The sequence below is a fragment of the Pseudoalteromonas luteoviolacea CPMOR-1 genome (assembly GCF_001625685.1).
Classification (GTDB): domain Bacteria; phylum Pseudomonadota; class Gammaproteobacteria; order Enterobacterales; family Alteromonadaceae; genus Pseudoalteromonas; species Pseudoalteromonas luteoviolacea_K.
Genome location: NZ_AUYC01000001.1, coordinates 1 through 57,671, shown reverse-complemented (window position 1 = coordinate 57,671; position 57,671 = coordinate 1). Strand labels below are relative to the sequence as shown.

Sequence of the window (57,671 nt, the reverse complement as noted above, 5' to 3'; positions counted from 1 at the left end):
CCCTTATACACTCAATGTCGATTTAGACCCAAGAGATGACCACCAAGCAACCATCTTTGTAAATCATAAGATAATCGTAAACAATCAAGCGCAAGGAGTCACTGGCGTAGGCATTAAACTGGCTCATTTGAAACGCCTCATTGATAAGTACCAACATACTTACGACCGTAAAGTCTACTTTATTGATCATAAAGGTCGTTTGTTGTTTTATAACGATTCTACGTTTGCGGACTACTCATTGAGTGACAAATTTGGTCATCACGGCACGAGATTACTTGACAACCAAACCTATAAGTTACGTTTAGAACAAGACGATAAAACACTGTTTATCAACTCTCGCTATTTAGACCACTTTGGTTGGTACCTCATTGTTGAGCAATCACTTGATCAAGATAACTCGATATCAGAAAGCCTTTACATTAATTTGCTCATGGGTATCGTGATCACAGGCGTCATTTTATTTAGCGCTCAACTCACTTTTAATCATTATCAGAAGCGACTCGAAAAGATGGCGACGTTTGATAAGCTGACAAATACCTACAATCGACAAGCATTTGAACCCAGGTTGCAATCAGAACTGCAAAAAGCGCGCAACCAATTCAAACCACTGGTTATGATGATGCTAGATATAGACCACTTTAAACAAGTCAATGACAAACACGGTCATCTAGTCGGTGATAAAGTACTCAAGCATGTTGCACATATTTGTAAATCAGTCGTCAAGAATCACGGTTCAGTATGTCGCTGGGGTGGCGAAGAGTTTGTGATTTTGCTCCCCAAAACAGAGCTCAATCAAGGTCATGAACTGGCAGAGCAAATCCACCAAGCGCTCAATGCCAGTGAGTGTGAAGTCAAAGTCACAGCCAGTATTGGTCTTGCACAATATCATATTGATGAATCTGAGGATGGGCTATTAAAGCGCACAGACGCTGCTTTATACAGCGCCAAAAGCACTGGGCGCAATCGCTCAGTGCTTGCAAAAGCGGCCTAATGAATTAGCGACGATTCTTTCGTGCGCGAGCACGGCGTTGACGCTTTTCTTCCTCGCGAGCAGCCTTTTTCGCTTCTGCGGCTGCGCGGATCTCAGCAACCATTTGCTCTTCCTCTTCACGCATTTGCGGTGTTTCCATCGTTACATGGCCAAGCACCGCGTCGCGTAGCTCGTTGATGAGGATCTCTGACATTTTATGAGTATCAACCTGATTGCCACCACGAATACAGCCCCGTTTGCGCCCGGCCATTTCAATAAATGTCCAATCGCAATCTGGCAACTCATCAATTCTATAACGACTTTTCAGTAGCTCAGGATACGCCTTCAACAAATATTCAGCGGTATAACTTGCCACTTCTTCATAGTTAATGGCTGTATCACGGATAGCCCCCGTTGCGGCTAGACGATAGCCCGAGTTTTCATTTTCAACCTTTGGCCACAACATACCCGGCGTGTCATACAGCATGATACCATCTTCTAAGCGAATGCGTTGCTGCGCCTTGGTTACCGCAGGCTCATTGCCTGTCTTAGCGACAATGCGACCAGCTAAGATATTGATAAGTGTTGATTTACCAACATTAGGAATCCCCATGATCATGGCTTTTAGCTGCTTGTCTTGACCAACCTTGTGCGGCGCTAACTTTTTACACAGCGCATTAATGCGATGTACTTCAGCCGCCTTGTCATGACCAAATGATAAGGTTTTTACCCCATCCTCTTGCTCAAAATACGCCATCCAAGCTTTGGTCATCTCGGGATCTGCTAAGTCCGCTTTGTTTAAGATTTTGATGACCGGTTTGTCACCGCGTAATTGCGCCACCATTGGGTTTTCACTGCTATACGGAATACGCGCATCAAGTACTTCAATAATGACATCCATCTGCGGCATGATCTCTTTGATCTCATTGCGCGCCTTATTCATATGTCCAGGAAACCACTGTATTGCCATTATAACCACCTGTATTTAATTTACTTTGTAAAAACTCACGCTCTTTTTCATAAAGCATTGGGTACCAAAGCCAGATGTATAGCAGCAGTACCACAAGATCAAGTTATAGAGTTTACTATAAAACTTACCGCAAAGATAAAACACTGCGCTTTTAACTCGCATTTATCTACTGGAAAGTATCGGTTATCAGTTTTATATACTGTCAATTAAGCAGGTGCTGCATGTTAATTTGTGGTTCCCTCCAAATCAACGACAAGGTCCCCTGTAAGCTGCGAACAACATGCCAAAATATAGTTATTATTTTCATCAATCGGATTAAGGCCACCAATGTGATTCATTTTGACACTGCCTTTTTTCAACTTGATTTTGCAAATACCGCATGAGCCAACACAACATTCACTGCTGACGGACATGTTACTCTCGCGAATAACATCCAGTAATAGAGCGCCTTTACTCGCTTTGACAGACTTTTTAGCGCACGAAAACTGAATCTCAATTAACCCATCTTTTGCATAATCGACATCTAACTTTGAAGTCAGCAACTGATTAGTAAATGATTCCCGATAGATAACCGACTCATCCACCCCAAGTCTAGAAGCAAAACGTTGTGCACTATCCATAAACCCGGCGGGTCCACAAATCGCAATCTGACTAGATTTAATATCTGGACATAAACGTTTAAGGCTCATCGGACTGAGTTTTTCATGGTGCATATCACAATCAGGCAGCTCTGAGCTGAATAAGTGGATCGTCACATTCTCATAGTCACGCTCAAGCGCTTTGAGTTGCTTATAGAATATCGCTTCTTGTCGGTTACGGTTGTAATAAAGAAGTGTGATAGGGAGTGCTCTATTGATACTCAAGCTTTTTAGCATTGAATATACTGGTGTGATCCCACTACCTGCCGCAATGAACACAATTGATGACGCATTCATCAGCTTCAGTTCATTGAATTCACCAAAAGCCTCTGACACCTCAAATATCTGGCCCACTAATGGCGTATCAACTAAGTACTTAGATACTGTGCCAGATGCGACCTTCTTTACAGTAATATCAAAAGTTTCATCCGCCCTCGGTGTGCTTGAAAAGGAGTAGCACCGCTTATACAACTTGCCTTCGATTTCAACTTGTATTGAACAGTATTGGCCCGGTAAAAATGACATCCGGTGAATCCCTGCGGTGCGAAAACGAATGGTTTTCGCACTGTCGGTCTCTCTGCGTTCTGCAATCACTTCAACTTTCATTATTCGCTCCACATTATATATAGTCGAACGCGTCAGAGTACATGTGTTCTAAGCACGCTCCTTTGTCAATAAAAGCAGCTCGTGTTGAGGGCATTAAATCAAAGCGCCCAGCAAGGTAAATATCAAACTCAGAGAAGTCATCAAAATCATACAGGATATTATCGACCAAGCTCCCGGTACGGCCTTCCCACGACTCATTGTCTTCTTTTACGACCGGAATAAAATTAACCTGCGTATTTTCCTGTGCCCAAGCACAAAGCTGATCATATTCATAGAAATCTTCAGCACAGCGAACGCCCCAATACAAATACACGTCTTTTTGATAATCAAGTTCTTGTAAGTGCGTAATGATTGATTTGATGTATCCAAACCCGGTGCCCGCAGCAAATAAAATAACTGGACGGCCACTTTGCTTAAAATAAGCATTTCCTAAGCCTATTTTGGCTTGAACATCCTTGTGCTCCATAAGATGGGCAACCGCATCGGGAATTGCTTTTGTCACCTTACAGCCACCGACGTGTATTTCTATATTTTTCACATTGGGTGACGAAGTGATTGAAAAAGGGATCTCTTTATCTTTAACCCCCCAGTTTCAAATACTGTCCCGGCTTGTGCTCAACATTTTCTTGCGGCGTCATCACAATCCGATACACTGAATCATTTAGCTTTGTAACTGTGTCTAGCTGACAATTAACGTAACTCATATTTACACATCCTTAGGCACTACTTTTGGACCTTAAAAAAATCCCTTGATAATTATCCGTTTTGAGTAAAACGGCCAAAATAAAACACATCACCATTAAACCTGCAGCAGCAACACTCGCGGTATAAAAACTGAAGTCATTAAAATACGAAATAAGAAACGCAGCGACAGCAGAAAAACTCGCGTTGCTAATATAGCGCACCGATGCCAATCGACCTTTAATCTCAGGCTTCGTGCACCTTTGTTGAGCAGCTATCCACGACACAGTTGACACCGTAATTAGAACGCCATACACAAAAGTAACTGGCAAAATTATCCACCCTGATGCGTCAAACGCATAACCAACAAAAATGAGGGCACATACCAGCATCAGCAATAGACTCACTTCACCTTGCAGATCAATTAAACCATCCACATGCAACACCTGGCCTGCAACATATTCAATTAATTCAAAATCCTAGCGCTCTGAGTCTGGAAACTTATTATATGGATTAATAATGATGACGTTAGGCATGAAGTAGTTCCTTCAACTTCTGAAGTAAAAGGGTGTTTTCTTCATCATTGCCTACTGATATTCTAATCAAATCAGGACGCTGATAAACCTGCATTTGACGCGTTATAAATCCCGCTTCTAACAGGCTGAGAAATATCTCTGATGCTTTTTCGCCAAATTCAGCCAATACAAAATTCGCATTGCTTGGGTAACACTGTAAGCCCAGTGCAGTCAAACCATCAAACAGCTTTTTTCTACCACGCTTAGTGCTTTCAATCACTAACTGACGATATGCCCGGTCGTTTAAAGAGGCCATTGCCGCTGCAGCACCTATGCTTGACACCGGAAATGGCTGTTGACCGCGATTTAACCAATCAATAATTGCCACATCAGCTAGCGCATAGCCAACGCGCAACGCGGCTAAACTGTGGGCCTTTGAAAATGTCCTTGTAATAACGAGATTAGGGAACCGGCTGAAAGTCTGCTCATCAATCTTAAAGCTCGGCGCGTCGCTAAACTCTTCATAGGCTTGGTCCAGAATCACAATTGTTTCTTTACTAACGCGTGTCAAGATCAGTTCAATCTCATCAGCACTTAGAGCTCCGCCAGAAAAGTTACCCGGGTTGTCAATTACAAGGAGGCTGGTATTTTCATCGCACTGCTGGATCAAGTTTTCAGCCACATGATTAAGCTGTGCATTCGGCTGGGCCAGCTTCACCGTTAAACCCGATTTTTGTGCCAACAGTGGATACCCAAAGTAAGCGCTAGAAGTAAACACGATATTGCTATCTTTAACACTAAAAGCCTGAAACAACACATCTAATACGTTGATGGAACCACTTCCCAACATGACATTATTCAATGCTAGTTGGTATTCTTGTGCGATTGATGCACGCAAGTCAGTATAATCTGGATAGCGATTAATCTCTGTCAGCATCTCACTCATCGCCTCAACGGCAAATTCAGATGGGGGAAATGGCGACTCATTACTCGCGAATTTATACACATTATCTAGGCCATACTGTGATTTTATCGCCTCAGTTGTTAAACCAGCTTTGTATGGCTGCAACTGACGAAATCCGTCAGACACTTGCTTACTTACATCATTCAATTTCACATCCTCGTGTTACATGGAATACCAATTTAGGTACCCGTATTCAGTTACTTATTTTTATTGTTTCGGAATGACTCAACGGCATCAGCCAATTTCTGAGCACCAAATTTATATACATCCGTTGCTGGCAATCCCGTGTCTTGCTCAACTTGAGCAATGACATCGCGCGCCTCATCATCAGAAAGTGATTTACAATTTACACTGACACCAACCACTTTACATGGGCGTAAGTAACCCCCTAATGTTTCGTATGTGTCAATCAATTGATTAAGTGAAAGTAATGGCGTTTTTTCCCAGTTTTTATGGGCTTCTAGATTAGCTTCATGGCATAAAATCAACGCATGCGGCATAGAACCATGCAAAAGCCCTAACGTCACAGCGCTATATGCTGGGTGTGTAATTGACCCTTGCCCTTCAACCAGTACGACGACTGCATTACTGCCTGACACGCTATCCAAAATTAACTTTTCAGTCGCACCGGCAACAAAATCGCTTGGAACAGCATCAATTGCGATGCCTTTTCCTGTGATGTAAATACCGCTTTGTCCCATTGCAGCAAAAACGGTTTCAGTGCCTTGTTGATTCAAGTAATTTGTAACTTCTAATGCCGTGTTTTTTTTCCCCACACGACAATCAGAACCAACGGTATGTACAATAAACTGAGGAATATCGAGAAGTTTGTATTGGCTTGTACCTAGCCCTGCAGGTGGCTCTTTAGTATCCCAAATAACCACGCCCATTTTATCAGCAAGTGCTTTTAATTCAGGGTCTTGTGCTAAGCGATAATGAATACCACTGACAACGTGCACTTTTTGTTCTAATGCACGTTTGATGTTTTCTCTATATTCCTGAGGTAAGTCACTGTGAAATAAACCATTACCTATCATGAAAACATCTATTTGCTTATCTAAAGTACTCGGCAGATCAGAAACCACAGGTATATTTCCACCATACCCTAGTATCTCTTCACAAGTCGCACCGGCTTTAGTGGAATCGATAACCGCAACGCATTTATCAGCATGATAACGAATGAATGAAGCCGCTACCTTTGCATTTGTAGAATCAAAACGTCCTTCTGCATAAATCACAACGTTTTTATTATCAAAGTTAATCATTTTTTCAAATGCTCTTTGTATTAAATAATAGATACGATGAAGAGCCTGTATCTTATTCAAGCACAATTAATTATAAACAAGACAAAACAACAATTAACAAAAGGCTCACATCACACCAATTCCATCTATTTTTACCTGAAACCGAACTTAAAACAAACAAACCATTACAAATTTAAAACAATCAAAACATAAAAAATACATTCTTAAATTTGTAAAAACAGGGTGAATAAATAAAAACCCCAAAAAAGCTATGGAATACAGCATTATGCCAGTTAATATTGACTATTGCCCTACGACTTATTGGTTAATAAAGGAACAGAAAAAACATTTTTATAACAAAAAGCCTCAGGCCCATATAAGAACCAAGCCTTTGCTTTTATAGTCAGGCTTCGCATATTGAGAATGAGTAAGTAGAAAAGCGACGAATATGATGGAAAAACCGTATGATTAGTGGAGGGAATGTGCAACTCGGGTAAAATGGATATAATCTTCACCATGGCAATGATATATAGATAAAAAACCACCAAGTATGTAAATCTTGATATACTGGAACTTTAAAACCCTCAGCGTATTATCATGGCCTTAAAATCAACAATATTAAAAGCACACTTAAATATCAGTGATATGGATAGACACATTTACACTGACAAATCACTGACTCTAGCACAGCACCCTTCAGAAAATGAACAGCGCTTGATGGTGCGTCTACTTGCTTATATCTTGCAATACACTGAAGAGCTGAGCTTTACTAAAGGGCTATGTGTGGATGATGAGCCTGCCGCGTGGCAAAAAAATCTGACCGATGACATTGAGCTGTGGGTTGATGTTGGTTTGCCAGATGAAAAGCGCCTGAAAAAAGCAGCTGTGCGTTCGCAGCAAGTGGTCTTGTACACGTATGGTGAAAACACCCAAGAGATTTGGTGGAAGAAGAATCAATCTGCTGCCAATCAATATGATAATTTGCGTGTTTACAGTCTACCTTATTCAGCCACTTCACAAATGGTGGAACTATTCGCACGTTCAATGGATTTGACAGCGACCATCCAAGATGGCGAAATATGGCTCAGTGATTCAAGCCATAGCGTGCAAATTGTACCAACCCAGCTTAAATAAGGAATTGTATGAATATAAAGCGGATTGTCGTCCTTCACGGACTATATATGTCAGGATTTGTGATGCAACCGCTTTGTACGCGATTAGAAAAAACCGGGTGTGAAATTCTCAATTTAAGCTACAACACCTTGGCCCCAGATAGGCAATCTATCTTCAATCAAATAGATACATTTATTGCAGACAAGCCAACCGCTTTCGTGTGTCATTCCATGGGGGGACTGGTGGCCAGAGACTACCTTACTCATGCATCAATACAAAGCCAGCATGTTGAAAAAGTCATCACACTTGGTACTCCACACAAAGGCAGCGCCATTGCAAAGCACATACATGACAAAGGGTTTGATGGCTTATTAAAAAATAGTGTGGAATATTTACTAAGCGAAACCAATACATGGCCTTTTAATGCGCGCTTATACAGTATTGCAGGGGATTTACCGATTGGCTTAATGCCATTACTACAAAAAGGCAGCCGTTCAGATGGCACAGTGTTACTCGATGAGACAAAATTAAAGGGGATGGCCGAACATAAAGTGTTTCACCGCAGCCATACCACCTTAATTTATTCTCGTAGCGTGATGGACTATATCATTGATGTGATCAGTCGCGATACGTAATTTATTTATCTGCCTTTTGCGCAACTTTATACGCGACTAAAGCAATGATCCCCGTGATTAAAGGCACCGGCGCCGCCAAATAACCAAAGCTGCCTGAGTTGGCATAGCTAGCACCCGCTAAATGCCCCACTAACCCAACCACAAAAGCCACCAGCGCAATGACAACAACGGTAATTTCACCTTTGTGCTGTGATTCTGTTTTACCTTTCATAGAGCTCTCCTTAAATAATTAGCGCCCGAGAAATTGCCTAAAATAAAAACAGGGCGCTTTGCCTTTTCATTATGGCTACACCTTCAGTATAAAAATTGACCTACATCAAGCTAAAAACCGAATTTGAAGCACACCTGATTGCACTTGCGATGGATCAACAAAGCGCTGACTTTGTAGTCAAAGTGGCAAGCTTTAAGCAGGTGCTAACGACTTTTTCGATGACTATAATCGCTTTTAGTCGTTGGCCTTTACCGTGCTTATCCGCCAAACTATAAAGCATACAAAGTCAAACAATGACAAGCATTTAAATATGCCGCATCCACTGCGAGCAAACATCATAAGGTAGCGAAAAATGACAAATAGCATAGGGTTAGACAAACAAAAAAGTGAGCAACTGGTTGCAGCGTTAAACGTACTTTTAAGTAGCTACCAGATCCAATATATGAATGCGCGCAGCTTTCACTGGAACATCAAAGGGAGAGAGTTTTTTGAACTACATGTTAAGTTTGAAGAGATTTACAACCAGTTATTACTCAAAGTGGACGAGTTAGCAGAGCGTATCTTAACCATTGAAGGCATGCCACTGCATGCATTTAGCGATTACCTCAACGCCAGTGAAATCGCCGAAGCAAAAGATATTCAAAATGGTCCAGAAGCAGTCGCAACACTGCTTGCAGGCTTCACTCAGCTGATCAAGTCACAACGTACCATATTGGCACAAGCTGCCGATGCCGAGGACGAAGGCACCGCTTCTTTAATGGGTGATTACATCACTGAGCAAGAAAAGTTAGTCTGGATGCTCAAAGCTTATTTAGGTTAAACCAACCATGGAGCAGCACCCCGATAGCTCGGATGTTGGCTGAGGTACGCTGTGACATCAAGGTACAACTGTACCTTGATGTCACTGTCAGTCCATAGCTCGCAAATAAATTTACGGGTTAGGGCATCAATGCCAATGTAGTCAATCTGGCGATAACCACGCAACTCCATGTCTTTACAATATGCTTTGAGTGCTGCAATGCTATCAGCAGTGGTCATCTCAAACTCACTGAGATTGACCACCGCACAGTGCAGCTCGCCTGGCTGATAGTCCTGCCAACGCTTTCGTGCCTCTTGCACTAAGGCAGTGACTCCCTCACGGTTGAATGCACCCACTAGGTTTACAAAAACCGTTGGTGGCGCAATATCAATGTGCCACTGTCCATGTACTGAAAACATACTGCCCTCCTAAAATCCAATGAGCGATATCAATCGCCAAATCAATTAGTCAGCCTGTTGCGGTAACAAAGAGATAAAAAAGGCCATTTCCAGCGCTTTTTCATGCAAGCTCTTAAACCTGCCAGACGCACCGCCATGTCCGGAGTCCATATCTGTTTTAAACACCAGCACGTTATCATCCGTTTTAAGTGCTCTGAGCTTAGCAACCCACTTCATAGGCTCCCAATATTGTACTTGTGAATCGTGCAAACCTGTTGTCACTAGTGTATTAGGATAGTGCTTAGCCGCTAGATTGTCATAAGGCGAGTAGGCCAAAATACTCTCATAATCTGCTAAATTGTTTGGATTGCCCCACTCATCATACTCATTGGTTGTCAAAGGAATCGATTCATCCAACATAGTCGTTAGTACATCTAAAAATGGCACATGACACCCAATGCCTAAATACAGTTCAGGCGCTTGGTTCATTACCGCGCCCATCAATAGGCCACCCGCACTGCCACCGGATGCAAAAATCTTATCTGCCGCACCGTATTGCTGCTCGACTAATGCACGAGTGACATCCACAAAGTCGTTGAAGCTATTCTCTTTATGGGCTTTTTTACCATTTTCATACCATTGACGGCCCAGCATTTCTGAACCCCTGATATGAGCAATGACATAGACAAAGCCCCTATCCAGCAAGCTCAACGTCGTACTTGAGAAAGTTGGGTCCACCGTATAACCATAAGCACCATAGCCATATTGTAGCAATGGATTTGTGCCATCTTTATTAAACATGGACTTTCGATAAACAATAGAGACAGGGACTTTCTCACCGTCACGAGCAGTAATGTGTAAGCGTTCAGATGCATAGTCTTGAGGCTTGAAATCCCCCAGTACTTTCACCTGCTTTTTCAAGGTTTTTTGACCTGTTGCCAAATCGCATTCATAGACACTGCTTGGCGTCGTCAAACTAGAGTAAGTGATGCGTATAGAGGTTGATTTTGGCTCGGGGTTATAGCCCACCCCCGCATAATAACACGCATCAGCAAAGCCTAGCTGGTAGCTTTCACCGGCATAATTGTGAATGACAAATCGGATTTGCCCCATTTCTCGCTCAGTGATCACAAAGTGTGACTCAAATAACTCCAGCCCTTCTAGCAAAACATGTTCACGGTGCGCAATGAGCTCTTCCCACTGACTAGGATCGTTTACCACGTCTAAACCAGCTCGCACCATGCGAAAGTTTTTTGCATCACTGTTGGTCAACAAATAATAATGTTCGCCAAACTTATCAAGACCATATTCATGTCCTTCTTGTCGTGCTAACAAGCGCTTGAACTCGCCCATCGGTTGCTCAGCATCGAGATAAAGCACATCGCTCGTCTCTGTCGCAGACAAGTAAATATAAATTTGGCTCTCATCACGGCTTTTACCAAGACCCATGTAGTATTGGCGGTCTTGCTCTTCATACACCAAGACATCGTCACTTTGCGGTGTACCAAGTACATGTCGATACACTTGGAATCCCAACAAGGTTTGCAGATCTTTTTTGACATAAAAGACCGTGCGATTATCGTTCGCCCAAACCACTTCGCCTTCCGTTTCAACCAAGCAATCTTCCAGCATTTGGCCAGTATTCAGATCTTTAAACTTGATTGTGTAAATACGGCGACCATCTGTATCTTCACTGTATGCCAGCAGATCATCATCTGGACTCACAGCCATATCGGCGAGTTCATAAAATTCAAACGATTTGGCTAACGCATTCACATCCAGCAGCAACTGTTTATCATCCATTGCTTCATTCAATGCACGATAATGACGGCCATATTCTTCATCACCGCTGACCTCATTGGTATACCAATAGCGACCATCTTTGACTGGCACTGAAGAATCATCTTTGACGATACGCCCTTTCATCTCCTCAAACAGCGTTTCCTGTAGCACCGCATGCGGCTGCATCACTGCTTCACAGTACTCATTTTCTGCTTTTAAATGGGCTAATATTTCGTCATTTTGACGCTTATCATCACGCATCCAGTAATAGTTATCTGTCCTTTGATGTCCATGCATGTCCATGACATGAGGTACTTTTTTTGCCACTGGCGGTGTAAGCGCTTTGGTCATATAGTTGTTCCTGATTTGTTATTGTTCATCCAGTCTAACATAGCTCTAGGTGAGGTACAGCTTTGTGCCATTACTTGAGCAGGTAGATAACAATGGCATCGCACATACACGTTATTTCGATGAATTTTTAAGATTGATACAGAATAAGACGAACTTGCAAAGTGTTACTTTATAACTTTAAGGGTCAAAACGGAATAGGCGATAAGCTTTTGCGATGAAAACAAAAAACCCAGCACTAGGCTGGGTGAGTGTGCAATAGCAATGTATCGCAAATATTATCTCTATGCTATTTCATATATGAACAAACCATCTGTAAGATTAAGCCGTTACCTGAATTGGTATACGCAGGAATACACTTGTATTCAAACTCACCTAATAAATCACGAACAGCGTTCTCTCTGTCCCAATATTCAGCATTGTCACTGGTACTAGAGCCATCGCCAACAGGCATAAAAACCGCAATGCCTCCATTTACTAACTCTCTAATATTGATGTCATGTTGGAGCTGACAAAAGTTCCCTCCAATTTTACATACGCCAACTGGAATTTGTTGACCTTTGCTCAAACGTGTAGTTACAAAGTACATACGTAAGTTACTACTGTCCTTATCACTCTCAGCTTTAAGGTGATCCGCCACGGTTCCTACTGCCGTTGAACCCGCCGCTTCTGTCACAGCTGTCCAAAAAGTATCTAAGTAACTTGGCCGTGTGGATTGAGGCCGCAAAGTGTAGCCTCTCTGTACAGACTCTTGCAATTCATTGACGTCTGATTCAGAGAAAGAGTCTACCACATGGGGAATACAATCAGCACCGGGCTCCATACAAGGGTCATAAGGCATATAAACATACTTGTAAAAACGTTTATATTTTAATGCTGAAGCAAAATCATCCATCATTCGCGCTTGAAAAGAGTCGGATGTACAACGCGTATCATTTTGTCCACAGGCAGCAGAAAGTGAAATTCGCTTAATTTCGTACCCGTTTCCTCTTTGAAAGTCAGCCATAACTTCAACTCCTTGAGTTTCGAAGTATATCGCTTTTGTATCAATCGCTTGTGCATTGCCGATGAAGCATCCAAAGGCCATCATAGCCATGCTAAATTTAAAGAATATTGATTTCAAAATTATCTCCTTACTAATAGAAATCAACATAACAATAACATATTGGAAACACAAAAAACCTTATAAAGGAACAAAATTTACTATAAAATAAAAAAGCCCAGCACTAGACTGGGCATTTAATAATGAGCAAATTAGTCTCACGGCTCACTTATTACGGTAACAAGTTAAATTTTTTACCATCCAATTATCTGAGCCCTTCAAAGTTGGCCTACATTTATATTCAAGCGCGTTCAGGGTATCTTCTATACTGCGCTCCCTGCTGCGATATTCTGGGTTATTTCCCCCCATGCCTGACCCATCACCGATCGGGATTGAAACATGTATTTTGCCTTCCATCAGCTCTTTAAAACTTACATCGGGTTGAAAGTCACAACCATATTTCGCGACTTTGCACACGGCCAAAGGTATTCTTTTACCATCAATAAGAGATGTAAAAACCATATACATACTTAGGCTATTATTTTTCGTTTCACTTTTACCTTTTATATAATCAGCTATGGTTCCAACGACCGTTGAACCCGCTTCAGTCATCATAGAATTTATAAATATTTCACCTTTAGTCGGTGTATTAGTAGTCTGTCTTTGTAGTCTATAACCACTTCTAAGCACATTTTCACTCACTGCGCTTTGTTCGGTAAAAGGCTCAATCACGTGTGGAATACAGTCTGCACCAGGCTCCATACAAGGGTCAAATGGCACATAAACATACTTATAAAAGCGACCGTATTTTAGCGCTGTCACAAAGTCATCCATCATATTTGCTTGAAATGAATCCGATGCACAACGTGTGTAATTTTGACCACAAACTGCTGAAAATACGACACGATGAACTTCTGATTGAGTTGATTCACTCTGAAAATTAACCATGACTTCAACGCCTTGCGAGTCGAAGTATATCGCTTTTGTATCGATCGCTTGTGCATTGCCGATGAAGCATCCCAAGGCCATCATAGCCATGCTAAATTTAAATACTATCGATTTCAAAATTATCTCCTTACTAATAGAAATCAATATAAAAGTAACACATTTATTACACAAAAACCTTATAAGGGAACAAAATTAACACTCAAACAAAAAAGCCCAGCACTAGGCTGGGCTTTTAATTCATAAACAAGATTAGACAACCGACTGACGAGCGTCCTTCTTGAAACTTTTTGTCCTTTTAAGCAGTTTCTGAACTAGTTTCGAAAATGCTTGCTTAATATCCACCAAAATAATGTACAAACAAGGCACGAGTATCAAGGTGATCAAGGTTGCAAACAATACCGCAAAGCCAAGTGAAATCGCCATTGGGATAACAAATTTAGCTTGCAAACTGGTTTCAAAGATAATCGGGGTGACACCCGCAAACGTCGTAATCGATGTCAATGTAATGGCTCTGAAACGCGCACAGCCCGCCTCAATAACGGCATCTTTGAGCCTTACCCCTTCTTTGCGTACTTGATTCACATAATCGGTCATGACCAAAGAGTCATTGATAACCACACCGGCAGCGGCAATTAAACCAAAGGTCGACATCATGCTCATGTCTAAGTCATTTAACCAGTGCCCCCAAATGGCACCTATCAAGCTAAATGGGATAACAGACATGATGATCAGCGGCTGTGAATAACTTTTCAGAGGCACTGCCAGCAAGATGTACACAATCATCATGCCAGCAATGAAGAACAGTTTTTGCTCATCCGCTTGGGCCTGCGTTTCCTCTACTGAACCGCCTAGCTCAGTTTTAATACCTGGAAATTGGCTTTGTAATGTGGGTAGTAAGTCCTCGCGAATATTTTTAACCACAGCTGAAGGTTCAATGACTTGCTCATCAATACTGCCGTAAACGTACACGGTACGATAGCCTCCTTCACGTCGAATATAGCTGACGCCAGGTTTTTCTGTAAACTCAACCACATCCCCAAGCACGACTTCTTTGCCTTGCGGCGTCTTAACGAGCGCATATTTAAGAGAGGCAATCGCTTCTCGGTCAAGTTCTGGGTAACGCACCATAACACGGATTTCTTCGCCATCTCGAAGTACACGCTGGGCCTCGCCACCATAAAAACTATTACCGATTTGATTTGCAACATCCGCCAGGTTTAACCCCAAGTCATAAGCCACGGGTTTCAGTGTTAACTGAACTTCTTTACTCGGTGGGTCAATCGTCGAGCTGATATCAAATAGGCCTTTCTCTTGTTGCAACATCGCAATAAACTGCCTTCCTGCTGCATTCAATGTATCAATATCAGGACCATACAATAAATAACCAAACTCACCGTTACCACCACCAAAGTCATTCACATCGTCGACCACTAATAAAGACTTCACACCGGCAATGGTTGGCATGTTTTCACGCCATCGACGAGAAAGTTCAAACGCATCAAACGGACGAAGTTCTTCATCAACCAATACTGCGAGTACCGACCCTTCGCTACGGCCTTCATTCCAAACAAGAATATCTTTTAGCATTTTTTGCCCATATTCTTGCTCAATTTCTCTGTCTACTTCTAACATCATTTGCTCAACTTTCGTCAAAGCAGATAACGTTTGCTCATCGGATACATTGTCATTGAGCAAAATTTTAACCATTGGAAAGTCATGAGGTACTTTGGGCATTGGAATAAACCGTACTTGCCCAGATGTGATCAAGGACATACTGATTAGAAACACCGCGATAAAACTAGAGAACACAGCCCAACGCCACTCGACGCACTTTTCTACAGTCTTGCGATACGGGCCATTCACAAATGCAAAAAAGCGCTTGTTAAATTTCGCTCGCCAACTGTTTTCGCGCATTGGCTTAAACTTAGTATGTGCAAGATGGGCAGGCAAAATCCACTTCGATTCGATTAAGCTAAATACTAAGCACAAAATCACCACTATAGAAATGGATTTAAAGAAAGCCCCCTGCGGACCAGAAGACATGATCATAGGCGCAAATACCGCCATCGTGGTCAAAACACCAAACGTTGCAGGGGTAGCAACACGCTTTGCCCCTCTTACAACGCTATCTACACTGGGACCGCTGCGCTCCACTTCTGTGTAGGCGGACTCTCCAATGACAATGGCGTCATCGACGACTATTCCCAATACCATAATAAAGGCGAATAAGGAGACAATATTGATGCTAATGCCAAATATCGGCATTAACATGATCGCGCCAAGGAAGCACACTGGTAAACCTATCATTACCCACAATGCCAACTTGAAACGTAGGAAAATAGACAGCATGATGGCAACAAGAACTGCCCCCTGCAGCATATTTTTCTTCATCATTTCTAATCGCGCATCTAGGTAGTAAGTCATATCAACGATGGGCGTTAGTGTGACACCTGCGGGTAAAGTGCTATTTTTCGCCTCAATGTAGGCATGCACCGTTTCTGCTATTGGGATCATGTTTTGGTCTTTGGTCGCTTTCACAGATAGAAAAGCAGCATTAACCCCATTTTGCTTAAAGTAGAATTCGCCTTCCACAAATTCATCTTTGATCACCGCAACATCTTGGAGATAGATTTTTGCGCCATTATCGCCAACCTTGACGGGAATGCGTTTAAACTCATCACCATTATACTTTTGGTTTTCGACACGAACAGAAATGATACCAGCATCTGTTCGGATCTGACCTGCTGACATATTGGCAGAATAACGCCGAATCGAATTACTGATATCATTGATAGTTAAGTCATAGCGTCTAAGCGTATCCGGATCTATTTCAATAGCGATTTCATATTCTGGAGTATTACGCTCAACCAAAGACACATTGGATAGCTGAAGCAGTTCATCTTCAATCTCTTTGGCTAAAGGCTTCAGCTCCGTAAGAGGAATATCCGCAGCCAACGCCATCTGAATGACATCTTGACGAAACTCTCTCAGTTGAACTCGAACCGGCTCCATATCTCCAGGAAAGGTGGCAATACCGTTAACCCTTGTTCTGATTTTTTCAGTCACTTCATTTAAGTCAGCATCAACGTCGATATCTAACACGACACTGCCACTGCCGCGAGTCGCGCGATATATGCCTTTGTCAATTTCAGTAACGTCTTTAATCGCTTCTTCAATCTTAATTAAAATGCTCTCCTCAATTTCTTGGGGAGATGCACCAGGGTATACAGCATTGATAGATATTCTATTAATTTCCTGACTAGGAAACATCTGCCGCTGAATGGTCATATAACTCACTACACCCATGATTAAGATAAATATCATCATCAAGTTTGCGGCGACAGGATTATGCGCAAAGTATGCGATTAACCCTTTTTGGGAAGTTCTTATTTGCTCACTCATAGTTCATTCCCTGCTGTTACAGCTTTCCCACGTTGTCAGACTCAGTATCCGTTTCTTTAGAGCCTGCAACTTTAACCGCCATACCACGCTGAGGATACTCTGGGAGTGTCACAACAACTTTGTCATTGTTAGACAGCCCTTCGCCGACGAGATAGTACATCCCTTCTTCACGGATCACTTGCACTGGACGAGGCTCTAATTGCGCTTGTGCATTCAGTAACCACACGGTTTGATTATTCACTAGTTCTTGTGGCAGGCGATAGATTTGGCGTAGTGTCTTACCCTTAAACTGAACCTGTACGTAAGTACCAAATTTCACTTTAGGCTGACTGCTAGTCAGTCCGTACGGATCTTCAATACGTACCACTAAACTGCTCATACGTGTTTGCTGATCAACCACACCGAGATCACGGTGGATATACGCTTCACGGGTAAAGCCATTGGCACCTTTTTGCGTCAAGGTCGCTTTCACACCGGACACTTGCTCAGGTAGAAAGATCGAATCAAAGCCAGCAATCGGGATCACCACTTCAGCGTGCTCAATGTTGTTTAATTGGGCCACTGGACTGCCTGTGCTCACAAATTGACCCAGACCCACTTCTCTCGATACGATTAACGCATTGAATGGGGCAACAACATCACAATTATCTAAGTCACGTTGCGCTCTTTTAAGCGCTGCTTTTGCCGATTTAACCGCCGCATGCGCACTCATCAGCTGAGGTTTTCGCAAAAATAAATCAGTGTGTTTTTTGTTAGGAAAGCGCTTTGCTTCATCCGCAGCAACATCAGCTAACGCTTGCTCTTCAATTAACTTGGCTTGCGCACTTGAAAGCGACGCTTCAGCCTGCAGTACCGCCGCTTCATAGTTGTCTTTTTCAATGCGAAGCAGCACATCACCTTTACTCACTAACCCACCGGTAACAAACTGTGGGTGCCAGTATTCAATTTCACCAGAAACTTGCACCGATAACATTGTTTGATCCAGCGGTCTCACCTCACCATAGCTGTTGATCACCACCTGATGATCTCGCGCCTCAAGCGCTTCAACTTCTACAATGGGGCGAGTGTCTACGACGTCAGAGTCATCATCGTTTTTGGCTACGGCATTTATGCCCATAAACCCAATGATACCTATGCCCAACGCGACGAGGGGCAATAACCATTTCAGTATTCTTGCTTGCATGACTGTACCTATTGATAATTTCCTAGCGCTATAGTAACAAGATTTACCCCCCCCAGGGTGTGACATTTGTAAGAATCTGTTACAACCTTTCAATATTTTTTCAACTGCCCTTTAAGGTGATAAAAATCTATAGTAAACAAGGCAATAAATACGATAAAAGCGGAAAAAGCATAACTGTAAAACAAAGCTAAAGTCACCATAGGCAATATGCTCGCCAGTCCAAGCGTTACACATGTTGCAATCAATAACGCACAGAGAAAATGTCTCAAACGTGTGCGCATTTGCTCTAATATCAACTGCCAACGTGTTGCACCGACTTGCTGCTTTATCAACAATACCGGTTGCTGAACAAGTGCCAAATTAGCCAATAAACCATAGAGCCCTACCAGCACTTGCATAATCATTAAGAAGCTTAGTCCAATTCCACTATAAAAGCTCAGTACCGCTGACTGGTTAAGGTTGGATAAGTGAAGCGCCAAATCATGGACCTCCCTGATACTTTGCGTATTCACATGCTGTTGTAGTATCTGAGTCAGCTCATACTTCGACATAGATTGATTAGGCATGAACTTCACCACCATATTACCTTCATAAAAGTCATGGGGATAATACACAGTTGCAGGTGCGCCCTCTGCATAGCTGTAGATGTCTTCTACAATACCCAGCAGCTTCACTGGCTGCTCACCACGACCATATAAGTGCTTCCCAACATCACCCACATTCACGCCCAATAGCTTGGCGGCCGCCTGATTAATGATGACCGATTGACGTGTATCTGTCTCTGCCTGAGTAAAGGTTTGACCAGCCAAAAACCGTAACCCAAGTAGTGAAAAATACCCCTCTCCGACCAGTTGTGAATGCATCGTCACCTGTTTATCGTTATCGGGGGACTTACTTATTTGTGCCAAGTAGCTTGTATCTAATGGGTTGAGGCTGGCTAGCGCCACAGCTGACACCTTCGGATGCGCTGATAAAGCTTGCACATTTGATAAATACATCTGCTTACGTGCCGCCATAGCCGCTTCGTCCCTATCCCAGGACATCTGATGGCGCACAACAAAAATAGTATCTTGTGGCTCGATGCCTGAAGACATGCGCATCTTCGAGCCAAAGTAATTGGCCGACCAGATGCCAATACACAACACGATTAGCCCAATACACAACTGCGCGACCAACACCCCAACACTTAACCAGTGCGGAAGTTGCTTAGCCTGACCTTTACCTGCGGCCTGTAAGCTTTGATATAAACTATCAAAAGATAATTGCCTAAAGCCAAATACAGCAAAACACCATGCCAGTATCCATGAAAACCCCATCACCAACAGGTAATGAATAGTGTTCAACTGTAACCAATCAATGTGGGCAATGTTTTTTTGACCAAACTGCGCTATCGCAAACACACCCAATTCAGCAAGAAGGATGGCGCATATTGCGGCCAGTGAAAACATCACTCCCAACTGCCAATAATGCGCCGTACGTAATGTCGCCAGCGGTGCCCCTAAGGTGGCTTTAAGGACCAGCTGCGCGTGCTGCGTTTTAATATCAAGCAAATAAAACATCAACAAATTAATCAAGGTAATAAAGAGAAATGCCACTGCACAGAGCAACAGCCAAGTGCTCGACTCTTGCAAACTCCCTTTGAGTTTCTGATGCAAAGGAATGTAGTTAAAGCGCAACTGGTTGTTTACGGTACTGCCATGTGCCACTAACCCGGCACGAAATTCAGTATTCAAATGTCCCGTGATATCAGCCGTCACAACGGGACGGTTTAATTGCTCGACCGTACGACCTACCACAAAGGTATTGTAGCGCACCGAAATATGTTCCTGTGCCATTGCTTGACCATCAATGACATGGTTAAAAGCAACATAAACATCACTCACACGGTTTGGTAGATATAACTGAGGCTCTGTTTTCGAGCATGCAACAACCCCAACCACATGAAAAGTTTGCTGATCCAATTGCAAGCTATACACTGACTTGTCACTATGTTGGAGTACTTGTGGCATATAACGCTCAGCAAAACACTCACTGATGACCGCCTCGTGACGCACCGTACCATCTGGCTGCGGCCCCTCAAAGTAGCGACCTTGTATCAGAGGTTGCCCAAATAACGTAAAAAACTCAGGCGTCGTATACGTCATATTAAGCTTGGGTTGTCTCGCATGATCTAAGTACAGTGCATCACCATAATAAACGGGGGCAGCCAGTGATAAAGCTGAGTCATGATCTGCGATATACTGGGCTGCAACATTTGATAACGCATTGTCCATCACACGATTCCCCGTCTGATCAACCATACTGCCTCGTAACCATACGAGTTGCTCATCATTAGCATAGGGCAAAGGCGCATAAGCATGCCATGCAACCACACTTACAATTGCCCCACCCGCCAAAGCACAGGCCAATAAGCCTACAAACAAGATGGTAAATCTTACTTTGCTCAATAACTCGACAACAGCACTGATGTTTTCCTTCCACATCATCATAATCACCTAATAAGATCCACGGTTAAAACCAGAGCCACAACTATAAAGGCCCATAAAGAGAGGTTGGCACAGCCGACGACCCACCCATCGTTGTGAGTAATTCACCATCGAATAACTGTACGCGACGGGACGCCATATCTGCATAACGCGGGTCATGGGTTACCATGCATATGGTCGTGCCTTGCTGGTGTAGATCGTTGATCAGCCTCATCACCGCATCGCCGCTTTTCGAGTCCAAATTGCCAGTGGCTTCATCCACAAGCAAAATACTTGGCTGAGTAACCAGCGCTCTGGCAATGGCCACGCGTTGCTGTTGCCCACCCGAGAGCTGACTAGGGCGATGCTCACTGCGATGGGACAAGCCCACTTGCTCTAAACATAACTGCACACGATGCTGAGCTTCTTTGGCTGAAATCTTAGGTATGCGATATCGCAGTGGCAGGGCAACATTGTCATAAACTGACAGCGCCTCAACTAAGTTAAAAGATTGAAAGATAAAACCGATATGCACATTTCTCAGCCTCGCGGCTTGGTCAAATGTCAAGTTGTCTACTTGCTGGCCTGCTAATAAATAACGCCCTGATGTGGCAGGCTCTAACAAGCCCATCAGAGATAACAATGTAGATTTTCCGCACCCAGAAGGACCTGATACAGAAACAAACTCACCTTGCTCTATTGTCATTGAAATATTTCTTAATGCATGCGTTTGAAAATCAGCCGTAGTGAACACCTTTCCAATCTCTTGCATTTCAATAATGGTCTGCATGTTTGCTCCTAATGAATAACCACAACTTGTTTGCTTTTTGCATACTCTCTGAGGTCAGAAATAACGACCGCATCACCTGCTATTAAGCCACTTTTTATTTCGCTGTATTGTCCACTTTGACGACCTAATTGCACTGGCAACAGCTCAGTCTGGCCAGTGTTGTCAACCCGATATAAGAAGAGGTCCTGTACGTCTGCGCCAGTGGGCGGCGTGCGCATATAATGCGTATTTTCTATGGTGTCAGTGATAATTGATGCAGTAACACTCTGTTTTGGTCGAAGATCCAAGTCACCAACCTCCGGTAAACTTACTTCTACGTTAACACTGTGGTTAATGACAACAGGGTCGATACGTATCACTTCACCCAGCAATACCTCTTGACCCACAAAGACTTTCACAGTCTGCCCAACTTTCACCGGTCCAACTTGCGACTGGCTGACCTGCAACTGTGCCGCCAAAGCGCGTCTATCACCTATCGTTGCGACATGTGCCCCAGCTACAATTCGTTCGCCAAGTTCAAGCGGAAGTGACTCAAGCACACCATATTCAGATGCACTCACGTCAAGTTGGTCAATTTTAGTCTGTACCGCAGCCAGCTCTTGCTCCGTTAACGTCACACGCTTTTTCATCACAGTCAGGGCACTTTGGTGCAATTGCTGTAACTGCGTTATGCGTGTTTTGGCATGACTTATCTGGCCGCTCAAGCTCTCCACCTGAGCCTGTGTTTCAAAAAAGGATAACTCGGAAATAATTCCCTGTTTAGCTAACTTTTTTTGTGCTTGATGACGAAAAGACAACGTAGCTAATTGACCTTCAAGATCACCGATCATCGAGCGTTCAACCAGTACTTCACGTTGCTGCCTCAAACTTAGTTGAAGTAATTCAGCTTGCGCCTCTGTCAAACGTTGCTTAATGCGTTTATATTCCAACGCTAAGTCAACATTTTCTAGACGTACTATTGTCGCCCCAGGCTCAATGGTACTGCCAAGCTTGTAATTAATGTCTTTCACAACCCCTGCGCTGGCGGAGGTGATGATCTGTTGTTGAGCACTGGCTAAGGTGCCAAAAGCATCAATTTGAATCGTTAAATGCCCTTTTTTAACATGTTCGATCATCACAGTATGCCTTTCTAAATACACCGGCTTTTCAGTAAAAAAATACCAATATATCAACGCCATGCCTGCAAAAAATAGTAATATCCATAACCATTTATGACGTTTCAGTCCTGAACTCGAAGTGTTATGCGGTACGCTTATATCCATGTATGTCTTCTTATCGTTAAACTGTATCTACTGAGATACTCACTGCGTCAAACGTACTGCGAAAAACATACCAGAATAAAAACCAATACTTATCAATCACTTAATAATTTACGTTCCAATCATATTGACCAAAAACGCACACACCCTGTCTCGATTCCGGAATCGGCCTCAGTTCATTCAAACAGGAGTGAAATGCGGACTATCAGACTTACTCAAGGGTAAAAGTCACAATGATTACACACTGGTCAGTGCCCTGATCTGTTGCTCTAAGCTGATCAATTGTCATTTACGTGCTCAAAACCAAGTGCAAATAAATATACGTCAATTTAAATAAAAAAGTTATATAAATCATAATTATAAATAACATATCAACGCCCAGTTTACGCTGCATAGGTACATAGCAAATCTTGATAAGACAGCGCTTGAGAATCAAAAATAGCAGGTGGCCCATCACTATATAGTGACTGATCCGTTATGCCTATTTATATGAAATTAAAGTAAACTAAAATCTAAAAGGGCAAAAATTAAACACAATAAAAATATTTAATTATCATTTCCTTTACAATTGCGAATTATAAGATTACCTTGTTTGATGTTGTTTAAATATTACTCAACGCAAACTAACAAGGAACATAAATGAAAACTCGTTATCTATTATCTGCACTAGGACTGGCTTCTGCGAGCTGTTTTGCGCAAACAACCGCACTCACTGAAGCACAAATGATGCAATACACTAGCAAAGCCAGTATGGCTACGATTGGTAAACGCGCTGAATTAAATTTGGTGATCCAGCCTCAAGCAATGGCAACTATGACAGCGAACAATGCCACTCAAACCATCAGCCAAACAGTCACGCACCCGAACGCAAGCTACATAAAACTACACTTTAAAAATATTAATTTAGTAGGCGGTGGCAAATTGGTGGTGCGCTCCGAAGATGGCAGTGAGCGCTATGAATACACTGAAAACAACATGCGCGCAGCAACCCTAAGTCACACTGACGATGGTGTCACCAGCTTCTCTGCCATGTCTATTTCTGCCGAAACGGCAGTGGTAGAGTACACACCTGGCAGTCAAGTCACAACCATGCAAAATGCCATCATAGACTACTACGATCATGGCACAGAAAATGAACCACAACTTGCACCTGCAACAGATGTCGGGATCAGCTCTACCTGCGGTGCAATGGAAAGAAAAGATGTGCAGTGTTGGGCTAATAGCTACCCAACGGAATTTGAGCGCAGCCGCCCGGTTGCGCGCTTGCTTATGAATGGTCGCGGACTGTGTACCGGTTGGCGTGTTGGTCCAGATAACCGTATGTTTACCAATAACCACTGTGTTGAAAGTGCGTCTGAACTGAGTAATACCGAAGTGTGGTTTAACTACCAGCATACGTCATGTAATGGCACGACCATGGAGACTGTGGTTAAAGTAACCGGTAAAGACTTCCTCTCCACAGACTATACGCTAGATTATACCTTGTTCACCATCAACGACTTTGCTAAAGCACAGCCGTTTGGTTACTTTGGTCTAGATGTCCGAGATGCCACACAAGGGGAACGTATCTATATCCCGCAGCACGGCTCAGGCAATCCAAAAGAATTGTCCATTGAGTCGGATCGCGATACGGATGGACTGTGTTCAGTCAACAACGCAAACGCCAATGGACGTGGTACTGGCACTGACTTAGGTTACTATTGTGACACCATTGGTGGCTCATCAGGCTCCCCTGTACTGGCCGCGGCAACCAACAAAGTTATTGCATTACACCACCTAGGTGGCTGTCACAATAAAGGAGCTAAAGTCAGCCTGATCTGGCCAAAAGTCGCAAGCCACTTCAACAACCAGATCCCTGATGGCGATAACAACAGCGATCCAATGCCAGTCGCTCAGTTCACCGCGGACTGCACAGCCTTAAGTTGTACTTTTGATGGCAGCGCATCAAGTTCACCTAATGGCACAATTAGCCAATATGAATGGAGCTACGGTGACGCATCGAGCAATGACTTTGGCGCTACTGTCACACACGATTACACAGCGTATGGTGAATACACGGTGTCACTCACGGTCACTGACTCCGCTGGCGCGTCTGCTACGACAACAAAGCAAGTACAGCTAACCGACCCAAATACAGATCCTGCCAAATTGATTAACGGCGTTGCAAAAGAAGGGTTAAGTGGAGATAGACTCGCAACCGCATTTTATTATTTAGATTTACCGGCAGGTGCCTCAAATGTACAAGTGCGCATTTCAGGTGGCTCAGGGGACGCGGACTTGTATGTTAGAAAAGACAGTAAACCAACCACATCTACCTATGACTGCCGCCCATATAATTGGGGTAACAACGAGACGTGTAATATCACAGCCGGTGCAGGCAAATACTGGGTTATGCTACGAGGATACAGCGCGTATGCAAATGTAACGCTTGTGGCAACCTATACCGAATAACAACATATCAAACCAACCAATTAATCAAGGCGAGTATTTACTCGCCTTTTTCTTTTCGAACATCCCCTACCAAGGGTGCCATAAGCCCAACCAAGTGCGCCACTCGATGTGTTGTTGCTCCACAGATGAACGTGCAATACCAATATCAAAACGCATATTTGAGATCCCAGCAGGCGCATAGTTTGCCGCGCTACCTAAGATACGTTCACTGAGTGCGACCTGCCATTTTACACCCCAACTTTTGACTGCGCGCTCGCTATCTAGATTGTGCTGTGCAAAATACAAACGCGGCCGCCCTTTACGCCAGCTGGTCGCAAATTCATACCCTAAATAATGATTGCCAGAATCAAACCAAAACGGTAAGTCAGCAATGTGCTGTTGGATCGCACCTACGCCAGTATAGACACTATTGGTCTCAAACCCGCCAATACTGAGTGTTTGAGACGGGCGATAACGGTTTGTCACATTGAGGTAAAACGGCCACTCCCAAAGTCTCGCCGCCGCACTCAGTGTCATCTCATGACCAACATTATCACCCCATATTTTGGCACCATCTAGGGCCACGTTAAGGCCAAATTGCTGCTGGTTATGATGAAAAGATACCGTGTTTCCTAACCAATAACTATTTGCTGTATCTTGATATGAACGCTTTTCTATATGATGACCGACATAGGGCTGCCAGCGCCACTTTTGCCATTGAAATGCCAAAGACAAATCCACCGTATTTGACCACGAATCTTGCTCACCCTGTACCTCTATCACAGCACTCTGCGCTGCCGTATCAAGCGTATGCAGCTTAAACTGATTGCGCAATGTCATGTCACCACGTCGATATGCATAGTCAAAATAACCACCTTGTAGCACATCATCAAAGAGCGATGTACTGACACCCAATTGCCAACTTTTTTGTTTGAGTATGTCAGCGCCTGCAACAGCAAAACTCACCACTTGCGTGCTCGCTGAGGTCCCTTGTACCGACAATGCCAATGACCAATCTTGTGGTGTCGGCACATATTTTTGTGTCGACCAAGATGATGGCAAGTTTGGCTGTTGCTCTGTTTTATTAAACGGCGTTGCAACTACGGAGTGAGGCTTTTTCAAAATCGACTGCTGTGCTTTAAGCACATCACTATCTGGTAAGGCACGTAATTTTGCACCATAAGGTGTGCTTTCTACAAACCATAACTGCGCGTTAAACTCACCTGCGATCTCCTCGACAACATACTCACGTAAACTCAGTTGCGCCAATTGTTCGCGCTTTAAGTCATAGTGATAAATACCTAAAGCACCTTGGAGTCCGGCGACAAAATACAATCCAGTTCCAGCCTTATTCCAACGTGGCGACGTCACATATTGAGCCTTATCCGGTAAAGGTATGGCCACATGATTGGCGCTCAATACTGCTAATTCAGCAACATATAATCGCCACAGGCCAGCTTGGTTAGTTTTCAAATAAGCCAAGTGCGACCTATCAGGGCTGACAACTGGATAATCATAAACGGTATTGAGCGTGCGCGATGACAGGGGCGCCATGTGTTGGTCATGTAGCGAAAGTCGTACAAGCTGCGAAAAACCATTCTCAACGCGTTCAGCAATCACGGTTGAATTGTCCACGAAGGTGAAACGACGTATACCAAAACTAGTCGTCACTGCCGTCACTTCATCCGCTTCAACCTGCCACTGAAACAGCGCATTCTCCCAACCATGTGGTACTTTTTGTCGTCCTACAAAATAAATGGTGTCTTCATCCAGCCACTGTGGATGGTAAATGCCTGAAAAATTCACCGGTGCCAAAGACGCAAGTTTTTCATGCGCAAAAGAGTCTGGTCGTTTATCGGGAATGTCATTCGGATCAGCCGCTAACGTTGCGGCTTGACGCTGCTCAAATTGCGCAATGGCCTGATGATTTGGTGCACTGTTATACACACTTAATACAGCGTCCCCAGCTTGATTTGACTCAACCACAAGAAATTTTCGCTGCTCAGGAGAAAACTGCATATCGCGCGCCGCAAAATCAAATTGCATGATCTCTTGACTCACAGCCTGTGTACTTTGAGACGCCACGGCCATAGCTTGATAGGTATACTGGGCAATGAATCGCCGATATAATTGTATCGCCGGCTTACCAAACGCACCACGAAATGCCCTCTCGAAATTACGTCCCTCTATTGCGTTAACACGCGTCCAGACCGCATCAAGCGTCGCGTCGCCATACTCGTGTTCTAACCACGCAAGAAAGCGTGCACCAAGTAAATACGCCATAGCACTGGCTCGATAGCTGCCATCGCCATCATTAAGCGCATGATAAGGCAATAAAGCGCCTTGGCGCGCATATGCACGTAGTAACGCTTCACTATAGTTATCATGCAAGCGTCCCTTGCCTGTCAGTTTAGATTCTTGCAGTGTGGCATACCCCTCTGCTACCCACCTCGGCAAAACAGCACTGGCCAAGTCGTAGCTGTCACTGAGATCTCGAAGCCGCTGCTTTAGAGCATGACGACTCGGTTGTGATAAATGTACAAGGTGAATGTATTCATGCAGGACCAATAACTTCAACCAACTCGGACTGTGGGCTATTTCTGTATCTGATTGCGGTGGCGTCACATACAAGGCCATAAAAGGACTATCCGAACTGGGAAGCGCAAAGCCATTTGGTAAATTAAAAGGATCTATGACAATCGCATCGACAACCACATCCAATGCGCGATTTTGTTGCTCAAGTACGCGCTGCCTGACGACTTCAAGTTCCATGGCTGCGGCGCTCGCCCATGCGTGATAGGGTGGCTGATAATGCACCCGAAAATGTGGGCTTTTAATAGATTGCCAGTTTTGCGCCTGTGCCAACACAGGCACACCAAACAAAAACAGTACTAAAGCAATAAATATCCTACTGCGCATCAAAAATCCTTGGTAAGACCCTACTCTTTAGTAGACCTTATGCCAATTTTTGGTATCAAGGAAGGATTAATCGTTGCGTGCCATAGCACCCAGTGAAGTAAATAAGGTTAAAATCGCGCCAACGACAAGAAACGCCACCATAGAAAATAAAGCACTGAGTCCAAGCGTAAATTTTGCGGTCGCCATCGCGGCTGCCACGGCCCAAACACTCACACGGCTCAGCCAACGTTTGGTATGAATCGGTAATTGCGCATGCTTTAAAGCAAACGTCATAACAAGAAAAGCGATAAACGGATATAACACCAACACAATACACTCCTCAGTCAAGTCAAATTCAGCAACGTCCCGTTAGGCTATTACTGACTCTTTATCAGTGTTTATTATATGGTAATGATAATTATTATCAACTAGGGAGGGTAATTTTTACTTCTGCCCCCTGTAAACCATTGCTTACTAGCAAACTACCATCATGCTGCTCAATGATACGTCGACTGAGTGTCAAACCGATCCCTTGCCCTGCCTGTTTAGTCGAATAAAACGGCGTCATCACATTATTTAAATTAGCAAACCCACCGCCTTGATCTTCGATGCTTATCACCACATGTCCCGCTTGATAGTGCGCGCTCAAGTGAATTATTTGCCCTTGTGGCGTATGGCTCAAGTTCGCTTCAGCGGCATTTTTCAATAAGTTGATCAACACTTGTTCCAACAGCTGGGGATCACATCGGCATTCACTTACCCGACACGTTAGCTGTATTGTCTGATCATCATATATTTGTGCCATCAACGCTTTGACAGACATCAATACGTCAAGCATTTCTACTTTTTGACAATAGAGCTCCAAAGGTTTGGACAGCTCACTGAATCGGGAAACAAACTGCTGTAAATGCTGACACCTTTGCTCGATAACGCGCAATGCATGTACATCTCTTGGCACACTCACTTTACTTTGTAATGTCTGTGCCAATGAGCTCACTGGCGTCAACGTATTATGGATCTCATGACTGATCACACGAATTAACTGCTGCCACGCAGCCAACTCTTGATGACGAAGTGCACGACGAATATCTGTGGCAATGATCAAGCTATACCGCTTGCTTTGCTCGTAAAACTCACTGCTCGCCAATGACCATTGTGTATTTAATGTATGATTGGAGAATTGCCACTGGCTGCCAGCCTCAATCAAGCCTAATTTTTCAGCCTCGCGGCCCCGATCCCCTTGCCATGGCCTTTGATAAATTAAGCTAAAAGCTGGGTTGGCATAATTAAGTTGACTGTCCTCGTCAAACACCAAAATGGGACTAGGTAACTTGTCGATTAACTGATAAATAATCAACATATGACTGCTATACCGTGATTTTTGTTGATGCATGCGCTCACTCAATACCACCAGCTCATGCTCAAAACGTGCGATTTGGCCAACTTGAAAATGGGGCGTTATTTGAAAGGTGAAGTCTGCCTGCTGCATGGCTTCGAGTTGAATGCTGGCTCGTTTGAAAATACCAACTAAGCGAGACAACATGTGATGCGAGGCCCATTGCAACCCAACAAATAATACGATAGCAGTCAGCACAGGCAACCAGATAGACAGTGACAGCTTCAAGCCAATAACGACACATAGTACACTGATCACACCATTGAGCGACCATAGGTATAGTTTGAGCGTGCGCTCAAAGTTACGCACCATGCTTTAAACCATATTTATCTAATCGACGATACAGAGAAGATTTAGTGAGACCCAATTTTTGTGCAGCTTGGCTTATCACGCCCCCCTCTTGCGTCATTGCATCCATAATCATACGCCTTTCCATCTCAGCAAGCGTCCCCGTCGCTGCCGGTAACGTCTGTGATATCGCTTCGTCAGATATGGATGACCTCGCCAGTCGCAACTGACAATCTTGCAGCTCAATTTGACTGCCTTCACTCATCAGTAATGCACGCTCCATCACATGACTAAGCTCACGAATATTACCTGGCCAAGGGTATGTTTGTAACGCATGGACAACCTTTTCATCCATCGGTTTGGTCACCATACCATAACGCGTTGCATGCTTAGCCAATAAGTAGGATGCTAAAGGGATAATATCAGCTTGACGCTCACGCAAAGGCGGCAGTTCAAACAAAAAGGTATTTATACGATAAAATAAATCTTGCCTAAAAGTGCCCTGTGTAACACACCCTGGCAGATCAGCATTGGTCGCACAAATTAGCCGTACATCACTGCGTATGGTTTGACTACTACCTAATACTTCATATTCTCCTGTTTCTAAGACGCGTAGCAACTTTGCTTGTAGCGGCATTGCGAGCGTGGCTATTTCATCCATAAAAAGCGTACCGCCTGAAGCCATGGTAAAGCGTCCTACTCGGTTTTGCTTAGCATCCGTAAATGCCCCTTTAACATGACCAAAAAGCTCACTTTCAAATAATGACTCAGACAGGGCCCCCATATTTACATTTACCAAAGGGCCTGTTGCTCGTGCAGAGTGTCGATGTAACCAGGCGACTAAGTGGCTTTTACCTACTCCACTTTCACCGCACAACAAAATGGCAGCATCAGAGTGTGCGAGCCGCAACAACTGGCGCTCTAATGCCTGCATCGAAGCAGATTGCCAGCGAAACTCACCTGCGGGCTCAATTGTCGGACATAGGGTATGACTTAATTGACTGTGTTGTTTCTGCTGTAAGGTAAGTTGCTGCTGAATTGCCTTGAGTAATGCTGCGTTTTGCCATGGTTTTTCGATAAAATCACTGGCACCCAATTGCAGTGCTTGAACGGCCAATTTGACACTACCCCAGCCTGTAATACACAGTACAGCAGGCGCCCTTTGCTGTCCTTGTAACCAAGTTAAAAACTCTAAACCTTCCTGTCCAGAAGTAGTGTCTCTTGCAAAGTTCATATCGAGTAAAATGATATCGATAGATTTGACACTCAGTAGTTGCTTGGCTGAATGTGGCGAGTCCGCTTCGATCACCTCAAAGCCTTGGTCTTCTAAAAAATAAGCAGCGCTCAATCGTACTTCGACATTATCGTCAACAATCAAAATGCATGGCACAGGCATAGATGTATCCTAACGTTATTTTACGTTAGGATACGATAATCAAGGTAGGAGGAAAAGCTTAACGCCAGCGGATGGTGGTGGCTAATGTATGGCTTTGTCCAGGCGCGACAGTCGCGATATCTTCAAGCACATTGGCCGCTTCTAAACACAGCATGCCCAAGTACTCTTCATTTTGGAAGTTACTCAAACGTTTTGATTTTTCTATCCACGGATTCCAAAGCACACACGATGTTGAGTTTTCGCGTCCAACCTCAATGATGCCTTCCGGTGTATGAATGCATTGAAGTGGTGCAGCCTGCGTGTACACCATATCTGTTTCACGCGCAAAACTCACTTTGTCTGATTGATCAAATGGTCCCTCACCAAATTCGATGTACTTGGCACCTTGCAACCCATCAACCGTGGTGTTTTTAATATCTGAAGTAGGAAAGTAGGTATGAAGTGCTTGTGTCAGTGAGAAAGGTGCGTCACCCAAGTTAGTATTCGTTAATCTCACTTCTAACTGTTCAGTCAAAATGAACTCAACTTCCAGTTTAGAGTCATGTGGCCAAAACTGTTTGTCAACTTGCATCATAGGCAGTGACAGTGAAATACGCACTTCATCTGGTGTTTCGGTCACCTGCTCTGCACGCCAAACAATTTTTCGCGCAAAGCCATGCGCGGGCCAATCAGCGTTCTCATGCACGCCAAACCACGGCCAACATATCGGGATCCCACCACGTACCGACTTACCTTCCTGATAGTCTTCGTCCGCCGACACCCACATAAGGTCACTTTTCCCCGTTGGGATAAACTCCGTAATTTGCGCACCTTGCAGAAAAATCTTTGCCTGACACAGAGGACTCTTCACATCAAAATACTCAAGTCCAGTGTCTGTTCTTGCTAATTTTACTGAGTCGGAAAATTCCATGCTCCACCTTTAATTTTGATTCAACTGTCCTTACATTACCGAGCCGTCTGCACAGAGTAAACCTGATTTACACACTATGAATGATCTTCAACAATTTAGTACAAAATAACCGCATATTAGCGTATTCTCTGGCTAAACTTTAAACTTGCCAACCAACTCGGTCAGCTGTTTCGACAAGCCCGTCATTTTGTCTCCATTGTCACAGGTGTCGCTTGCAATCACAGAGACACTGTCTGCAGCATTTTTAATTTCAACTACATTGCGATTAATATCTTCAGCGACATGTTGCTGCTCCTCTGCAGCTGTTGCAATTTGCGTATTTAAGTCACTGATATTCTGAATTGACTGGGTAATTTCAATAAACTGATTCTGCGCAGAATGCGTGAGCTCTACCGTTTTCTCTGTTCTTTCTAGGCTGTTGGTCATATCAGTGGAAACACCCTCCGTCATCTTACGTAGCTTATCTAGCTGAGATGCAATTTCTTCAGTAGACTCTGACGTGCGTTGTGATAAGGCACGCACTTCATCCGCCACCACTGCAAAACCACGGCCATGTTCTCCAGCTCGAGCAGCCTCTATTGCAGCATTCAATGCCAGCAAATTGGTTTGCTCAGCAATGCCGCGAATAACACTCAAAATTGACATGATGTTTTCACTTTCACTGTCGAGCTTAGTAATGTCAGACGTCGCGCGGTTGATGACACCAGACAGCTCCGCCACGCTGTCTACCGTCTCGGTGATCACCGTCTGACCGAGCTCTGATGCATGCTGAGTTTGTGTTGCAAGCTCTGCCGCATTGGCACAACTAGATGCGACTTCATTAGCCGTTGCCGCCATTTCATTGATGGCCGTTGCCGCCATTTCCAATGACTGCTGCTGTGCACTTGTAGAACCGGTTAATTCGTCAGCCTGACTCGCAGTGGTCAACGCAGTCTGATTCACCTGCTGCGCACAGTGATTTATTTGTTGTACCAACTGCGCGATTAAATTTAAGAACTGATTAAAACTTTCCGCCAGCTTACCGGTTTCATCCTTAGTTGTGACCGCCAGACGTTGAGTCAAATCGCCACCACCTTGAGAAATGGCGGTCAGACCGTCACTGACATTGACAATCGGTCCAGACAATAAATTAGCGATGTAAGTTGCCATAATAATAAAAATAGCCACCAAAACACTGCTGATCACTAACACGGTGAGCTTCATTTGATTGGCTTTACTCATCACCTCTTGCTGCTCCACAAAGGCGATAAATTTCCAGCCCAAAGTCTTTGAGGTGTATATATTTGAAAAGAAATCTACACCATCGATGGTGATTTCAAACAGCCCATCAGGGCTACGATTTAGCTCCGTATACAGCCCATTTTCAACTTCATCAATGTGCTTAAATGTGTATTCAGGGTGCTTAGCGTTGACGAGTATGGTGCCACTGTCTTCTTCAAGCATTAAATAGCCCGTTTCACCTAAGCGAATGCTCTTGATGATATCTGTCAGCCCTTTGAGCGACACATCCATGCCCTGTACACCCATGAATTGCCCACCTGATTGCACGGCTTTAACGGTAGAGATGATCGCCGTATCATCTGGCTCCCAGTAATAAGCATCAGTCAGGCCTGTCTGACCATTTTTTTCTTTCCCGGTTGTATACCAAGGCCGTCCGCGAGGATCATACCTTGCGCTAACCTGACCTTTCGGCCACTGAATATACCCCCCTTCAGGGTTACCAAAGTAAATGTAAGAAATACCAGGGTGGGATGTGCCAAATTGCTGGTATAGCTCAAACATGCGCTGCTCCACCTCAGTACCAGCGTCAGGCGTCATTTGCTCAGCAGTGCTGTTGTCTTTGTAAATTGATACCTGACTACGACCTCGGAGCACATCTGGATGGTTCGCCAAATAGGTCACGTTTTTTGCCACCTCTTCAAAGAACATACTGATACCATTATCAATTTGTTGCGCTTCTCGACTGCTCATTTCAACAAATTTGTCTACCGCAAGCTGTCTTGTTTGAGTAATGATAATGACCGCGATGATCAATAATGGCACCACAATGGCGGCGATGAATGCAAGGCGTAATTTTTGTGAAATTGTCATAGCGAAACTTCCTGTGGGCATTCAAAAAATATAGTTCTAGATCTTCAACTATACAAAAAGATTAAAAAATTTCTGGCATCAATCCTATTGAATTGATGGACAGGCACAAATACTCAGCTACGCTATATGACAGATGTGCCTGCTTTTAAGGATATGCCCCTATGTCGCTCACCGAATGTAAATACCTGAGTACCACGCTCTTGTTTTTAACCTTATCTGTACCCGCTATTGCAAGTGACTCTGAGCTTGCAGAGTTAAAACAACAGCTCCTAAAATTACAAAAGAAGATAGAACAGCTAGAAGCTGAGCAAAAACGTAAACCTAAAGCCAGCAAGCCTGCCCCCAGTATAAAAGTGGGTGGGGCAGTCAGAACGACGTTCAGCCACACATCCTATGATGATGATAATAAAAACCGCGGTGGAGATTTTGAGCTCGATGTTTTTAGGCTGAATTTTTCAGGCAACATAGGTGGCTTTGGTTTAAATGCGGAGTGGCGTTACTTTGATTATATGACCGCGGTAAAGTATGCATACTTATATTACGATTTTGCCAAAGACTGGCAAGCGCAAGTCGGCATGACCAAAGTGCCGTTTGGCAATTGGCCTTATAATTCACACAGCTGGTTTTTTGGTACCACCTATTATGTCGGGTTAGAAGACGACCATGATATGGGCATCCTGTTTAAACGCAAACTAGCAGACAATTGGCAGCTCGATTTGGGCTTTTTCAAAAATGATGAATTGGGCGGTGTTGACGGTTACGTTGAATCACGCAGTGATCGCTACTCATATGACATCGTTGGTGCCCGCCCTCAAGCAGAAGGCATTTATGATGACCCGACTCAACCACTAGGTGAATACAATACTTTCTCTGGCCGCTACGGTTATCACTTCAAGCACAAGGGCGGTACAACCGAGCTTGGCGTCTCCGGTTTAATGGGCGATCTACACAATGGCATTGAAAAAGCAGGTGAATACCAAGCATGGGCTGTGCATTTGAACGCCAATATTGGCAAATGGAATGTACAACTCCAGCATGGTGAATATGACTATGATATCGCGGGCATAGATAGAATCGCCGTCGGCGCGTATGCTTTTTATGACTCCATCGCGGCAGAAGCAACCATGTCTAACTTTAACGTAGCCTACAACATGAAGGTCAAATTAGGGCCCATCAATGCGCTGCAATTTTATAATGATTTTGGCATCATTTACGATAAATCTGATAACAGTAACGACACGTGGATGAACGTGACCGGCGTCTCCATGTCAGCGGGGGCGTTTTTCTCGTACCTGGACTTTGTTAATGCGAAGAACCAGCCCTTTGTTGGCGGCTCAATCGCAGGCGACAGCGATGATACGCAAAGGCGCTTTAATCTTAATTTTGGCTACTACTTCTGACTCACTTCTTTGAAAATGGCCAAATCATGACATTTGGCCGAAAAAAGTAATAAAAGTAGAATTTTTTTATAGAAAAAAGTATGCCTCAGTCACTGTTGACCATCCATTTACAGTGAAAACAATAAGTCACTGATTATAAAACACAATAATGTAATCCCTCCCAAGTTAACACTGACTTTTGAATAACAAAATTTAAGCACTCTTCTGACAAACCTCATTCCTTTTCACCAGAGCGATACAAACCAATTACAAACCATAAAAAATTGCAATTTTCCCCAATTTGCACACATAAATATTGTGCGCTAGTCTTGCGCCTTTGTTAATTTTCACCCCTTGGATATTCTAATCAATGTCAAGAAGTACTGGACAGGCTTTGGCCTTAAGTGGCGCGCTTTTAGTCGCTGCACCACATGCATTTTCAGCCGATAATGAGCTTAGTGAATTGAAACAACAGCTCGAAAAATTAGAGCAAAAAATTCAACAATTAGAAGCTAAACAATCCGCTGATACTGTTGAGGCAGACAGCCCTGAGTCAGGCATTAAAGTGGGTGGGGCAATACGTGTAAATTACTCAACAAATTCATACGATGAAGATACTAAAAACCGAGGTGGTGACTTAGACTTTGACGTATTTCGTTTTAACTTCTCTGGTGAAGTGGCTGATATCGGCTTAAATGCGGAAATCCGCTTTTTTGACTATATGACTGCGGTTAAATACGCCTACCTTGATTACGACGTCACACCACAATGGCAAGCACAGTTAGGTTTAACGCAAGTGCCTTTTGGCAATGACCCATATAACTCACACAGCTTTTTCATGAGTCCAAATTATTATCTTGGTCTGGAAGACGACTACGACATGGGTTTGGTGATGCGCAGACAAGTGGCAGATAACTGGCAGCTAGATCTGGGCTTTTTCAAAAATGATGAGCTCGGTGGTATCGACGGTTATGTTGAAGACCGCAAAGACAGATATTCCATCGACATCGTCGGTGTTCGCGCCGATGACGAAGGCATTTACGATGAGCCCGCTTCTAAACTGGGTGAGCACAACACCTTTGTAACGCGTTATGCGTATCATGTAGAACATGCAGCTGGTTCAACTGCGATTGGTGTCTCTGCGCTATCAGGTGGTCTTCACGATGGTCAATACAGTGCCGGTGATTACCATGCATGGGCGTTCCACATCAACAGTAATATTGGCAACTGGAACCTGCAATTCCAGCACAGCCAGTACGACTATCATATCGATGCCAGCCAGCGTATCGCCATCGCGGCCAATGCAACGTACGACACGATGCCAACGGAAGCCACATCAACCAGTGCGAATATTGCTTACAACTTGTCGGTAAACTATGGCCCAATCACCCATCTACAACTGTATAACGATTTTGGCACCATTTATAACAAGTCTGATGATGCAGCCAATTCGTGGATGAATGTGACCGGTGTAGCCGTCACTGCGGGCCCTATCTTTTCATATATTGATTTAGTGCACGCAAAGAACCAACCTTTTGTTGGTGGTACGCTATCAGGTCAAAGTGATGACGTAGAGCGACGTTTCAATATTAACATCGGTTATTACTTCTAAACCCATCTCAAAGACCATGAAAATACACACTATTTTCATGGTCTCTCCAGACAAATTCTCCCCTTCTTTTGCATAATTAACTGCATTTTTCGTCTATAATGGAAAAGCATCTGCTGTTAAAATACCGCCTGTGCACTGACATGTAATTACCAATCAAACTTGCGTAGTAGCGAATTAAGCGACACTTGCAAAAAGGAGAAACAGCTCATTATGAAAAAGCTTTTTAATCGCTGTTTCTGGCTTCATGCTGCTGGGATCATTTTTGTCGGCCTTGGTTTTATTGGTATGGCACTGCCCGTGATGCCCACCACCATTTTTTTTATTCTGGCACTGGCGTGCTTCTCTCGCTCTTCACCCAAATTCGAACACTGGCTGCTTACTCACCCTAAATTTGGCCCGTCGCTAGTTGCTTGGAGAGCGTATCAAGTGGTTCCCCCAAAAGGAAAGTGGGGCGCGGGGATAGGCATGTTAATTGGATACATTATTTTGTGTTTTAGTGCCGCCCCTTGGTATGTGCTGGTGTTAGTCGCGGTGATTGAAATTGCAGTACTGGCTTATGTGCTCACTCGCCCTTCTCACCCTCCTGCGAGCGCAAACTAACACAGTCAGAGCAGGCTTACCTAAAGTAAGCCTGCTATTCATCTAAAAAGTATAACTGAGCGTTAATTTATAATTCCTACCAAGCTCACTTGGATCATTCGCTTCTCCGGCAGGCGCTCTCACATAGCGCTCATCCGACACATTATCAATGCCCGCGCGAATAACTAAATCAGATAAACTGCCGCTGCCCTGATATTTAGCCGTCAAATTGTAAACTTGATATGACCCTGTTCCATAGCCTCGCTCTAGATAGTCTTCTGTTAAGCGAGTTTGAGCACGATATGCCAGCATCTGTGCGCCAATATCCACATTTTCCAACACTGTGTATTGTAGATTTAGATTGAGCTTATCGGCTGGGGCCTCAGAGTAGGGCTGCTTATCGGTTTCAATGGTCCCCAAAAAGAAGTTAGGCACACCATAAGCATTCATATCAATGGCAGAGTATCCAAGATAAGCGCTGAATTTACCCAATTCATAATGCATCTCAACTTCCCAGCCGCGACTCACCAATTTACCGATATTTTTAGCACTATAATCCCTATGGGTTGCGACAGGCACGCCATTGGCAGGCTTAGGTCCAGGTGCGCCAGGCTGCTTTACTCCTTGGGCATCCAGATAATACATAAACGGCACATTATCGATAAAATTTTTGATATTGTTATCAAAATAAAGGGCCTTTAGTTCAAATTTATCGCCCCAGTTGAGCGTGTCTAAAAAGATGCCAAATCCGCCTTCTAGGTTTTCAGACTCCTCCGGCTTTAAATCTGGCTGAGGCTCGTTGTAGCAGAATTTACCACCAATATGGCAACGCCATTCACGCTTTTTATAAAGCTCTTGAACACTGGGAGCACGAAATGCTTCAGCGTATTTAAGATAAAAATTAAAGTAGTCGGTGACTTTTAACGTCACGCCCAGTTCACTGGATAGTGCGTCATCATCGTGATCATCATATTGGGTATACACATCGCTACTGCGCTTGTAGCCATCATAACGAAGACCCGCTGTGATCAAGATATCATCGTCTACAAGCGACACTTGGTCGATGACCGATAACGAAATATTGTGCGCATCACTTTCACCATATTCAGAGGTTCTCACCTGATTTTCATCGAACTCAGACTGTTCAAACTGCTCAACGTCATAGTTAAATTCAAGGGCAACCTGATGGTCAAATGATGTGCTTAAATCAAAAAGGTTAGCCAATCGGACACCATAGCGTTTGGTATTACCAAATTTACTGCCTGAGTAGTCTATCTGCTGCCCTCGGCGCACAATATAGCCTAGGGTATAGTCATCATACGACTTATCTGAATACACCAGTTGCGCATCAAAATCGATATACGGATTGTTTGGCTGATAGACATAAGTCGAGGCGATTTCTAAATAATCATTGCTGAAGTTTTTTGATAAGGTCGGATACATCAAGCCTAAACGTGTACTTAAGTTATATGGCTGATCATTGGAGCGCGTTTTTGACCAGTCAATCTTACTCTGCACACTATGCGCTTTATCAATAAACCACGTATTTTTTAACGCGATATTTTGTCGCTCTGAGTCATTTTTTATTTTATCTAGTTTTGCAGCATCCGCGATTGGCTCTTCTTCACTGCCCAGTCCTGTACTCCCGACAACATCAACATCAGAAAAACGAACGGTGCTAAGGTGTAACACCGTATCCATGTCTTCTGACAGCGTAAACAAGGAGCCCGTTAGTTGCGTGCTATCGCCATTGCTTTGATGCGTCGCAGTGACGTGGGAGCCAAAACCATAAGCGCCATTTAAATAATCACTGGCATCTTTGGTCGTTAAACGAATACTTCCGCCAATGGCACCCGAGCCAACCGTAAGCGAGTCAGCCCCACGCAACACTTGCACCTGCTTTAACTGACTTGGATCAACACCTAAACTGTTGATTGAGGTGAGGTTACTGCCACCATCAGATTCCATTTTTCGCTTAACATTGTCCACAGAAACATGGATCCGTTCACCATAGAGGCCACGGATACTAGGCTGAGCCGCCAAAGGCGCAGCGCTACCAGTTAACTCAACTCCGGGGATCTCACGCAGTATTTGCGTCAGCTCCGCTTGTTGACGGCGCGCCATAGCTTCGCTGTCCAAAACCGTCACAGATCCTGCAGCATCTTTGTTAATCACTGACAATTTATGTCCGTGGACTTCTATTACATCTTCAATATTGCTGGGCTTCGCGGCGTTTGCAAACACCTTTGCAGTACCTAACGCACACAGTAAACCCAAAGAAAGCGCCGAGCGTGTAAATTTCATGTCCTTATACACCTTAAATGATAATAATAATGAATCGCATTTGAAATGCGCCGCTAGAATAATTAAACTAAGCGCTTAAAGCAATAAACAAATAACTAAAAGTTATAAATAAATCGGTACTATTTACCTAGGAAAATAGCGTGAGCAATATTCCAACGCCGTCAATTTTGTCGTAACGTATTGTTCTAGCAAATACATTCAAATTAAGGAAAAGATATGAAAGCGGTTCTGGCGCCAATAATGATGATCGGTACACTGATGTTTAGCCAAGCAGCGCTTGCTAAAACATATAATGGCGGCGCGGATATGAGCAAGATAACTCCCATTTCCACGCTGTTAAGTAACGCGCAGAGATATACAACAGAGTCTGCAACGATTAAGGGAACTGTGACACGTGTATGCCAAAAACGTGGTTGTTGGATGCAATTGGCCAGTGACAAAAAATTTCAAACTTTACGTGTCAAAGTACGTGATGGCGATATGGTTTTTCCTATGACAGCACAAGGGAAAACAGCGTTTGCCACGGGGACTTTGAAAGTACATCCCCTCACCCTAGAGCAAACTAATCAAAGGCGCAAAGCACAAAACCTTGATCCCGTTGACACACCCCAAGTGCTGCACCTCTTTACACCCATTGCTGTCACCATTGAAGATTAAATAACGCCATGTCATGGTTTAAACTCAATCGCAGCCTGCATCGTGACATCGGCTATTTTTGTATAGGTATGACTTTGGTGTTTGCTATTTCAGGGGTAGCGCTGAATCATATTCATCAGTTTAACTCTAACTATCAGGTCACCCGTATCAGCCAATCCATTCCGCTCTCTGGAGTTGACATAGAGACCGATGAATTTGAATCAACACTGCTAACAGCACTGCGCTTAGAAGACAAAGTAAAAGCACGTTTTTGGCAAGACCAAGTAACTTACAAGCTATTTTTAGAAAAAGACACCACGCTCTACGTGTACCCCCAACAAAATGAAGTGTTAATTGAACAAGTAAAACCACGATTTTTGCTGCGACACCTGAACTTCCTCCATCTCAATGAAGCACGAGCAGCATGGATGTGGTTTTCTGATTTTTATGCCATCTTGCTAATTTATTTAGCCCTATCGGCACTGTTCATGGTCAAAGGAAAGCGCGGCGTTTTAGGTCCAAGAGGCCTGTTAGTCTTGGCTGGCTTTGCAGCACCAGCAGCTTTCATCGTGTTCTATTCATCATAAGTAAGTAATTACATACAAAGTTCAATTCTGTAATGCACTGTAATGGCGTAACATCACAATGCACTCTAGATTAAAAGCACACGACTGCAAAATGCACAGTAGTGTGCTTGATCTTTCTCGCGGCCAACACAGGTATGAAAATGACACAATGTGGTATCAACGGATTATTTCTAATTAACTACTTAATTGGCCACAAAACGCATGAGCCCCAGTGCCAAGTATCACTGCTGGTTTATACACCTGACAAAACTCTATCAGGGCGGGCAAAAATGTTTCCTACTCCGTGCAGCGAAACCGCACTTATGTTTCATCTCAATGGCGAATTTCATTATCAATATACATCTGGAATCAAACATATTGCCGTCAACCTCTTAGGCCAGCATACTCACGCAGGTTCACATCACCAAAACGCCGCTTGTCACTATATGAAACTGGATATCCTACTAAATCCCCATTGGCGTACAGGGCACGCAGAGCTATATTATCGAGACCTTTGTGACGACGCTTGGCAACAGACAAAGCTATTAAACGTCACACAAACACACACCAACCGTATTTCGGAGCTCTCGCAGCTTTCCTTACAAGTTAAAAATTAAACCCGATTGCAATACGGTTCCAGTTATTGATCTGTAACGCCAGCCCTATCACAGCCAATTGCTGTACTTGTGTTAATGGTTGCTGCGACTTAGCCTCCATCTCAAATGGCAAGGACTTAGTCACCGCGCTGGCAAGTTGCAAAGCAGCCTGATCAAAAGGGCTAAGTAACGACAACTCTGATCCTGTTAGCGCTCTATTCATTTGATCGAACATGTCTCTTGTAACACCATTTTTCAAAGCTTCTGCGTGCATGCTCTGACAATACTGGCAGCCATTAATTTTCGATACATAAAGGCGAATTAAATGCACTGTAGCATCAGGAATAATCTGCTCTGCTGACTCCCCCAGAGTCGCCAATGCAGATGGTATAAATGAGTAATGTGTGAAAAGTTCAGTTTGAGATATCATAAAATGCTCCTGTTTATTCGATATGTAGGAGCTTACGCCTATTGAACACCGTAAAATTGGATATTTACGACATACTCGCCCTCAGGCTTTATGCACTCTATTTATGCTGTTCCAACTGAAAAGGCGTACATGCAATGATCATCATAGCCCCCAACAAAATAACGATATCAGCGACATTAAACACACCGGTACGCACTGTGCCGATCCCAAGGTTGATAAAATCAATCACTGCGCCTTGATTGAAAATGCGATCGAGTAAATTACCCAAGCCACCGGCAAATATCAGCGCCAATGCTGTCAGTTGTAGTTTTGATAGGTCATGGCTTTTAAGCATATAGCCGAGCAACGCCAGTAGTAATAAACCTATCACCCCGACAAATAAAACCAATCGTTGAGTGGGTGATAACTCCGCGCCCAACGATAAAAATACCCCTAGATTTTCGGTATACCCAATGCGAACCATATCCCCTAAATAGCTGGTCATTTGCCATGCCACTAAACTATCGCTGGCCCACCACTTAGTGCCTTGATCAAGTATCAAGCAAATGATACACACCAATAAAATATGTCCCGTTTTGCTGTCTTTCATTTTATTTGCTCCTGCGCTGCGTTTTATCACTATAAAAAGCAGTTAGTGAACATAAAATGACAACTCGATAAATTGGCTAAGTTATTAGGTCACAAAACGGTTAAAGTTAGTGTGTAAATCAATAATGCGTTTGGCAATATTGTGATTAGCATCGGCCGTTTCACTCGCCCCTTGAGCTGTCTCTTTTGCCAAATCATTAATATTATTTATGTTTTTATCTATATCTACCGCAACCATAGACTGCTCTTCTGTTGCTGTGGCGATTTGTGCATTTAAGTCATTAATTTGCTCAATCGATTCAGAGGCCTCATCCAGCATTTGCTGCGTCTGCTCACTTTTTTCATAGCAGTTATGGGCACTGGTTTTTCCTTTTTCCATACTGCTCACCACTTTATTGGCTTCCGTTTTTAAGCGATCTAACAAGTCTTGAATATCTGCTGTCGATGACTGAGTGCGCGTGGCAAGCGTACGCACTTCATCGGCAACCACTGCGAACCCTCGCCCACTCTCACCGGCCCTTGCCGCTTCAATGGCGGCATTGAGCGCCAACAAGTTCGTTTGCTCAGAAATACTTTGAATCGCTTCCAACACCGAGCTGATATTATTGGTTTCTTCCACCAACTCACCTATTTCATCTGACGCAAGATTAAGCTCTGAGACTAAGTTTTCGATGATTTGATTAGTTTGCGTTGCGATGCTTTTTCCTGAATTCACTTTTTCGCGCACCTTTGCCGTGGCTTCCGCCGCGTGCGCTGTACTTTTTGACATGTCCTGAGTCGTGGTGGTCATTTCATACACAGCCGCGGCCACCATCTCTGTTTGATTCTTTTGCTCTGTCACACTTTGCTCTGTTTGACGCATCACATTCATGGCCAATTCTGAGGAGCTGCCTAGGCTTCTTACCACGTCATTGGTGCTTTGAATGGTGGCACGCAGCCCAGAAACAAATTTATTGAACTCTTTTGCCATAGTGCCCGTTTCATCTTTCGCGGACTCATCCAACATCACAGTTAAATCGCCATCACCACTGGCTATCGACTTAAGCCTGACAATCAATGCTTCAATAGGCTGCGTGATAGAACGGCCAATAAATATCGCGACGATGATAGCAATCACCACAGCGACAATCGCAGTCACGGAGATAAGCTTAATCGCTAAAATTTCATCATGCTCTGCTTGGCGCGTTGCTTTTTGGGTAAACACTTGAACATCAGCAAGGAGGGCAATTAACTCGTCTTTTAATTGATCTTCTTCCTGCTCAATGAGCTTCACTTGCGACATCAACTCAATCAATGGTTTTTGCGATAATTGCCCCAAAAGCGCATTTATATCAAGACTGGCTTTTGCATAATGCTTGCTTACCACATCCAACTCTTGTTGCACCTGCTTAAACTTTTTAGCCGCTTCTTGAGAATGCGCTAAGGTAATGGCTTCTGTCGCAAAGGCCCGAGTATCTTTAATTTCTTTACCTACTTTATCCACGGATGTGATGAGCTTTTGCTCAAGCTGACGCACTTTATCGTTATATTCGGTGTGGCCACTATCAGCCAGTGATTTATACAAAAGCATGCGTTCCAGTAGAATGGCCTGCTCCAATTGATGCTCTGTAATTTGAGTAAGAAAGTTATTAAGTGGAATATCTTCTTCCGCAATATCAATCAGCTCGTATCCTATTTTGGCCATTTGCACCAAAGCGATGGTACTGACCAACAGCAGCATCGCGAGCTGAATACCACTCATTAAATAGATTCGGTGTGCAATCTTCAGTTGATTCATAATCAACACCTTTTAGTTTAGTTATGCAGTTTCAAGCTTCTCAGCACTGTCTAAAATAGTGTAAAAGCTGAATTGAAAACTCAGGGTTCTGCTTTAAATAGTCAAAACCGTTTTCTTGGTTTAAAAACTCAGATAATCCCTCATGCTCCACAATGTCGCATGTGTCTAATCGCTTAAATCCCATTTGCCACTGTGCAAACAGTCGCTTTTCTACCGTTTGCTCATGCAACTTATTGATCCTTTCATGACGGGGGTCTTTACAAATGCATGAATATAAATCCTGAACCGCATTTAGCTCACCTTCAAGCAGTTGGATAAACGTACCTTTGCCATCATATAAAAGTAGCCCAGTGATCCCATTCGTGGTATTTCGCGATCTAAAGCTTGCCATCATTTTGAGCAAGTCAGGCTCACTTAGTCGATTTTTTGCCTTACTGATATATACGAGTTGAAACATCGTCGTTTGCTTCTCCACGCTCTATACAATTATGAAAGATAAGTACAGCAACCCCTTACCCTATCGATGAACCATGTTGATGCTAACGCACTTTAAAAAAGCTAATAGCGCTGCGCATCCCGGCAGATAATGCATCTAACTTTTGCGTCGCATCTCGATTGGTTTCTGTGACTTCAATTGCGTTATCTGACATCGACGCAATCGAGTTCATCGCCTCAGACACTTCAGAGATTGCCCCCACTTGATCGGCACTGGCTTGCACCACCTCTCTCACCCGCTGTAGCGAATCACTCGCTTGAGCATCAATGCTTTGCAGCAGTTCTGTTGCTTCTTGGATAAGCGCTTTGCCATTTTCTACTTGAGGCTGAGTTTGCTCCATTGCCTCTACAGAAGCCGAAGTTTCTTTTTGAATTTCACCAATCATGGCTTCTATTTGCGCAGTCGCTTCACCGGTGCGCTTCGCAAGCTGCCTCACCTCATCCGCCACCACCGCAAAACCACGCCCAGATTCACCAGCTCGTGCCGCTTCTATGGCTGCATTCAATGCCAATAAGTTAGTTTGCTCTGAGATACCGCTGATCACATTGGCAATCCCGCCAATTTGCTCCGTATTGGCTTCCAATCTCTTGATCTGCGCAACCGTCCCATTAACAGTCTCTGCAATACGGACAATTTCCGCAGCGCTTGCAGCAATGGCATCACGGCCTTTATCTGCAAACTCAACCGTGGACTCTGAGTTTTCCTCGGTTCTGGCTGTCAGTTCACTAACATGATCAATACTGCTACGTAAGTGATCCAATCGCACCACAGTCTGCTGTGTTAAAGAAGCCTGTTGCTGTGCTGCGGCATAAATATCATCTGAGCCTGATGACACCACCTTCGCTTGCTCTGCTAAGTCAGCCGAACCACCCACTATCTTGGAGACAATCTCTGTTAGCTGTAATTTCATATCAAATAATTTAGACAACATGCTATTGGGGTAGTCGGTAGACATACTCTGGGTAAGATCCCCTTGTGAAATGGCTGATAAAGCCTTTTCAGCTTGGCGTACCTCTCCGCCCAGCGCTTCACGAATACTCTTCGCAATCATCAGCCCTATAAATACACTCACCGCAATGGCCAATAACGTCGCCCCCACCATAAACTGGCCAAACCCACCGGCGACCGCACGCGCCTCAGGTGTGGCAATTTGGTTTGCTTCTTCTTGGTAATCGATAAATTCATTGATCCGCGCCAGCCAAGTCATAAAAGCTGGTCGCGCTTGCTCAAGCACCGCCTCATCGACGTTTTCACCAGCCCGCTTTTTCTCAATAATCGTTGCTACCAAAGGCCGCGTGGTGACTTTGATGCCTTCAATACTTTTTAAAATGCGTCTTTCATTATCATTAAACGGCACCCCTTTGGATTTCATTTGTGCCATGCTGTTTTCCGCATCAACGTAAAAACGCTCTAATTCAGCGATTTCACGTTCAAACTGACGCAGTTCATTATCAGAACGAGCAATAGCCACATCTCGAATGGCGATTGCAGTGTCGTGCACACTACCTCTAAAGTTAATGGCATATCGCTGTTTTACCGAATTGACATCCGTCATTTGAGCTAAGGTGTCATCAATAAAGTTAACGTCTTTAATACCTATCCCTGTTAATATGATCATCAAACACAAAATAGCGCCGTACCCGACAGAAAGTCGCTGTCGTATCGTTAATCCCGCTAAAAAGTTCATTTATTCACCTTTTTGTCACTTCCGCTTAGTAAATTTAGGGCCTAATTGAGACCTGCGCCAATTTCAGCCCAGTAAAAAGTTAGCTTTTATTTGTTTTTACTGACAAATAGACCCTATCAAGCGCTTTCTGGTTACACGGATAAAAAATAAATTATTACTTGCACATGAGGTACATAAACACTTAACATTAATGATAATCATTATCATGTAAATAGACATCGTGAATTACCTAACTCCTTCATTAATAACTAGTCTGCTTTTTAGCACTGCGGGCGTATTCGCAAATACTTCAACTTCAGATAAAACAGCAATTGAGCATATTGAAATTCAGGGTGTGCAATCTCGATTGCAAGCACGTGGAATTTTAAAAGACAGCATTGCCAGAACAGAGCTGATAGATGCCGAGCAATTAAAAAATATGCAGGCGGCTAATTTAACGGAGGCGATAGATAAGGCACTCGGAATTCGTGTCTCCAACGAATGCTCAATGTGTGGCGCAAAACGCATCATGATCAATGGCATGAAAGGAGAACACACCAATGTATTGATCGATGGCGTGCCCATGCACACCATGTTATCTGGGTTTTATGGCATGGATAGCATCGCAACCTCGGGCATTGGCACCATCGAAATTGCGCGCGGTGCAGGTGCGTCCTTGACCGCGCCCGAAGCCATTGGCGGAACAGTTAATTTAGTCTCCCAAAAGCCAACTAAAAATGCCGCTGAGCTAGACATGGCAGTCGGCAACCATGGGTATAGAAAAGTATCCATAGTTGCTATGGGCATCAGTGAAGATGAGCGCAGCAGCATCAGTGCCATTGCGCAACAAGACAGTCGTGACCAATTTGACGGTGACTACAATGGCGTCAGTGAATCTCCACTTTTAGACAACCACTCCATTGCCATTACGCTCACCCATGATTTATCACTCGATACAACTATCAAAGCACGCTATGGACGCAGTGACTCTGAAGTGTTTGGCGGTCCAGTACTTGGCGATACCACAAGCTCAATAGCCGAGACGTTGGCCAGTGTCAATCAAGGGGAAGCTGAGCGTTTGTTTGTCGATAACCAAGTCGATGGTCGTTATGTCGGCCACCCTTGGGAAACGGCAGAGTGGGTCGACACACAAAGAGAAGAGTGGTTAGTGTCACTGCTTCACAGTATGAATGATAAGCTCACTGTCGATATCAGCTACGCCAATGTTGAGCATATTCAAGACTCTTTTTATGAAAGCATTGACTACTTTGCGCAAGATGACATGCAATTTATCAGTGCCAAACTCTATTATGCACTGAATGACCAACACCTTATCACGCTGGGTGCCGATCATCGTGATGAGCAAATGCGCAGTCACAGCGCAGCATTAGCCGACAATCCACTCTATATGTCTGACAGCTTTGATTACTCCGTATCAGGTTTGTATATTCAGGAAACCTATACGCCGTCCATTGATTTTGAACTGGCCCTGGCAGTACGCTTAGACCGCATCACCGCAAACTTTATCGCCAATCGAGTAACTGATAACGAAATAGATGAAACCTTGGTGTCTCCTCGCTTTGACATGCGCTGGTTTCACCACGACAACTGGACATCACGGCTATCTATAGGGCAAGGCTACCGAGCACCACTGTCTTTTTTCGAAAGCGATCATGGGATATTAGATGCGGAAAAAGGTTACTTAGTCGATGTGCATGATGTCGAACGCTCTGTCGGATACAACTATTCACTGAACCGTAGTGCAGACAAACTCAATGCAACATTGTCACTGGCCTATACGCAAGTCGATAATCTAGCCACGCTGTCTCACAACGAAACAGGTACCCCTGTACTAGGCCAATTATCTGAACAGGCTGATGTGTGGGCTTGGGATCTCGCATTGAGCTATCAACTATTAGAGCAACTTCAGCTTGGTGCCAGTATTGAGACTTACAGATACAATGATGAATTTAAGTCTTCCTTTGGCATAGCACCTATCGAAAAGCGCGCCAGTATCAATCTAGAGTTTGTGCACGCCGCGTGGACCGTCACTGCCAATTACCTATTTGTGCCCAGCCGAGACTTGAGTGATTATGGCTATGAGGGTTTCAATGATATCCAGGCACAACAACCTAAAGCCACGGCCGTCTCTAGTTATGGATTGCTAGATTTTAAAGTCACTTATGCACTGACAAATGATATTAAGCTATATGCAGGTATGAATAATGCGCTAGATTACAATCAGGCAGCAGATGAAGCGTCTCCACTGTTGTTTGACAGCGAAGGTGGATATGACGTCACCTATATTTATGCACCGCTTAGAGGCAGACAAGCATACCTTGGCTTTGACTATGACTTTTAAACCAGCCTCAATACTTTGGCTTTTGCTTGCAGCGCCTTTTGGCGCTGCGGCCATAAGCCCTTTTTACCAGTTAAACCTGACCCCAATCACACAAAATGCACCTAGCAACTTATCAGTCTACCAAGGTCAAGTGCTTGCCATCATGCTTGTACAACCGGATTGCAACTGGTGTAAAAAGCAATATAAATTGCTCTCTCATCTCGTTGAACAACAGCCAAAAAATTGCCATAAACTGGCCGTAATGATGATGGCAACAGGGGGCGACAGACATACTCTAAAAAGGGCAATGAAACGCTATCAAAGTCACTTTCCCATCACTACCTTGCCTAATAAATTGGCGCAGTCATTGACCGTAAAAAGCGCACCACAATTGTTTATTTTAGATAGCGAGGGAGTATTAGTGACCTACCACATTGGCTTTATGCCAGAACATGCTTTACGAAGTGCATTGAATGGGTTAACGGCAAAAGCGCAATGTAAGGTTTAGCTGGGTTAGTTTGCTTTACCCAGCCAGTTTAAAAAGCCTTTTGCATCGGCAGTGTTGGCAAAGTCGATGTAACTTAGGCCTGATTGATGCTTTACTGCCATACGGCATTTATGCATCGAAATTGATTGGACCGGTAACGTAATCGCCACCTGCTGTCCTTGGTATAAGTAAGACATAATAAAACGCTCATTTTTTAATATTAATATCTCTACGTGCACAATGCACAAAGAGATTTATTTACATGATGCCTTATTAAGGTCTGCTGAATAGTGCCCACACTCGGTGGCAACATTTATAACCATGATTCTGACATGGTCGTACAATTGATAATTTCAAGACAGACGCATTAAGGCGCTAACTTTAAAACTATGACTGACTGGATCAAGGTAAGACATATTACTGCTTATATTTGTGAGTTTCATAAGCAAGTCAGTCAGCATACTTTAATTGATTAAACTGTACAAGAGAAAAATGAAGTTTATGTGTCATTTTTACGCAATTATCCTTGCAATAGGTGATGTCCGTGCAAAATTCAATTAAGTTGGCCTCTGGGCTGTACATAAAACCTGCACTCACATTTGTAATGACTATACTAAGAGTGCTATCAGCTTAATTTTGGAGGACACTTTGTGCACAGACTGGAGCTGGAACTGTACGCGAAGCTAAAAGAGCATCCCGAGATATTCGACTTTGTGATCGAATCATCTTTAGATGGTCTATGGTACTGGGACCTTGATAACCCAGAGCAAGAATGGATGAGTCCAAAGTTATGGCAAACACTAGGATACGACCCAAATAATAAAAAGCACGAAGTCAGCGAGTGGCATAAGATCATCAATCAAGACGACCTTAAGCTGGCCCTTGATAACTTCGAAAAGCATAAAGCTGATCCAAGCCACCCCTATGACCAAGTTGTACGCTATACCCATGCAACGGGCAAAACAATCTGGATACGTTGCAAAGGACTGATCCTAAGAAATGATGATGGCCACCCTGAGAGAATGATAGGTTCACATATTGATATCACTGAATTCAAAGAAAGTGAGCGGCGTGCCATAGAAGCGCTCGAGGCCAGAGAGCAATTTTTTGCTCGGATGTCCCATGAAATCCGCACCCCACTATTCGGTATCCTCGGCATTGCTGGTACCCTAAAAAATGCGGTTAGCAATGAAAAAATAGCACAAGATATCAGTACAATACTGAGCTGTGGCGAGCAGCTTCAATCATTGCTCAACGACATTCTCACTCTAGCAAAACTCGATGCTGAAAAGCTCTCCACCAGCATCGAAAAAGTTGCTTTAGACAATGTGTTCAGCCATATTCACGAGCTGTATGATGCTGCAGCCACAGAAAAAGGGCTCGACCTCAATGTCGATACTCACAATATTAGACACGTCTATGTGAAAACCGATAAAGTACGACTGACGCAAGTGCTTAGTAACTTAGTCAGTAATGCCATCAAATATACAAAAGCAGGGTCAGTGACCGTTGAAGCATTATTGCAAAACCAAACATGCACCCTCTCTGTCATCGATACTGGGGTAGGTATTAAAGATGTCGATGCGATTTTTCAAGCTTATACGCAAGAAGATAATTCTTACGAGGGCATGGTCAGCGGCAGCGGATTAGGACTAGAGGTCGTTTCACAACTGTGTGAATTACTCGACTACCAACTTAAGTTCGAATCAGAGCTTGGGGTCGGTACACAAGTATCTATTTCTATGCCTGCAGATGAAATAAAGCCGCAAAGTGAAGAGCCTGAATCTGTAGCGCCAAAGCTGAGCATCCCCACAATCGATCGCGTTTTAGTGGTGGATGATAATGCACTGAATTTAGTGATCACCAATAAAATGCTCAATACTTTTTGCAACACAATAGAACAAGCATCCGACGGCTATGAAGCACTACAAGTGATCAATAGCTCGCCTCCTTTTGACTTGATCTTGCTAGATATCAACATGCCCAAAATGAATGGTTACGAGGTGCTGGCCTTACTTACTACCATGTCAATGTCTGAGTCGACTCGCATTATTATGCTCTCAGCCGATGCTTATGAAGCGACCCAACAAAAATGTCTTGAGCTTGGCGCTGATGGGTATTTAACCAAGCCATTTACGCAACAAGAGCTAATAAAAGCACTCTCATCCACTAACACCGAGACATAACTTTTCGCCTATGCAGCCATTCAACTATTTACTGTTTGCACTTGTGATCTCAACCCTGACTTATTTTATGGGCAGTCACTCTGTTCGGGCACAGACCTTGACAATTACCATTGGTGAATACCCACCTTACTCGGGGAAAAGCCTGATAGAGCAAGGGCTTGTGCCGCAGATCATCCGTAAAGCATTTGCCGAAAAAGATATTCAGGTTAAATTTGTCTTCATGCCCTGGGCACGCAGCTTTAAAGAATCTGAAAAAATAAACTATGACGCGTCCGCTTTCTGGTTTTGCACTGAAAAAAGGCAGCAAGACTATTTTTGTAGTACCGCATTATATGAGGAAACTGCGGTATTTTTTTACAATAAAAGTAACCCTGTGCCACCTTGGCGAACCTTACAAGAATTAGATAAATACCGCATAGGTGCGACGCGAGGTTATAGTTATACTCAAGAATTTTGGCAATTGGCGAAAACAGGCTCACTAGATATCAACGTTATGACCCGAGATGAACAAAACCTATCTATGCTCATCAAAGGAAGAATTGATCTCTTCCCGATGGGCTTACTTCCTGCCAGGTACCTATTAGATCAAAAGTATCCGCAGGAAAAACATCAACTCAGCTATCATACGACACCTTTAATGACCGGCACGCTACACCTGTTATTTCCAAAAAACAAAGAGGATTCTATCGCGCTGCTCAAGGTGTTCAATGATGGCATGCAAAAAATCATGCACAGCGGCGAATACCAAGCCATCTTATCCAAAAGCCAAAATCGTTAGCGTACGTATACCACGGCAGTCACAGCTCCCCCTCCGCGAGTTTACAATCAAAGGCACCTACAATTCAGCCTAATAATGTGTACTGAACACAGTAACCCTCAGATAAAAAAGACCTTTTGGAGCAAGGAGGCATAATTAACCATCTAATGCGTGAAACAACATCATGTGATTTGAAATATATAGTTAAGCTTTGCGGTCTATAGAAGTAATTATTTTTATTGGAAGTTCAAATGCAACATAAAATACTGATAAATTTGGTGACCGGATTATTGGCATTTAGCCTTTTTGTTTTCGGGTTATCCATGATGCTGGGTGGCAATGATCGATATGTACACACCGTATTGCAATTTTATGCTCTCGATAATGCCATGTCACAAATGCTTGCAGCACAACTGCTAGGTGGAGTGATCATCATCATTAGCGCGTCATTGATTTACCAGCAATCAGCATCAAAAAAAGTGGCGCTGATCGGTGTCACGACCCTTGCAATGATCTTTTTAATCACCTTATTAGGAGACGCTCGTTGGATAAATACGTTAGGTGGATTTCCAGTGATCGGCTCTGGACAAGGTATCATTAAATACTTTGCACTTTTGCCAGTTGCGGTTTACCTGTTTTTACGTGATAGATTTACAGCGTATCAGCACCAATGGCTTAATTTTTTCCCTGTGGCGCTAGTACTGGTATGGATAGGCAGTATGAAATTCTTCGAGTTTGAAGCCAAAGGCATCGAAACACTGTTAACTCATTCACCTCTAATGTCATGGATGTATGACGTATTTTCGCTACAAATGGCGTCAAATTTAATTGGCGTATACGACCTATTCTTTGCTGGACTTTTGGCATTCGCAATTGCCCAGCAAAGTTTACTTTTACTCAGAGTTGCAGTATTCGGGTGTGGTGCCGTATTCATCGTCACGCAAACTTTTTTATTTACAACACCAGGCGCGCTCAGTGCAAACACTCTGTTAACGGGGACAGGGCAATTTATTATTAAAGATATTTGGTTTATCTGTAACTTATTAATCATCACCTGGCTTATGCATAACCAGCAGCAAACTAATCAGCCACACTCATCGGAAGCTGTGGCTGTTTAGGCTTTACCAAATCCACTACATGTGCACAATTACGGCCAGCTTCTTTGGCCGTATACATCGCTCTGTCAGCATGATTCAACAATATCTCTTCACTCTCATGCGTCTCTGGGCGCATCACAGCCCCCCCTACACTCACTGACACAAACTTAGAAACCTCAGATCCTTCATGACGAATCCTCAACCCCTGAACAGCTGCAAGACAGTTTTCAGAAAACAGATCTATCCGTTCTGTATCTGGCAAAATAAATACGAACTCCTCTCCCCCGATACGTGCAAATACATCACAGGAGCGTTTTGCCAGTTCATTTAATGCCTGTGCGACCCGATGAAGGCAATCATCTCCCATAACATGCCCATATCGATCGTTATACTCTTTGAAATAATCTATATCCACGATCAACAAACTGATTGGGCTAGAAATACGCACAGCTCGACGCCATTCCTTTTGTAGCTGCAAATCAAAATAGCGACGATTTGAGACCTGCGTTAACCCATCTACTTGTGTCAACACCAACAAGCGCTCGTTGGCTTTATCCAACTCATGTGTTTTTGCTCTCACAGCTTGCGCAATGGCAACCTGCTTGCGATAAAGTAAACGAACATAAAGCAAGGTGAGTATCGTCGATAAAACACCAATAACTAATACAATATAGGGCATCGAGGACGTTCGACTTTGAATAAACTGCGCTGTCGGCACCGCACTGATCCGCCAATCCCGACCCCAAACTTCAATCCAAATCCTTTGCGGTAAAAATGACGATGCCATATCACCATGACGGTGCAATGTCTGCGCTGCAGATGACTCAGTCATATCTTCAATTAGAAACTCCATATCCCCTTCATTTTTTCCCAATTTTGATTGCATGATAAGCGCTTGCACTTTAAATACACCGACCACAAAACCAAGAATATGCGCTCTTTTTTCCAACACAGTCACCGGCTGGTCTAGGTACACAGGGCGTAAAGCTAAAAATGCATGTTGCTCTTTCGGATCTTGTACAAGTTTAATACTCGAAGTCGCAAGTGGTAGAGCTAAGTCTCTTGATGCCTCAATGGTTGATTGCCGGCGAGTGTCAGATAAAAGATCAAAACCAAGTACAATTTCATTACCGTATATTGGTTCTACAAACTGAACTGGATAGTACTCTTTGCGCTCATCGGCTCTTTGCATCACCCCTTTAGGTTGGCGCTCTGTAATGGAAAAGTGTGTGTAATTCCTAAGGCCCTGCCGCTCAAACTCCTCTCTATCCTGATACGAAACTCTCGGCGCCCACTCCAAAGCTTGGATCCCAGGATGTGTGGTGAGTAACTTTGCAGATACTTTTCTAAAAAGCGACTTGTTTGCGGATGGCTGTATTTCAAATAAAATGGCTAAGCTATGCAGTGTTGCTAATCGGCTCAATACACTTTGTTTGAATGAATCAACACGCAATACATATTCACTTCTAAACTCTTGCGATATTAAACGTTGCTGATCGAGGTGCAGCACATAGGCCATGATCACAGTAAAACCGAGCCCAAATATGACCACCAGCCCTTGTAGCAACTTAGCATAATGACGATGTGTTAAATCCATATCAACCTCCGCGCATCCCTGATTCAGCAAAGTATAGATAAGCCAGTTAAAATCGCTGCATTTTAAATGGGGATTTCTCCTGACAGGCTATTTGTAGCAAACATAATTCATTCGGCAGATACCCACATCTCTGCTATTATCGCTAACTTGCGGTACCACTATCGCTCACCATAAGATTAAAGCAAAGGCCGAGTTGTATTTGGCCAAACAGAAGAGAATTTGCATGAATTTTTCCCAACTTGGGCTATCTCAAGTACTGCTAGATACACTCCAATCCAAAGGCTATCAATCACCTACACCAATACAACAGCAAGCAATCCCTGCAGTACTGGCTGGCGAGGATGTGATGGCAGCGGCGCAAACCGGTACGGGTAAAACCGCGGCGTTTACCTTGCCACTCATCGAGCAGTTGCTAACCACACAGCAACCACATGCCAATCAAGCACGAGTTTTAGTCTTAGCGCCAACACGGGAGTTGGCCATACAAATATCTGAAAACGTGGAAACTTACAGCCAAGGTACCCGTATTCGCAGCACGGTTGTATATGGTGGAGTAAAAATTAACCCGCAAATGATGCGTCTGAGAAAAGGGGTGGACATATTAATAGCCACACCAGGTCGCTTACTCGATTTATATCAGCAAAATGCTATTAAATTCAATGAACTCAGTGCTTTAGTTTTAGATGAAGCCGACCGCATGCTGGATATGGGCTTTATTCACGACCTAAAAAAGATCATTAGCCTGTTGCCAAAAAAGCGTCAAAATTTACTTTTTTCAGCGACTTTCTCAGACCCTATTAGAACACTGGCAAAAACGCTATTTTCTGCACCTGTAGAGATTTCTGTCGCCACAGAAAATACCGCAGCAAAAACGGTTATACAAAGCGCCTATGCGTTGGATAAGTCACAAAAAAACAAATTGCTCAGTCATTTCATTTTAAATAAAAAGTGGCAGCAAGTATTGGTATTTTGTCGAACCAAGCATGGGGCAAATCGATTAGTTACCTATTTAGAGAAAAATCATATCAGTGCTGCGGCCATACATGGCAACAAATCCCAAGGTGCAAGAGTTAAAGCGCTGAATGGCTTCAAAAGTGGCGATATAAACGTACTTGTTGCGACTGACATAGTGGCCCGTGGTTTAGATATTAATGAGCTGCCCTATGTTGTCAATTATGACTTACCAAATACCTATGAAGATTATGTCCACCGCATTGGCCGTACTGGCCGAGCTGGAAGCGAGGGCATAGCAGTGTCATTTGTAACCGCAGCTGACGCCGACGATCTCTATGGTATTGAACGTTTTATCGGAGCGTTGATCCCACGCGCCGAAGAGCCAGGCTTTATCCCTCAAAACCCGGTACCAGAGAAGGAACTAGACACTCGTCCTTTGAAGCCTAAAAAGCCCAAAAAACCAAAAAAGAAGAAGCCAGCATCAGAGGTGTCGGACAAAACGACTAAGACAGCTAAACAGCCAACATCAACGGAAAATAAGAGCCAAACACGCAATAGAAAGCCACAACAGAATAAAAAACCGGCGGTAAAGAAGCAAGGTCAAAAACATAACCCGGCCTCGAAAGAGAGTAAACACAACTCACCACAAAGAAGCCGCTCGAAAAGTAAAACCAATTAATCATTTTGGTCGATATACGCTGAGTGAACGCTCAGCGTTTTCAAAAGGTTGTATCATACAACACGATAAGCTGCCTATCTTGGTATATCGCAATTATACATTATTGGACTGAAAGCTAAGTTCAACTTATTGTGTTTTGACGTGATATAAATAACGCTTAAATAAATATATGGGAGCAAGCCGGAAACTAAAAAAAGTTTAGTGCACCTTCATCATTACAGTAGAAATGAGTAACAATTGCGTCAAGGCAAAAGAATAAAAGCCAGTACCGCTCTCCTTGCGGTCATATGACAACGACCTAATACAGTCACTTTCGCATATGTGGCGACCTTCCTTGAAATTAGCAAACATCCCCAGATTCGACTCTCAGTAACACCAATGTAAACTTGATCCTACTTCCTTTCCCTTAAAAGGGAGGGAAATATACTCATCTCGTATTTATAGCTGGCTTATTCTTTTATTTTTATTCACTCACGAGGAATTCGTGCTTCCTAGCGGATTCTCTGCTTCCTAGCGGATTCTCTGCTTCCTAGCGGATTCTCTGCTTCCTAGCGGATTCTCTGCTTCCTAGC

General features: G+C 43.7%; 48 protein-coding genes (1 of these 48 running past the window's edge). 17 read left to right on the top strand and 31 right to left on the bottom strand.

What is annotated here, in order from left to right; all coding sequences use genetic code 11:
- Nucleotides 1–991 carry the 3' portion of a sensor domain-containing diguanylate cyclase gene (locus N473_RS00235; protein ID WP_063366224.1) on the top strand. The gene continues 419 nt to the left of window position 1, outside the view, so the window shows 991 of its 1,410 coding nt (coding positions 420–1,410); its start codon lies off the left edge, out of view; it ends in the stop codon at nucleotides 989–991.
- Nucleotides 992–995: 4 nt separating this feature from the next.
- On the opposite strand, the gene ylqF is transcribed toward N473_RS00235, so the two are convergent.
- The 7 genes from ylqF to N473_RS00205 all read right to left on the bottom strand — a co-directional run bounded on the left by ylqF (nucleotide 996) and on the right by N473_RS00205 (nucleotide 6,609).
- On the bottom strand, nucleotides 996–1,940 hold the full coding sequence (ylqF, locus tag N473_RS00230; RefSeq protein WP_063366223.1) for a ribosome biogenesis GTPase YlqF: 945 nt from the start codon (nucleotides 1,938–1,940) through the stop codon (nucleotides 996–998).
- A 224-nt stretch (nucleotides 1,941–2,164) separates the two neighbouring features.
- Complete coding sequence (locus N473_RS00225) at nucleotides 2,165–3,184, bottom strand: flavin reductase family protein (RefSeq protein ID WP_063366222.1); 1,020 nt, start codon at nucleotides 3,182–3,184, stop codon at nucleotides 2,165–2,167.
- Nucleotides 3,185–3,197: 13 nt separating this feature from the next.
- Entirely contained in the window at nucleotides 3,198–3,686 is a 489-nt protein-coding gene (locus tag N473_RS00220; protein WP_155735485.1) for a hypothetical protein, read from the bottom strand.
- A 76-nt stretch (nucleotides 3,687–3,762) separates the two neighbouring features.
- Entirely contained in the window at nucleotides 3,763–3,888 is a 126-nt protein-coding gene (locus N473_RS26825) for a hypothetical protein (protein ID WP_269202328.1), read from the bottom strand.
- Nucleotides 3,889–3,900: 12 nt separating this feature from the next.
- Nucleotides 3,901–4,302 (bottom strand): hypothetical protein, encoded by a 402-nt coding sequence (locus tag N473_RS00215; RefSeq protein ID WP_063366220.1) that lies wholly within the window; start codon nucleotides 4,300–4,302, stop codon nucleotides 3,901–3,903.
- A gap of 91 nt (nucleotides 4,303–4,393) precedes the next feature.
- A complete protein-coding gene (gene hisC / locus N473_RS00210; RefSeq protein WP_063366219.1) occupies nucleotides 4,394–5,491 on the bottom strand; it encodes a histidinol-phosphate transaminase in 1,098 nt (365 codons plus the stop codon).
- Between the two features lie 50 nt (nucleotides 5,492–5,541).
- A complete protein-coding gene (locus tag N473_RS00205) occupies nucleotides 5,542–6,609 on the bottom strand; it encodes a DUF1611 domain-containing protein (protein WP_063366218.1) in 1,068 nt (355 codons plus the stop codon).
- A 576-nt stretch (nucleotides 6,610–7,185) separates the two neighbouring features.
- Here N473_RS00205 and N473_RS00200 point away from each other — a divergent pair.
- Together N473_RS00200 and N473_RS00195 are read left to right on the top strand one after the other, a co-directional pair.
- On the top strand, nucleotides 7,186–7,722 hold the full coding sequence (locus N473_RS00200) for a YaeQ family protein (protein ID WP_063366217.1): 537 nt from the start codon (nucleotides 7,186–7,188) through the stop codon (nucleotides 7,720–7,722).
- A gap of 8 nt (nucleotides 7,723–7,730) precedes the next feature.
- The gene (locus N473_RS00195) at nucleotides 7,731–8,336 is read left to right on the top strand and encodes a lipase family alpha/beta hydrolase (protein ID WP_063366216.1); all 606 of its coding nucleotides are present in this window, start codon (nucleotides 7,731–7,733) and stop codon (nucleotides 8,334–8,336) included.
- Nucleotide 8,337: 1 nt separating this feature from the next.
- Here N473_RS00195 and N473_RS00190 read toward each other — a convergent pair whose 3' ends face one another.
- On the bottom strand, nucleotides 8,338–8,547 hold the full coding sequence (locus N473_RS00190; RefSeq protein WP_063366215.1) for a hypothetical protein: 210 nt from the start codon (nucleotides 8,545–8,547) through the stop codon (nucleotides 8,338–8,340).
- 352 nt (nucleotides 8,548–8,899) lie between these two features.
- Between N473_RS00190 and N473_RS00180 the strand changes: the two genes are divergently transcribed.
- Nucleotides 8,900–9,367, top strand: a complete 468-nt coding sequence (locus tag N473_RS00180; RefSeq protein WP_063366213.1) for a Dps family protein — start codon at nucleotides 8,900–8,902, stop codon at nucleotides 9,365–9,367.
- Here N473_RS00180 and N473_RS00175 read toward each other — a convergent pair.
- From N473_RS00175 to N473_RS00135, 9 genes are all read right to left on the bottom strand, one after another.
- Nucleotides 9,364–9,765 (bottom strand): hypothetical protein, encoded by a 402-nt coding sequence (locus tag N473_RS00175; protein ID WP_081220836.1) that lies wholly within the window; start codon nucleotides 9,763–9,765, stop codon nucleotides 9,364–9,366. The two genes, N473_RS00180 and N473_RS00175, sit on opposite strands and share 4 nt — an antisense overlap.
- Before the next feature lie 45 nt (nucleotides 9,766–9,810).
- Nucleotides 9,811–11,877 carry a S9 family peptidase gene (locus N473_RS00170; RefSeq protein WP_063366212.1) on the bottom strand — a complete coding sequence of 689 codons (2,067 nt, stop codon included), beginning with the start codon at nucleotides 11,875–11,877 and terminating at the stop codon, nucleotides 9,811–9,813.
- A gap of 286 nt (nucleotides 11,878–12,163) precedes the next feature.
- A complete protein-coding gene (locus N473_RS00165; RefSeq protein ID WP_155735484.1) occupies nucleotides 12,164–12,997 on the bottom strand; it encodes a hypothetical protein in 834 nt (277 codons plus the stop codon).
- A gap of 144 nt (nucleotides 12,998–13,141) precedes the next feature.
- Nucleotides 13,142–13,981 (bottom strand): hypothetical protein, encoded by an 840-nt coding sequence (locus N473_RS00160; RefSeq protein WP_155735483.1) that lies wholly within the window; start codon nucleotides 13,979–13,981, stop codon nucleotides 13,142–13,144.
- A 132-nt stretch (nucleotides 13,982–14,113) separates the two neighbouring features.
- Nucleotides 14,114–17,266, bottom strand: coding sequence for an efflux RND transporter permease subunit (locus N473_RS00155; RefSeq protein ID WP_063366209.1), 3,153 nt, complete (start codon nucleotides 17,264–17,266; stop codon nucleotides 14,114–14,116).
- A gap of 16 nt (nucleotides 17,267–17,282) precedes the next feature.
- The gene (locus tag N473_RS00150) at nucleotides 17,283–18,449 is read right to left on the bottom strand and encodes an efflux RND transporter periplasmic adaptor subunit (RefSeq protein WP_063366208.1); all 1,167 of its coding nucleotides are present in this window, start codon (nucleotides 18,447–18,449) and stop codon (nucleotides 17,283–17,285) included.
- Between the two features lie 89 nt (nucleotides 18,450–18,538).
- Nucleotides 18,539–20,938: an ABC transporter permease gene (locus N473_RS00145; protein WP_081220834.1), complete on the bottom strand. Its 2,400-nt coding sequence runs from the start codon at nucleotides 20,936–20,938 to the stop codon at nucleotides 18,539–18,541.
- Between the two features lie 40 nt (nucleotides 20,939–20,978).
- Entirely contained in the window at nucleotides 20,979–21,704 is a 726-nt protein-coding gene (locus N473_RS00140) for an ABC transporter ATP-binding protein (RefSeq protein ID WP_063366206.1), read from the bottom strand.
- An 8-nt stretch (nucleotides 21,705–21,712) separates the two neighbouring features.
- Nucleotides 21,713–22,966 (bottom strand): efflux RND transporter periplasmic adaptor subunit, encoded by a 1,254-nt coding sequence (locus N473_RS00135; protein WP_063366205.1) that lies wholly within the window; start codon nucleotides 22,964–22,966, stop codon nucleotides 21,713–21,715.
- Nucleotides 22,967–23,602: 636 nt separating this feature from the next.
- Between N473_RS00135 and N473_RS00130 the strand changes: the two genes are divergently transcribed.
- A complete protein-coding gene (locus N473_RS00130) occupies nucleotides 23,603–25,414 on the top strand; it encodes a PKD domain-containing protein (protein ID WP_063366204.1) in 1,812 nt (603 codons plus the stop codon).
- A gap of 66 nt (nucleotides 25,415–25,480) precedes the next feature.
- Here N473_RS00130 and N473_RS00125 read toward each other — a convergent pair whose 3' ends face one another.
- The 6 genes from N473_RS00125 to N473_RS00100 all read right to left on the bottom strand — a co-directional run bounded on the left by N473_RS00125 (nucleotide 25,481) and on the right by N473_RS00100 (nucleotide 34,372).
- Nucleotides 25,481–28,312: a hypothetical protein gene (locus tag N473_RS00125; RefSeq protein ID WP_063366203.1), complete on the bottom strand. Its 2,832-nt coding sequence runs from the start codon at nucleotides 28,310–28,312 to the stop codon at nucleotides 25,481–25,483.
- Nucleotides 28,313–28,378: 66 nt separating this feature from the next.
- Nucleotides 28,379–28,621, bottom strand: a complete 243-nt coding sequence (locus N473_RS00120) for a hypothetical protein (protein ID WP_063366202.1) — start codon at nucleotides 28,619–28,621, stop codon at nucleotides 28,379–28,381.
- A gap of 94 nt (nucleotides 28,622–28,715) precedes the next feature.
- Nucleotides 28,716–29,999 (bottom strand): sensor histidine kinase, encoded by a 1,284-nt coding sequence (locus N473_RS00115; protein ID WP_063366201.1) that lies wholly within the window; start codon nucleotides 29,997–29,999, stop codon nucleotides 28,716–28,718.
- Nucleotides 29,989–31,371, bottom strand: a complete 1,383-nt coding sequence (locus N473_RS00110) for a sigma-54-dependent transcriptional regulator (RefSeq protein ID WP_063366200.1) — start codon at nucleotides 31,369–31,371, stop codon at nucleotides 29,989–29,991. Before N473_RS00110 ends, N473_RS00115 begins: the two co-directional genes overlap by 11 nt.
- 58 nt (nucleotides 31,372–31,429) lie before the next feature.
- On the bottom strand, nucleotides 31,430–32,281 hold the full coding sequence (locus N473_RS00105; RefSeq protein ID WP_063366199.1) for a D-hexose-6-phosphate mutarotase: 852 nt from the start codon (nucleotides 32,279–32,281) through the stop codon (nucleotides 31,430–31,432).
- A gap of 132 nt (nucleotides 32,282–32,413) precedes the next feature.
- Nucleotides 32,414–34,372: a methyl-accepting chemotaxis protein gene (locus tag N473_RS00100; RefSeq protein WP_063366198.1), complete on the bottom strand. Its 1,959-nt coding sequence runs from the start codon at nucleotides 34,370–34,372 to the stop codon at nucleotides 32,414–32,416.
- Nucleotides 34,373–34,533: 161 nt separating this feature from the next.
- On the opposite strand from N473_RS00100, the gene N473_RS00095 reads away from it, so the two are divergent.
- The 3 genes from N473_RS00095 (at nucleotide 34,534) to N473_RS00085 (ending at nucleotide 37,963) form a co-directional block, all read left to right on the top strand.
- Nucleotides 34,534–35,772 carry a hypothetical protein gene (locus N473_RS00095; protein ID WP_063366197.1) on the top strand — a complete coding sequence of 413 codons (1,239 nt, stop codon included), beginning with the start codon at nucleotides 34,534–34,536 and terminating at the stop codon, nucleotides 35,770–35,772.
- 349 nt (nucleotides 35,773–36,121) lie between these two features.
- Nucleotides 36,122–37,363, top strand: a complete 1,242-nt coding sequence (locus tag N473_RS00090; protein WP_063366196.1) for a hypothetical protein — start codon at nucleotides 36,122–36,124, stop codon at nucleotides 37,361–37,363.
- Between the two features lie 210 nt (nucleotides 37,364–37,573).
- A complete protein-coding gene (locus N473_RS00085) occupies nucleotides 37,574–37,963 on the top strand; it encodes a YbaN family protein (protein ID WP_063366195.1) in 390 nt (129 codons plus the stop codon).
- A 42-nt stretch (nucleotides 37,964–38,005) separates the two neighbouring features.
- Here the strand turns inward: N473_RS00085 and N473_RS00080 are convergent, their stop codons facing one another.
- Entirely contained in the window at nucleotides 38,006–40,246 is a 2,241-nt protein-coding gene (locus N473_RS00080) for a TonB-dependent receptor domain-containing protein (protein ID WP_063366194.1), read from the bottom strand.
- 216 nt (nucleotides 40,247–40,462) lie between these two features.
- On the opposite strand from N473_RS00080, the gene N473_RS00075 reads away from it, so the two are divergent.
- The 3 genes from N473_RS00075 (at nucleotide 40,463) to N473_RS00065 (ending at nucleotide 42,065) form a co-directional block, all read left to right on the top strand.
- Complete coding sequence (locus N473_RS00075; protein WP_063366193.1) at nucleotides 40,463–40,903, top strand: DUF4920 domain-containing protein; 441 nt, start codon at nucleotides 40,463–40,465, stop codon at nucleotides 40,901–40,903.
- 8 nt (nucleotides 40,904–40,911) lie between these two features.
- On the top strand, nucleotides 40,912–41,469 hold the full coding sequence (locus N473_RS00070; RefSeq protein WP_063366192.1) for a PepSY-associated TM helix domain-containing protein: 558 nt from the start codon (nucleotides 40,912–40,914) through the stop codon (nucleotides 41,467–41,469).
- A gap of 140 nt (nucleotides 41,470–41,609) precedes the next feature.
- Nucleotides 41,610–42,065 (top strand): DUF1842 domain-containing protein, encoded by a 456-nt coding sequence (locus N473_RS00065; protein WP_063366191.1) that lies wholly within the window; start codon nucleotides 41,610–41,612, stop codon nucleotides 42,063–42,065.
- Here N473_RS00065 and N473_RS00060 read toward each other — a convergent pair.
- The 5 genes from N473_RS00060 to N473_RS00040 form a co-directional block, all read right to left on the bottom strand.
- The gene (locus N473_RS00060) at nucleotides 42,055–42,474 is read right to left on the bottom strand and encodes a carboxymuconolactone decarboxylase family protein (protein ID WP_063366190.1); all 420 of its coding nucleotides are present in this window, start codon (nucleotides 42,472–42,474) and stop codon (nucleotides 42,055–42,057) included. The two genes, N473_RS00065 and N473_RS00060, sit on opposite strands and share 11 nt — an antisense overlap.
- A 97-nt stretch (nucleotides 42,475–42,571) precedes the next feature.
- Nucleotides 42,572–43,063, bottom strand: a complete 492-nt coding sequence (lspA, locus tag N473_RS00055) for a signal peptidase II (RefSeq protein ID WP_063366189.1) — start codon at nucleotides 43,061–43,063, stop codon at nucleotides 42,572–42,574.
- A gap of 84 nt (nucleotides 43,064–43,147) precedes the next feature.
- Entirely contained in the window at nucleotides 43,148–44,839 is a 1,692-nt protein-coding gene (locus N473_RS00050) for a methyl-accepting chemotaxis protein (RefSeq protein ID WP_231099491.1), read from the bottom strand.
- 40 nt (nucleotides 44,840–44,879) lie between these two features.
- Complete coding sequence (locus N473_RS00045; RefSeq protein ID WP_063366188.1) at nucleotides 44,880–45,296, bottom strand: BLUF domain-containing protein; 417 nt, start codon at nucleotides 45,294–45,296, stop codon at nucleotides 44,880–44,882.
- An 82-nt stretch (nucleotides 45,297–45,378) separates the two neighbouring features.
- A complete protein-coding gene (locus N473_RS00040) occupies nucleotides 45,379–47,022 on the bottom strand; it encodes a methyl-accepting chemotaxis protein (RefSeq protein WP_063366187.1) in 1,644 nt (547 codons plus the stop codon).
- 220 nt (nucleotides 47,023–47,242) lie between these two features.
- On the opposite strand from N473_RS00040, the gene N473_RS00035 reads away from it, so the two are divergent.
- Together N473_RS00035 and N473_RS00030 are read left to right on the top strand one after the other, a co-directional pair.
- Entirely contained in the window at nucleotides 47,243–49,363 is a 2,121-nt protein-coding gene (locus N473_RS00035) for a TonB-dependent receptor plug domain-containing protein (RefSeq protein WP_063366186.1), read from the top strand.
- Complete coding sequence (locus N473_RS00030) at nucleotides 49,353–49,850, top strand: TlpA family protein disulfide reductase (RefSeq protein WP_063366185.1); 498 nt, start codon at nucleotides 49,353–49,355, stop codon at nucleotides 49,848–49,850. The genes N473_RS00035 and N473_RS00030 overlap by 11 nt, the downstream gene beginning before the upstream one ends.
- Before the next feature lie 5 nt (nucleotides 49,851–49,855).
- Here N473_RS00030 and N473_RS26065 read toward each other — a convergent pair whose 3' ends face one another.
- Nucleotides 49,856–50,026 carry a hypothetical protein gene (locus N473_RS26065; RefSeq protein WP_155401336.1) on the bottom strand — a complete coding sequence of 57 codons (171 nt, stop codon included), beginning with the start codon at nucleotides 50,024–50,026 and terminating at the stop codon, nucleotides 49,856–49,858.
- A gap of 453 nt (nucleotides 50,027–50,479) precedes the next feature.
- Here N473_RS26065 and N473_RS00025 point away from each other — a divergent pair, with 453 nt between their 5' ends.
- From N473_RS00025 to N473_RS00015, 3 genes are all read left to right on the top strand, one after another.
- Nucleotides 50,480–52,015 (top strand): PAS domain-containing hybrid sensor histidine kinase/response regulator, encoded by a 1,536-nt coding sequence (locus tag N473_RS00025; RefSeq protein WP_063366184.1) that lies wholly within the window; start codon nucleotides 50,480–50,482, stop codon nucleotides 52,013–52,015.
- 10 nt (nucleotides 52,016–52,025) lie between these two features.
- Nucleotides 52,026–52,793: a substrate-binding periplasmic protein gene (locus N473_RS00020; RefSeq protein WP_063366183.1), complete on the top strand. Its 768-nt coding sequence runs from the start codon at nucleotides 52,026–52,028 to the stop codon at nucleotides 52,791–52,793.
- A gap of 230 nt (nucleotides 52,794–53,023) precedes the next feature.
- On the top strand, nucleotides 53,024–53,890 hold the full coding sequence (locus tag N473_RS00015; RefSeq protein ID WP_063366182.1) for a DUF417 family protein: 867 nt from the start codon (nucleotides 53,024–53,026) through the stop codon (nucleotides 53,888–53,890).
- Here N473_RS00015 and N473_RS00010 read toward each other — a convergent pair.
- The gene (locus N473_RS00010; protein ID WP_063366181.1) at nucleotides 53,853–55,466 is read right to left on the bottom strand and encodes a CHASE domain-containing protein; all 1,614 of its coding nucleotides are present in this window, start codon (nucleotides 55,464–55,466) and stop codon (nucleotides 53,853–53,855) included. The two genes, N473_RS00015 and N473_RS00010, sit on opposite strands and share 38 nt — an antisense overlap.
- A gap of 223 nt (nucleotides 55,467–55,689) precedes the next feature.
- On the opposite strand from N473_RS00010, the gene N473_RS00005 reads away from it, so the two are divergent.
- On the top strand, nucleotides 55,690–57,099 hold the full coding sequence (locus tag N473_RS00005) for a DEAD/DEAH box helicase (protein ID WP_063366180.1): 1,410 nt from the start codon (nucleotides 55,690–55,692) through the stop codon (nucleotides 57,097–57,099).
- The last annotated feature ends 572 nt before the right edge of the window (nucleotides 57,100–57,671 follow it).

Coding starts and splice junctions, on each gene's coding strand:
- ylqF (WP_063366223.1), bottom strand. CDS start 1,940: ATGGCAATACAGTGGTTTCCTGGACATATGAATAAGGCGCGCAATGAG.
- N473_RS00225 (WP_063366222.1), bottom strand. CDS start 3,184: ATGAAAGTTGAAGTGATTGCAGAACGCAGAGAGACCGACAGTGCGAAA.
- N473_RS26825 (WP_269202328.1), bottom strand. CDS start 3,888: ATGAGTTACGTTAATTGTCAGCTAGACACAGTTACAAAGCTAAATGAT.
- N473_RS00205 (WP_063366218.1), bottom strand. CDS start 6,609: ATGATTAACTTTGATAATAAAAACGTTGTGATTTATGCAGAAGGACGT.
- N473_RS00200 (WP_063366217.1), top strand. CDS start 7,186: ATGGCCTTAAAATCAACAATATTAAAAGCACACTTAAATATCAGTGAT.
- N473_RS00195 (WP_063366216.1), top strand. CDS start 7,731: ATGAATATAAAGCGGATTGTCGTCCTTCACGGACTATATATGTCAGGA.
- N473_RS00190 (WP_063366215.1), bottom strand. CDS start 8,547: ATGAAAGGTAAAACAGAATCACAGCACAAAGGTGAAATTACCGTTGTT.
- N473_RS00180 (WP_063366213.1), top strand. CDS start 8,900: ATGACAAATAGCATAGGGTTAGACAAACAAAAAAGTGAGCAACTGGTT.
- N473_RS00175 (WP_081220836.1), bottom strand. CDS start 9,765: ATGTTTTCAGTACATGGACAGTGGCACATTGATATTGCGCCACCAACG.
- N473_RS00170 (WP_063366212.1), bottom strand. CDS start 11,877: ATGACCAAAGCGCTTACACCGCCAGTGGCAAAAAAAGTACCTCATGTC.
- N473_RS00155 (WP_063366209.1), bottom strand. CDS start 17,266: ATGAGTGAGCAAATAAGAACTTCCCAAAAAGGGTTAATCGCATACTTT.
- N473_RS00150 (WP_063366208.1), bottom strand. CDS start 18,449: ATGCAAGCAAGAATACTGAAATGGTTATTGCCCCTCGTCGCGTTGGGC.
- N473_RS00145 (WP_081220834.1), bottom strand. CDS start 20,938: ATGATGATGTGGAAGGAAAACATCAGTGCTGTTGTCGAGTTATTGAGC.
- N473_RS00140 (WP_063366206.1), bottom strand. CDS start 21,704: ATGCAGACCATTATTGAAATGCAAGAGATTGGAAAGGTGTTCACTACG.
- N473_RS00135 (WP_063366205.1), bottom strand. CDS start 22,966: ATGGATATAAGCGTACCGCATAACACTTCGAGTTCAGGACTGAAACGT.
- N473_RS00130 (WP_063366204.1), top strand. CDS start 23,603: ATGAAAACTCGTTATCTATTATCTGCACTAGGACTGGCTTCTGCGAGC.
- N473_RS00125 (WP_063366203.1), bottom strand. CDS start 28,312: ATGCGCAGTAGGATATTTATTGCTTTAGTACTGTTTTTGTTTGGTGTG.
- N473_RS00115 (WP_063366201.1), bottom strand. CDS start 29,999: ATGGTGCGTAACTTTGAGCGCACGCTCAAACTATACCTATGGTCGCTC.
- N473_RS00110 (WP_063366200.1), bottom strand. CDS start 31,371: ATGCCTGTGCCATGCATTTTGATTGTTGACGATAATGTCGAAGTACGA.
- N473_RS00105 (WP_063366199.1), bottom strand. CDS start 32,281: ATGGAATTTTCCGACTCAGTAAAATTAGCAAGAACAGACACTGGACTT.
- N473_RS00100 (WP_063366198.1), bottom strand. CDS start 34,372: ATGACAATTTCACAAAAATTACGCCTTGCATTCATCGCCGCCATTGTG.
- N473_RS00095 (WP_063366197.1), top strand. CDS start 34,534: ATGTCGCTCACCGAATGTAAATACCTGAGTACCACGCTCTTGTTTTTA.
- N473_RS00090 (WP_063366196.1), top strand. CDS start 36,122: ATGTCAAGAAGTACTGGACAGGCTTTGGCCTTAAGTGGCGCGCTTTTA.
- N473_RS00085 (WP_063366195.1), top strand. CDS start 37,574: ATGAAAAAGCTTTTTAATCGCTGTTTCTGGCTTCATGCTGCTGGGATC.
- N473_RS00080 (WP_063366194.1), bottom strand. CDS start 40,246: ATGAAATTTACACGCTCGGCGCTTTCTTTGGGTTTACTGTGTGCGTTA.
- N473_RS00075 (WP_063366193.1), top strand. CDS start 40,463: ATGAAAGCGGTTCTGGCGCCAATAATGATGATCGGTACACTGATGTTT.
- N473_RS00070 (WP_063366192.1), top strand. CDS start 40,912: ATGTCATGGTTTAAACTCAATCGCAGCCTGCATCGTGACATCGGCTAT.
- N473_RS00065 (WP_063366191.1), top strand. CDS start 41,610: ATGACACAATGTGGTATCAACGGATTATTTCTAATTAACTACTTAATT.
- N473_RS00060 (WP_063366190.1), bottom strand. CDS start 42,474: ATGATATCTCAAACTGAACTTTTCACACATTACTCATTTATACCATCT.
- lspA (WP_063366189.1), bottom strand. CDS start 43,063: ATGAAAGACAGCAAAACGGGACATATTTTATTGGTGTGTATCATTTGC.
- N473_RS00050 (WP_231099491.1), bottom strand. CDS start 44,839: ATGAATCAACTGAAGATTGCACACCGAATCTATTTAATGAGTGGTATT.
- N473_RS00045 (WP_063366188.1), bottom strand. CDS start 45,296: ATGTTTCAACTCGTATATATCAGTAAGGCAAAAAATCGACTAAGTGAG.
- N473_RS00040 (WP_063366187.1), bottom strand. CDS start 47,022: ATGAACTTTTTAGCGGGATTAACGATACGACAGCGACTTTCTGTCGGG.
- N473_RS00030 (WP_063366185.1), top strand. CDS start 49,353: ATGACTTTTAAACCAGCCTCAATACTTTGGCTTTTGCTTGCAGCGCCT.
- N473_RS26065 (WP_155401336.1), bottom strand. CDS start 50,026: ATGTCTTACTTATACCAAGGACAGCAGGTGGCGATTACGTTACCGGTC.
- N473_RS00020 (WP_063366183.1), top strand. CDS start 52,026: ATGCAGCCATTCAACTATTTACTGTTTGCACTTGTGATCTCAACCCTG.
- N473_RS00015 (WP_063366182.1), top strand. CDS start 53,024: ATGCAACATAAAATACTGATAAATTTGGTGACCGGATTATTGGCATTT.
- N473_RS00010 (WP_063366181.1), bottom strand. CDS start 55,466: ATGGATTTAACACATCGTCATTATGCTAAGTTGCTACAAGGGCTGGTG.
- N473_RS00005 (WP_063366180.1), top strand. CDS start 55,690: ATGAATTTTTCCCAACTTGGGCTATCTCAAGTACTGCTAGATACACTC.